The organism is Nocardia sp. NPDC058114 (genome assembly GCF_042884695.1).
Classification (GTDB): Bacteria; Actinomycetota; Actinomycetes; order Mycobacteriales; family Mycobacteriaceae; genus Nocardia.
In genome coordinates, this window is record NZ_JBHVTK010000002.1 from 398252 (window position 1) to 455619 (window position 57368).

Below are 57368 nucleotides of genomic sequence, written 5' to 3' on the forward strand. Positions count from 1 at the left end.
ATCGCCATCGGCACACCGGTCGCCGGCCGCGGCGACGCCGCCCTCGACGACCTGATCGGGATGTTCGTCAACACCCTGGTCTTCCGCACCCGCGTCGACGCGGGTGCGAGCTTCGCCGCACAGCTCACCCGCCAGCGCGACACCGACCTGGCTGCCTTCGCCCACGCCGACATCCCGTTCGAACGGCTGGTGGAAGTCCTCAACCCGGCCCGCTCCACCGCCCGCCACCCCCTGTTCCAGGTCGGTTTGTCGTTCCAGAACCTGGCCGAGGTGCGCATGGACCTGCCCGGCACGAGTGTGTCGTCGGTAGAACTCGATCGGGAGCTGTCCCAGTTCGACCTGCACCTGATCGTGGCCGACCGCTACACCGCCGAGGGTTCTCCGGCGGGCATCACCGGCTACTGCACCTACGCCGCCGACCTGTTCGACGCGGCCACGGTCGCAGGTTTCCTGGCTCGGCTCACCCGCCTGATCACCGCGGTGGTCACCGACCCGGGCGCACCGCTGTACAGCATCGATCTGCTCGCCCCCGCCGAACGAGTCCGGATCCTCGACACCTGGAATCACACAGCGCGACAGGCAGATCCGGCCGCGACCCTCGCCTCGATGTTCGATGCGACCGTCTCGCGCGCCCCGGACGCCCTGGCCCTCGTCGCCGACGACACCCGGCTGACCTACGCCGATCTCGACGACCGGGTCAACCGCCTGGCCCGCTATCTCATCGCCGCGGGCGTCGGCCCGGAAACCCGGGTGGCACTGGCGATGCGGCGATCGATCGACCTGGTCGTGGCGATGTACGCGGTCAGCACCGCGGGCGGGGTGTACGTGCCGGTCGACCCCGACCACCCTCGATCGCGCACCGACTACATCCTGGACACGGCCGCCCCGCTGCTCGTCCTCACCAACGCCGACACCTGGCTCGGCGCGGCCGAGGACCTCGCGACAACCCGTGTTCGATGTGTCGAGCAGGTGGACCTCGCCGCACACAGCCCCGCCCCGATCACCGACCGTGATCGCCGCGCGCCCTTGCGGCCCGCGAACACCGCCTACGTGATCTTCACGTCGGGATCGACGGGCCGCCCGAAGGGTGTCGCCGTCTCTCACGCCGCGATCGTCAACCAGTTGCGCTGGAAGACAGCTGAATTCGGTCTCACCGCACAGGACAGCGTGCTCCTCAAGACCGCGGCCACCTTCGACCTGTCGGTCTGGGAGTTCTGGTCCGCGGCGATCTGCGGTGGTCGACTGGTCCTCGCCGCGCCCGACGGCCACCGGGATCCGGCCTACCTCGCCGACCTGATGCGCCGCGAAGAAGTGACAACTCTGCACGTCGTGCCGTCGATGCTCGACACCTTGGTCACCGAGCAACTCCCCGCCTCGCTGCGCCGCGTCCTGGCCATCGGTGAGACTCTGCCGGTCGCACTGACCCGCCGATTCGCCACCGCGGCGCCGAACACCGCCTTGTTCAACGTCTACGGCCCGACCGAGGCCGCGGTCTCGATCACCTGCCACCGGGTGAGCGCTGCCGACACGACCACCGTCGCGATCGGCACACCGGTCTGGAACAGCCAGGTCTACGTCCTGGACGCACGGCTACGCCCGGTCCCCGTCGGTGTCCCGGGCGAGCTGTACCTCGCGGGTACTCAGCTGGCCACCGGCTACCTGGGCCGTCCCGACCTCACCGCCGAACGCTTCGTCGCCAACCCGTTCCACGCGGGCACCCGCCTGTACCGCACCGGCGACCTGGCCGCCTGGCGCGCCGACGGCGAACTCGAATACCGCGGCCGCACCGACTTCCAGCTCAAGGTCCGCGGCTTCCGCATCGAACTCCAGGAGATCGATGCGGTGCTGGCTTCCCATCCCGACGTCGGCTTCGCCGTCACCGTCGGTCGTGAGAACCAGGCCGGGGAAACAGTTCTGGTGTCCTACGTGGTGGCCTCGCACGGCCACGAGGCCGACGTGGACAGTGTCGCGCGATGGGCGGCTCAGGCACTGCCCACCCACATGATTCCGGCCACGATCACGGTGCTCGACGAAGTCCCCCTGTCCCACACCGGCAAACTCGACCGCGCCGCGCTGCCCGCGCCCGCACTCGCCACCCGCGCCTATCGGGCCCCGGACACGGCCATCGAACACACCGTCGCCGCAATCTTCGCCGATGTCCTGCGCCTGGACCGCGTCGGCATGGACGACCACTTCTTCGAACTCGGCGGCACCTCACTGAGCGCCACCCGCCTGTCGACCCAGCTGGGTGCCGCGACGGCCGCGACCGTCCCCGTCACCTGGATCTTCACCACCCCCACCCCGGCGGGCATCGTCGCGGCACTGCGCGCCGAGGGCACCGACAGCGCGGGCATCGACGCCGCTTTCGACGTCCTGCTGCCTTTGCGCACCGAAGGCACCGGCGAACCGCTGTTCTGCGTCCACCCCATCAGCGGTATCGCCTGGTCCTTCAGCGGCCTCGCAGCCCACCTCGACCGCCCGCTGTACGGCCTCCAGTCACCGGCGCTGAGTTCGAGCGAACCGCTGCCGGATTCGATCGAGGAATGGGCGCTGCGCTACCTCAAGGAGATTCGCGCGGTGCAGGCCGAAGGTCCCTACCACCTGCTCGGCTGGTCTCTGGGCGGTGTCATCGCGCACGCCATGGCGGTGCAACTCCAGGAGGACGGCGAGCAGGTGGCGGTGCTGGCCATGCTGGACAGCACCCTGTCGTCGGCTTCGACGGCTGTCGCGACGACGGTGACCGCCGCCGACCTGCTCGGCGGATTCGCCGGCACCGAGCTGGTGGACCTCGCCGACCCTGTCGACATCCACCAGCTCGCCCGGACGCTGTTCGAGCGCTCCGCACCACAAGCCGCGGTCGACCCGTCCCGTATCGACCGGATCGTCGACGCGGCGACCACCTCGGTCGCCCTCGACGCCGCCTACCACCCCCGCCGTTTCGACGGCACCATCACCTATTTCACCGCGGCCCACAGTGATCCGACCGGAACCACCGGTGCGTCGTCCTGGTCCGAGGCGGTGACCGGCACCGTCGACAATCATGCGGTGGCCGCAACCCACTGGCGCATGACCGAAGACCACGCCCTCACCGTCATCGCCGACACGCTCCGCAAGGAACTGGGTTAGCCGAAACCGAGTGTGGCGCGGCGCTGTCGGCCTGGTAGCGTCGCGGTGTCCGTGACATCGCAGGAGGAGGTGAGACCCATCAACGCAGTAGTCCATGGGTGCTCCCGCCCAGCACGGTCGGCCGCCTGACGCCAAGGTCGCCGGGAGCGCCCCACAAGGCACTCCCGAAGGGCACAATCATGCATTTCACCGCACACACATCGTCGAACGGTGTCGCCGAACGCCATTTCACCCTGGGTGAGATCACCGGCGTCCTCTGGTCTCGCGCAGCCGATTCCGGCACCATCGCCCCGGTGGTGCTGATGGGCCACGGCGGCGGTCAGCACAAGCAGGCGCCGGGCATCGTGGCGCGTGCTCAGCACTTCGTCACCGCCTGCGGCTTCACCGTGGTCGCGATCGACGCTCCCGGCCACGGTGGTAGGCCACGAACTCCCGCGGACGACGACCTCATTGCCGCGCTGCGGCATGCCCGAGCTGCGGGCGAGCCCGTTGCACCGATCATCGTGGAATACAACGCTTCGCTGGCCGCGCGCGCCGTCCCCGAATGGCAGGCAACCCTCGACGCAGTGCAGCAACTTGCGAGTATCGGCGTCGACGCCCCCGTCGCGTACTGCGGCACCGCGCTGGGTACCGCCATCGGTGTCGCGCTGACCGCGGCGGACCCCCGGATCTCCGCCGCCGTCTTCGGCCTGCTCGGTCACCGATCCCTGACCGAGGCGGCCGCCTCGATCACCGTCCCCGTCGAGTTCCTGCTCCAGTGGAACGACGAATACGTCGACCGTGACAGCGCGCTCGCCTTGTTCGACGCGTTCGGCTCGGCGGAGAAGACCTTGCACGCCAACCCCGGTGGGCACGCCCAGGTCCCGGCGTTCCAGCTGAACACCACCACCGAATTCCTGACCCGCCACCTGGCCCGAACAGCCTGACACCGGCGTGTCCGGGTCCGGCACGATCAGACCCGGACACGCCGAGTGACCCAGATCACTCTTGCGGTTGACCTTGGGTCAACGTGGACGCTCATCTCATGACTTCGAACGCGAACACCACAGCGAGCACAACCACTGCCGCACAGCACTATCCAACCCTGCAGCAGACCATCGAGGAGATCGTCGCCACCGGATTCGTCGGCCTGCACGTGCGAGTCGACGACGAGCAGGGCGTGTGGGTCGGCAGCGCCGGACGCAGCGAGCTGGGCCAGAGCGCACCACCGCCGATCAACGGGCGCGTCCGGATCGGCAGCAACACCAAGACTTTCGTCGCGACCGTGGTCCTGCAACTGGTAGCCGAGGGCACGATCGCCCTCGACGCTCCCGCCGTCGACTACCTGCCCCGGTTCGAGTTGGATCCGCGCGTCACCGTCCGCATGCTGTTGCAGCACACCAGCGGGATCTTCAACTTCACCGGCGAGTTCTACGAAGACGGGACGAGCGCGCCGGGAGTCGTCGCATGGAGTGGCAAAGACTGGGTGGACAACCGTTTCCAGACCCACCACACCGACGAGCTGGTACGGCGGGCATTGGCAAAGCCCGCGCGGTTCGAACCGGGCACGGACTGGAGCTACGCCAACACCAATTACGCGCTCGCCAAGCTGTTGATCGAAGCGGTCACCGGTCACTCGCTGGCCGAGGAGATGCAGCGACTGATCCTGGGCCCGCTCGGGCTCTGCGACACCGTCGTGCCGGAGACCTCGACCGAGATCGGCGGACCGCACGCCCACGCCTACTACCGCTATGACGACGCCGGGGTGGAGCAGACGATCGACGTCACCTCCCAGAACCCGTCCTGGATTTCCAGCGGCGGCGACATGATCTCGACCAGCAAGGACCTGCACACCTTCCTCTCCGCACTGCTGCGCGGCACGCTGCTGCCCGCCCCGCTGCTGGCCGAGATGCTCACCCCCGAAGCCAAGGTCGGCTACGGCCTTGGGGTGTTCGTCCAGCAGACCGAGACCGGCACCGTCATCACCCACAACGGCGGCCACGGTGGCCATGCAGCGCTGATGTACAGCACGCTCGACGGCACCAAGACCATGACCGCCGCACTCAACTACATCGACGACGCCGACCTGTCGATGTCGGCGACGTTCCAGGCCGCGACGCAGCGACTGCTCGACGAAGTGTTCGGTGCCGCTACGGCCTGAACGCACCTTCCGGGGTCGCGCCCAGCTGCTCGCGGCCCCGGATGCTTGACCTCGACGCACCATCAAGGTCAACTTTCTGAGTAGGACTACCTCGAACAAGGCGGACTGAGCAGATGATGAACGGCGTCACGATCGGCCAGGCCGCGGTTTTCGCCGGTGTCACGATCAAGACCGTGCGGCACTACGAGAAGAACGGTCTGCTCGACGAACCGGCCCGCGACAGCTCCGGCTACCGGCGCTACGGTTCGGCCGAACTGTTGCGGTTGGTGCAGGTCAGAACCCTCGCCGCCGCCGGAGTTCCGCTGGCCGAGATCGGATCGCTGCTCGACGCCGACGCCGACGCGTTCGCCACCGAGCTCGCCGACGTCGAACGGCGTCTCACCGAGCGGATCGAGGAACTGATCGTGCGCCGAGACACGCTGCACCGGCTGGCCGACGGCGACCGCACGCTGCTGCCCGACCGTGCGGTGGAGCTGCTCGCGCGCCTACCCGGCCTAGGCTTTCCCCCGGCGGAGGTGGCAGCGGCCAGGGAAGGGTGGGTGCTGGCCAGAGCGCTGGTCCCGGAGGGCTTCGACGATTACCTCACCAATGTCGAGAATGCCCTCGAAGACACCGAGTTCCTCGCCCTGAGCAGGCGCGCCTCGGAATCGGCCAGCTGGGATCCGGACGACCCGCGCGTCGAGGAAGTGGCTACCGCGCTGGCCGAGCACTATCTCGCCCACCCCGACCAGCTGAAGATCGTGACGGGCCTGCAAGCCCGCACAGACGCCGCGACACGCTACAAATTGATCCGCCACCACGGTGAAGAGCAGGAATCGGCCCCGGCTCGGCTCTCGGCCCTTGTCGAGGCGAAGCTGCGGGCCGCCGGCGTCTACATCCCCGGGTCTCGCTGACCCGCACGCTCAGATCTGCCGCACCCACGCGACGAAGAACAACCCGCCCGCCGCCACGAGAACCAGGGCGACCGGAATCGCCCACCACGACCGGTCACCGCCGAGGACAGTCCGCGTCACCCGCAGCTGTAACCGGCCGCACAGGGCGATCACCGCGACGAATGCCGGCGCGATCAACGCACCCGACACCGCGTGCACCAGCCACGCGCCCGCCAGCGTCGGCCCGCCCCACGAGGTCTGGTAACTGTCGGCGGCAACCAACGGATAGGCGAACCCACGCACCAGAACCAGCACGCTGAGCATCGCGAGGAACCAGCCGAGCAGCCCGACACCACCGGAGAGCACCGATTGGATCAGGCAGCGTCGCAGGGAAATGTCGTGGGCGCCGACAGGTTCGCGCAAGAGCAGTCGCGGCACCCGCAGCCGGGTCCGCACCCGGGTGAAGGCCAGTGGCAGTGCCAGCAGTTCGTAGAACGCCGACCGTGCCACCGCGCCGATCACCGCAGCGACCCGGCCGCCGCGAGGTCGTCGAACAACAACTGGTCGACCGGGGGAACCAGATCGCGGTCACCGAATCCGAACCAGGCCAGCGCCTCGATCTCGCTGCTTGCCGTGAGCACCCCGCGATAGTCGGCGGTGTAGCACGCCATCCGGACGACGGTGTCGTGCCCGTCGGCGATCGCGGCCTCATAGGTGCCGACGTGGGTGGCGCTCTCGGGCGTGAGCTCGACGGTCAGTTCTTCGGCGACCTCGCGGACCAAGGTCTGCAGGTCGGTCTCGACGCCTTCCCGTTTGCCGCCGGGGATGAAGAACACGTCCTTGCCGCGTGGGCGGGCACACAGGATGCGACCGTTCTCGATCAGCACCCAGGCCACCGTATCGATGAGCTGCTGTCTCGCAGGTTCCATCACGGCCCGCAGCTTAATCGGCGCGGGCGCGACGGTGTCGCCCAGTCCCTGGCGCCCGGCCGCCGGCGAGGCGGTGCTACCTCTGGCGCACCCGGCGCTCAGTGGCCGGGCAGCACGCACACGGTGTCCAGCCCGAGCACCCGGTTGAGGCGGCCGAACGCCAGCCAGGAACCGATGCTCATGCTCAGCTCCACCACCTCGGCCTGGGAGTACTCGGCGAACATCCTGGCCCAGAATTCGTCGTCGAGGCCGTGGTGGTCGGTGGCGTAGCGCTCGGCGTATTCGGCGGCGAGGCGGGTCCGTTCGTCGAACCGGTCGGTGTCACGCCAGTGGGTGACGGCATCGGGGAATTCCGCTTCGACCTTCTGTCCGTCGCGTTCGGTGCGCCAGTCCTGACAGAACAGGCAGCCGTTGATCTGGGCGATCCGCAACCGGGCCGCTTCGAATTCACGCAGGCCGAGGGTGGAGTGCTCGTAGACCGACAGCGAGAATGCCGCCGCGGCGACGCCGATGCCGGGCACCATCTCGCCCCATACGTAGCCGATGGGATCTTTGCCCTCGGGAATGTCGATGATCATCGTGGTGTCCTTCCGAGTTTGCCGACCGCGGCGCGCAGCGGCACATCGAGTGCGTCATAGAGACCGGGCGGCGCCTCGACCAGCCAGTCGATGGCATTGACCAAACGTCCCACCGCCGTGGCGTTTCCGCCCGCCGCGCGATTGCCGCCTTCATCGGTCGCTTCGACGCTGACCTCGATGCGTGGCGAACCCTCGATGATCACCCGGTGGGCACCGTCACCGTCGGGTGGTGTCGGCCAGTCCGGTGCGCAGCTGGGATGGATGCGGGTGACGTGCTCGATCACGATGCGCGCCTGCCCGTCGACGATGCCTTGTACCTCGAACCGCACCGCCCCCTGCGTGCCCGCGTCGAACGCCCCCATCTGGGTGGTCTGCACTGTCGCGTCGAGGGCGCGCCGGTCGACGGTTTCGCGGATCTCGTCGAGTTCGACACCCAATGCTCTGGCCATCAGCCGGATCTGGCCGCCCCACACCATCGTCGGCACGCTCGCCATCAGCATCGGCGGCTGGTAATCCATCGGCTGTCCCATCCCGACGAGGTAGCGCACCGAGTCGGGTTGGTCGTAAGTGGAGTAGTCGAAGATCTCCTGGCAGCGCACCACGTCGATGGTGGCGGCGAGCCCGCTGATCAACAGCGGCAGCACATCGTTGCCCCAGCCGGGATCCACCCCGGAGACGAACAGCGAACCACCGCCCGCGGCAATGGCTTCCAGCACCGGCTCGCGCATTTCGGCCGGTGCGTTGCGCGGATCGTAGAGGGCGTAGAGGGCCGGGGTGACCACGACGGCGCCGGCCCGGATCGCCCGCACGATGTCGGCGAGCGCGTCGTCGGGCCGGATGTCTCCGGACGCCGCGTACACCACCGCCTGGGGTCCGGTGGCGAGTAGCGCGTCGATGTCGTCGACGGCGGCCACCCCCAATTCGGTGTCGAGGCCTGCGAGCGTGCCCGCGTCTCGGCCGACTTTGTCGGGGTTGTGCACGAGCACCCCGGTGAGAACCAGCGCCGGATGGGCAGCCACGGCACGGATGGCCGCGCGGCCGACGTTTCCGGTGCCCCAGACGATCGTGGGGATCATCGAGCCACCGTAGCAAGCGCTTGGTTCGTCGTCTGGCGTATCCGAAATCTCAGCTCGCGCGGACGCCCAGCCCTGGTGTGCCGGTAGCCGCTGCCAGCCGGTTCACCGCTGCGGTCAGGGCGCGCTCGGGGAGCTCGCGCGCGTCGAACGTCGACACGACGACCGTGTCGTCGACCTGTTCCCACGTGCCCATGATGCGACCGTCGACCAGCACCAGCGGCGAGATCCAGCCCGCCGTCCTGCTCACCTTCGACCGGTGCTCGGCGGGCAGCAGCACGGTGTCGGCGGTACCGGGTCCCAGTACGTACTGGTCGAACGGACCGAGCAGATGGACACCGCCGTCGAGAGTCGCCGCGGCGAGATCGTCGGCGAACTCGCTCGGAATCCAGCCGATCCGTCCTTCGACGTCGACCTCGGTCAGCGCGTCACCCATCGCCGCGAACCACCCGCGCAGCACGGTTGTGCGCACGCTGTTGCGACTGAGCCACGCGTCGAAGACCGCCGGGGTCGCGGGACCGTACGCGCCGAGATAAGCGCGGATCAGCGCCGGTGCGGCGATTTCGGGTTCCGGGATGCCCTTCCACCCGGGAGTCAGGTCGCCCGGCGCGGTGAAGGTGACCTTGCTCCCGCGCGCGGGACCGTGGCACAGCGCGCCCTGCCAGGCCAACGGCTTGAGCACCGCACCCCAGCCGGAGCGCAACTGCTCACCGAGGTGGGCGAAGCCGGGTTCGGCGAGGACCGCCTCGACCAGTTCGTCCCGGGTCAGGACCTGACCGGCCAGGACTCCCGACACCACCTCCACCAGACCGGCCACCTGCGCCGGGGTCGCGCCGAACGTCTTCTGCCACGACGGTTTCTCCCACGTCCGCGCCGATCCGATCAGCGACAGCGCAGCCGCGGCCTGCTCGGGCACCATCGCGTGCAGCGTGCCGCGCATCGCCCAAGTCTTGATCAACGTGCCCGCGGCCAACGCCTCACCGACACCGAGGCCGTGGGAATCGGGACTGCGCACCGCCACAGCCATCTCCGCCGCCGACGCCACCTGCGCCTGCACCCCGGCCAACCGGGTCGCGACATCCTCGGCAGAACCCGCGGTCGGTGCCGCGACGAACTGGCGGCCCAGCCGCCAGGCGAACACCTGATCCCATCCGACACTCAGCATGCGTCCCGTCCCCGTGACCGATCCCATCGGTGTCCCATCAGATCAGATCACTCCGACACGATCGGGCTAACTCGCCTCGGTCCGCCGGGTGGCGACACGGCGCAACGCGGCTCGCAATCCCGCGAATTCGTCGTCGCTGATCCGGTCGACGAAATAGTTGAGGACGAGGTCGGATCGCCCGCCCACACCGAGCGCCTCGTGCATGAGCCGGGCGCTGTGTTCCTCGCGGGTCACCGTCGGCCAATACCGGTACGCGCGGCCCTCACGCTCGCGGGCCAGCCAGCCTTTGCGGTGCAGATTGTCCATCGTCGACATCACGGTGGTGTAGGCGATGTCGCGCTCGGTCGCCAACTCGTCGAACAGTTCGCGCACCGTGGTCGTGTCCACATCGCGGTCCCACAGCCGATCCATCAGCACTGCCTCGAGATCCCCGAAACCACGCACCGCCGACCGACTCCTTCACCTTGCCCGAACCGCTTCACAGTACCGGCACCGCCTCGGTGAGAGTCGCGAGCATGGCAAAGGCAAGGAGGGAAAACCACTCCTTGCCACCTCTAACATATAGCGCACCCCGGGGCTTGCGGCAAGACCCCGGTGATGCCGCACAATCTCTCGGCGAGCCCGCAACCTGCGGGAATCTTGTCGAAGGGGAGTAGTCGATGATCGACGTGATCGTGGTCGGCGGTGGACCGACCGGCATGATGCTGGCCGCCGAATTGAGGCTGCACGCGGTGCGGGTGGTCGTGCTGGAGAAGGACGCGGAGCCGACGAACATCGTCCGCTCGCTCGGCCTGCATGCGCGCAGTATCGAGATCATGGATCAGCGCGGCCTGCTCGACCGGTTCCTCGCGCTCGGACGCCGGCATCCGCTCGGCGGGTTCTTCGCCGGCATCCCCACACCGGCGCCCGAGCGACTCGACACCGCCCACCCCTATGTCCTGGCCATCCCGCAACCCCGCACCGATCAGCTGCTGAGCGAGCACGCCATCGAACTCGGTGCCGAGATCCGGCGCGGCACCGAAGTGGTCGGCGTGAGCCAGCGCGACGACGCGGTCACCGTCGAACTGGCCGACGGCACCCGGTTGCGTGCGCGCTATCTCGTCGGCTGCGACGGTGGCCGCAGCACCGTGCGCAGGCTGCTCGGTGTCGCGTTCCCCGGTGAGCCGAGCCGGGTCGAGACCCTGCTCGGCGAAATGGCATTGACCGCGTCACCGGAAACGATCACCGAGGTGATGACCGAAGTCCGCAAGACCCAGCTGCGATTCGGCGCGATGCCCCTGGCAGACGGGGTCTACCGCGTCCTCGCCCCCGCGGCCGGAGTCGCCGAGGACCGGGCTGTCGCGCCCACCCTCGAAGAAATGAAACAACAGCTCATCGCCACCGCGGGCACCGACTTCGGCGCGCACTCGCCGCGGTGGCTGTCGCGTTTCGGCGACGGCACCCGCCAAGCCGTGCACTACCGCGTCGGCCGCGTGTTGCTGGCAGGCGACGCCGCCCATATCCACCCGCCCACCGGCGGACAGGGCCTGAACCTGGGCGTGCAGGACGCGTTCAACCTCGGCTGGAAACTGGCCGCCGAGATCAACGGCTGGGCGCCGCCGGGCTTGCTCGACACCTACCAGACCGAACGCCACCCCGTGGCCGCCGACGTGCTCGACAACACCCGCGCCCAGATGGAGCTGATGTCGCTGGACGCGGGACCACAGGCAGTACGCAGGCTGGTATCTCAGCTGATGGAATTCGACGAGGTGAGCCGCTGTCTCACCGAGAAGATCATCGCCATCGCGATCCGTTACGACTTCGGCGAGGGCGACCCACTGCTCGGTCGGCGATTGCGCGATATCGCCTTGAAACGCGGTCGCCTCTACGCGCACATGCACGCGGGCCGTGGACTGCTGCTCGACCAGACCGGCCACCTCTGCGTGCGGGGATGGGCGGACCGGGTCGACCACATCGTCGATGTCAGCGACGAACTCGACGCCCCCGCGGTACTGCTTCGCCCTGACGGGCATGTGGCATGGGTCGGTCGAGAGCAGCAGGATCTCCTCGACCACCTGCCTGTCTGGTTCGGTCAGCGCGACAGCACCGCAGCATTGTGAGGTGTCGTCCACAGCATCGACGGGGATCGTCTGCGCGACAGCGTGGTTGCGCTGACTCGCTGTCGCCCGGAATCATCGGTGTATGAGGCGCGCAGGGGTGGCCCGATGACCGAGTCCGACACATTCGCCACATTCCGGCCACTGCTGTTCACGATCGCCTACGAAATCCTGGGCTGTGCCGCCGATGCCGAGGACGTGTTGCAGGACAGCTACCTTCGCTGGCGCGACGCGACGGAGGTGACGCATCCGCGCGCGTATCTGGTGCAGATCGTCACCCGTCAGGCGATCAATCATCTCCGCACGGTCCGGCGGCGCCGCGAGGATTACGTCGGCACCTGGCTGCCCGAACCGATCCGTACCGCGCCCGACGCGGGGCAGGATGTGTTGCTGGCCGAATCGGTGTCGATGGCGATGCTGCTCGTGCTGGAAACTCTCGGTCCCACCGAGCGCGCGGTGTTCGTGCTGTCGGAGGTGTTCGGACACAGCCATCGCGAGATCGCGCGGATGATCGACAAATCCGACACCGCCGTGCGGCAGATCGCCCACCGGGCCCGCGCGCATGTCGCGTCGCGGCGACGGCGCTTCCAACCGGACTCCGACACCAGCCGCGCGGTGATCGGCCGCTTCCTGCTGGCCGCCAACACCGGCGACGTCAGCGCCCTCATGGCGGTACTCGCGCCCGACGTCCTCCAGATCTCCGACGGCGGTGGCCGTGTGAGTGCCGCGCGCCGCCCGATCATCGGCGCCGAGCCCGTGGCGCGGTTCCTGATCGGGCTGACCCAGAACTCGATGGCGGGCGCGACAGTCGAATTCGGCAGTTTCAACGCGCAGCCCACGGTGATCGCCCGATCGAAGAACGGCGATCTGGATACCGTGCTGGTGGTCGAGCTGACCGACGACCTCGTCACCGGGCTCTACGCGGTCCGCAACCCCGACAAACTGCAGTCCATCGATGTCGTGCGCATTCTCGACATCGCCGCCGAACGCACGCTGTGACGGAGGGCATAGCACTTGGGTGTCACGCTGGGAACCTGAGCGGTGTCTCCGAGGGTGTCCAGCAACGCAGCGGAACGAAAGGACCATCCCCATGAAGGTCATCCTCGTGTGCAAGTCGGTGTCGCACGGCAACACCCAGCGCGTCGCCGAAACCATCGGCCAGGTGCTCGGCGGACGGGTCGTCGCCCCCGCCGACATCGATCCGGCCGGGCTCGCCGACTACGACCTCGTCGGCTTCGGCTCGGGCATCTACAACATGGCTTTCCATCCGGAACTGCGCCGGTTCATCGCCTCCCTGCCGGCCGGACACCAGGGCAAAGCGTTCGTGTTCCGCACCAGTGGATTCCCGGAACCGCCGTTTCGCCGCTACGTGACCACCTTGACCCGCGACATCGAGAAGAAGGGCTTCGACGTGGTCGACGCCTTCGACTGCCGGGGCTTCGACACCTGGCTGCCGCTGCGCCTGGTGGGCGGTATCCGCAAAGGCCACCCCGACGCCACCGACCTCACCGCCGCGCGCGAGTTCGCCGAAAACCTGCAGGCCAGGACTATCTCCACACCCTGAAAGGCCGAACTCGTCGGACCCCGATGCGAACATATGTTCGTGTCCGATTCCGCCGCCCCGCGTCGCCCGCGTATCCAGTCCCGCGCCGAGGCCTCGATCCTGCACGCCGACCTCGACTCGTTCTACGCCTCGGTCGAGCAGCGTGACCAGCCGTGGCTGCGTGGCAAACCGGTCATCGTGGGTGGCGGGGTGGTGTTGGCGGCCAGCTACGAGGCCAAGGCGTTCGGGATCCGCACGCCGATGAACGCGGGCCAGGCGCTGCGCCTGTGTCCGCACGCGATCGTGGTGCCGCCACGGATGTCGGCCTATGCCGAGGCAAGCAAAGCGGTGTTCGCGGTATTCCACGACACCACCCCGGTGGTGGAGGGGATCTCGATCGATGAGGCGTTCCTCGACGTCAGCGGGTTACGCCGGATCAGCGGCGAACCGATCGACATCGGGCACCGGCTGCGCGCGCAGGTGGCCGGCCGGGTGGGCCTGCCCATCTCCGTGGGCATCGCATGCAACAAATTCCTCGCCAAGGTCGCCTCCGCCGTCGCCAAACCCGACGGGTTACGCCTTGTCGAACCCGGCAAGGAGCTCGACTTCCTGCATCCACTGCCGGTGGAGCGATTATGGGGCGTCGGCAAAGTCACCTCGGCGACATTGCACGCCAACGGCATCACCCGCATCGGCCAGCTCGCCGAACTCGGCGAACCCCACCTGCGCGCCATCCTCGGCCCCGCCGCGGCCCGTCACCTGTTCGCCCTGTCCTTGGCTCGCGATCCACGCCGCGTGGAAACCGGCAAACGACGGCGCTCGATCGGCGCCCAACGCGCCCTCGGCCGCCGCCCACGTAACCCCGACGAGATCGCCGCCTACCTCGACGGCCTCACCGACCGCCTCGGCCGCCGCCTGCGCGCCGCCGACCGCGCCTGTCGAACGGTGGTGCTGCGCTTACGTTTCGACGATTTCACCCGCGCCACCCGATCGCACACTCTCGTCGAAGCCACCGATGCCTCCACCGCGATCCGCCACGCCGCCCGCCTGCTGCTGCACGCCGCTCAACCGCTGATCATCGAACGCGGCATCACCCTGATCGGCCTCTCGCTGACCAACCTCGACGACGCCGACACCATGCAACTCACCCTGCCGCTGGACGCGCGCGCCGAGAACACCCTCGACGCCACTCTCGACGACCTGCGGCGCCGCTTCGGTTCCACCGCCGTCACCCGCGCCGCACTCCTGCGCAGCGGCGAAGGCCTCTCGGTCCCGCTCCTGCCCGACTGACGTCGGTGGTCACCGACCACTACGGATCCACCGTGCGAGTGGGCGTGGAATAATCGCCGAATGCCTTACGCCGTCATCGGCTTTCTGACTCTCGCCCTGTGGGTGTATTGCCTGGTCGACATCATCACCAGCCCCGACGCGGGCATCCGGCACCTACCGAAGATGGGGTGGATCATCGTCGTCGTGCTGATCCCGACGATCGGTGCGCTGCTGTGGCTGTTCGCGGGCAGGCCGGTCGGCGAGTCAGGACCTGTCTCGAATACCCGGTTCGGTGAATACGATCGCCCCGGTCGCCGGGTCGCGTCGAATCCCGACGACGACGAGGCCTTCCTGCGCGGCTTGCGCGAGCGTGCCGAACAGCAACGTCGCGAGGCCCGCAGGCAACAGCAAGAACGCGACCAGGACCCGGCCTGATCGCCCGCGAAGCACTGTGCCGATCGCGCATCTACGTGCGCTGATCGTGTTTGGCGGGCCGGAACAAGGACCGCGTTCCGAACAGTGAACTGTCGAACCGCTTGCCCGCGTCCGGTTCCCGGTGATACCGCTCGATGCGCAGCACCTCGTTGCGGGAACCGAAGATGAACGGCACCCGCTGATGCACCTGGGCCGGGGGAACCTCCATCATGCGCTCGTGCCCGGTGGTGGCCGCTCCGCCCGCCTGCTCGACGATGAACGCGATCGGGTTCGCCCCGTACAGCAGCGAGACTCGGCCCGGCTGTGCGGGATTGCGCGTATCGCGCGGGTACAGATACAGCCCGCCCCTGGTCAGGATGTGGAAGGTATCGGCCACCAGTGACGCCACCCACCGCATATTGAAATCGCGCCCGCGTGGCCCTTCGACTCCCTCCAGGCACTCGAGCACATACCGGCGCACGGGCCGCTCCCAGAACCGCTCGTTCGCGGCATTGATCGCGAAACCCGACGTGTCCTCCGGGATTCGCATCTGCGGATGAGTCAGCACGAACGCACCGATCTCCCGATCGAGGGTGAACCCGTCGACGCCACTGCCCGTGGTGAGGACCAACATCGTGGCGGGCCCGTACAGGGTGAACCCCGCACAGACCTGCTCCACTCCTGGCTGCAGGAAGTCGGTGTCGGCAGGTTCGGCGTCGCCGGCGACCACCGCTTCCGGCGCCCGCAGAATGCTGAAAATCGAACCGACAGGCAGATTCACGTCGATATTGCTCGACCCGTCCAACGCGTCGTACGCCAGCAGGTACTTCCCCCGGCGCTGCGTCGCGGGCAGCACCGTCGCATGCTGCTCGGACAACAACCCGGACAGATGCCCCGACCACTGCGTCTGCCCCACCATGATCTCATCGGTCAACACATCGAGCCGCCCACTCACCGACGTCTCGTCCTCGACCCCCGACCCGATGATCGCCCCGCGAGTCACCTGATTGGCAATGATCTTCGCCGCCGTTGCCACCACATTCACCAGCGCGGAGAATTCCCCCGACGAACCGGGATGCCGATGCTCTTCCTCGATCGTGTACCGCGTCAGCGTTTTCGGTCCATTCGGCATTCGGTCACGACCCCCTGCGAAATCCGGTGCGTCCCTTGCCCTTTTCAGAATGGCTCACCGACCGCCGATAGGCAATGTGAACTCTCACTTGACCTTGCCCCTGGGGGCAGCGTTTACATTCGCTGCATGAGGATCGGAGAGCTCGCGCGGCTGGCTCAGCTCAGCCCCAAGGCCATCAGGCGGTACGAGGCACTCGGGCTGGTCGCACCCGAACGGCACCCCAACGGCTTCCGCGAATACGACGACCACACCGTCCGCCTGGTGCGCGAAATCCGATCCCTGAACCGTCTGGGCATCCCGGTAGAGGAGACTCGCCCATTTCTGGACTGCCTGGCAACCGGCAGCGAACACGTCGACGACTGTCCCGCCTCCCTGGCCGAATACCAGCGGACCATCGACGCACTGACCGCGGAAATCGACGCCCTCACCGCCCGCAGAGACGCCCTCACCGATCGCCTCCGCGAGGCCGCACACCGCCACAGCACCACCCGACGGCTTCCGTGGCCGACGGCCGTCTCCGTTCTGCAGCCCTCCGATGCGGCGACCCAGCAGGCCGAGCGAACACACGACATCCCCACCGAACAAGAGGAATCCCGATGACCCTGAGTTCTGCGATCGCCGGCACCGTCGCGGTGACCGATGAGACATTCGACCACGACGTGCTCGCCCACCCCGGCCTCGTTCTCGTGGACGTCTGGGCCACGTGGTGCCCTTCGTGCAAAATGATCGCCCCCGTGCTGGCCGACGTTGCCCGCGAACGTGCGGCCACACTCGCCGTTCGCACGCTCAATGCCGATGAGAACCCACTCACGGCCCGCACCTACCAGGTCATGGCCGCTCCGACGCTGCTGCTCTTCCGCGATGGCCAACTCCTGCGCACCCTCGTCGGCGCCCGCTCCAAGGCCCGGCTCCTCGCCGAGTTGGACGACGCAGTGCGTCACTGATCCCGAAACCTCCGCCCCCACACGAACACCCATCGATCGCTGTCGGTGGGCTGTGCCACGATCTCACGCGTGACCGAACCCTCCCACCTCCTCGCCGAGCATCGACTGGAACTGACGCTCGATTACGGCCAGTTCATCCTGCACGGAGGGGAGGGTGAGGAGGACGTAGAGCTCGCGCTGCTCGACGCCGCGCATGCAGACAGGCCCTCGGCAGGCGACGGACACACCGTGGTGGTGCTCAGCCCGCACCAGAACAACTTCGACATGCCGATGCACATACAGGTGTGGGATCGGCGACCGGCCGACGAGGGCGAGTGGCAGCAGGTCAGCGAAGCCCGGCTACACATCGGCGAGCACGGGCTGACCATCAGTTCACCCGTCGACGGCTGGGCCGACGCACCCGTGCCGCCCGGCGACTACCTTGCCGAGATCGCCGGAACGGGTTTCGCGAACTACGGCTGGCCTGGCGACACCACCCCCGGCGACCACTGGCGAATCCGGCTCTGGCCCGACGACGGCACCGCTCCTCGAACGGCCCGACAGTGGGACATGCCCGGCTACGGCATTCCCGCCAACAGCGCCGCACCACCGACCGAGCCTGCCCCGAATCTGCCCGAGCCCGAATCGGACCGGCAGCGAGAGCTCCGCACACAGGCCCAGGCCAGAGACCGCGAGGAATGGGGCGGCGACCCGATACCAGCCTTCGCCGGCAGCTATCACGGACGCGAACTCGCGGGCTACGACCGTGCGTTGGCCGAGTCGATAGCAGCCATGAGCGCCACGCGATTGCGTCGACTGGCCGAGTACTGCGCACAGCGCGCCTACGACCTCGCCGGTCTCAGCGATCGCGTCTGGGTGCGCCCCGTGTTGGACGCGCTCGCATCCGGCGCACCGCTGCCCGAACCCTTCCACGACATCGACGCCGCGTTCGCGCGACTGGACAAAGACCAGTACGGACCCGACGAGGCGAGCTTCCAGAGCAGCGTCGTGCGGGAAGTGGCGCAAGCCCCCAGGCCGACGCCGAACCCGTACGACCGCGGCAACATCAGTCGCCCCCACTTCGCCCTCAACACGGTTTTCCATGCGCGGCATACCGATCCGTTGCAGGGCGCGCTCTCCGCGATCACCGAAGCCGCGATCACCTTCGGCCCAGACGTCGAGAGCCTGTTCACCGGCATCCGCGGCGAGTTCGATCTACCTCCGCGGTCGTGAGCGCCGGGCCCGCTGTCATCGATACCACTGCGCGACTGGTCGATCCGGCGAACCTGCCACGGTGGCGCCACCCTCGGACGTACGATCCGAGCGTGGCCGAATCCCATGGTTCCACCCCTCTGCGTGTGCTGGTCTACAGCAACGATGCCGATACCCGCCAACAGGTGATCCTCGCGCTGGGCCGTAAGCCGCGCGCCGACCTACCGGAGCTCGAATTCTTCGAGGTCGCTACCGCGCCGGTGGTCATCGAGCAGATGGATGCCGGTGGGATCGATCTGGCGATCCTCGACGGTGAATCCGCCCCGACGGGTGGACTCGGTATCGCCAAACAGCTCAAAGACGAGATCGATCAGTGCCCGCCGGTGGTCGTGCTCACCGGCCGACCCGATGACGCCTGGTTGGCCAACTGGTCGCGCGCCGAGGCCGCCGTCTCCCACCCGATCGACGCCATGCAGCTCACCAACGCGGTCGCGGGCATCCTGCTCGCCCGCTGAACAGGACCATCCGGGCATCGTCCCGAACTGTCGGATAGTCCGCTTCGCACCTTTCTATCTATCACCACTGGTAACGCCAGTGGTTCGCTGCCGCATGCCCGGAGCCGATTACCCCCGTATCGCTCATGAATCGCGGTACCGATATCGATCAAACCCCACCCCGGAAACGTGCGGCGGACCCCCGAAACGGCGGTAGTCTGTGCTCTAGCTCACACGAGCACGGGCTCTTGTATAACGCTCCGCCATCGCTGCACAGCCTTGCGCGAGCCCCGGTTCGGCGGACAACGTTGTCGGCCCCGTCTCGCCGAAAGCTGCCGTCCGCGGCCGGGCCACACGGCTCGGCCTGCTCCAGCGAGGAGGGGAAGTGCAGTCGTGAACATCGAGGTGCCCGCACTCGTACTCGGCGCCATCGCCGCGGCGTTCGCGGTGTTCTCCGTCATCATGGCGTCGCTGATCGGCCCGAAACGCTACAACCGGGCCAAACTCGAACCCTATGAATGCGGCATCGAGCCGACCCCGCACGCCATCGCCGGCGGTCCGGGAAACGCAGCGGGACAGCGCTTTCCGGTGAAGTACTACCTCACGGCGATGCTGTTCATCATCTTCGACATCGAGATCGTGTTCCTGTACCCGTGGGCCGTGCATTTCGACACGCTCGGGCTGTTCGGTCTCGCCGCGATGGCGCTGTTCATCGTCAACGTGTCTGTCGCCTACGCCTACGAGTGGCGTCGCGGCGGCCTCAGCTGGGAATGAGTGGGAAATAATGGGTCTCGAAGAGAAACTGCCCAGCGGGTTCCTGCTGAGCACGGTCGAGGATTTCGCCGGCTACCTGCGTAAGGGCTCCGTCTGGCCCGCCACGTTCGGGTTGGCGTGCTGCGCGATCGAGATGATGGCCACCGGCGCCGGACGATTCGACATCGCCCGCTTCGGCATGGAAGCGTTCCGCGCCTCCCCACGCCAGGCCGACCTGATGATCGTGGCGGGCCGGGTGAGCCAGAAGATGGCGCCGGTGCTGCGCCAGGTCTACGACCAGATGACCGAACCGAAATGGGTGCTGGCCATGGGGGTCTGCGCGTCCTCGGGGGGCATGTTCAACAACTACGCCATCGTGCAGGGCGTCGACCACATCGTCCCGGTGGACATCTACCTGCCCGGCTGCCCGCCCCGCCCGGAGATGCTGCTCAACGCGATTCTGGCGCTGCACGCGAAAATCGCCGAGATGCCGATGGGCGTCAATCGCGAGGAAGCGATCCGCGCCGCCGAGCAGGCCGCACTGGCCAGCACGCCGACCATCCGGATGGAGGGCCTGCTGCGATGACATTCGACTCGCTCGACAACACCGACAACCCTGCGGGACAACCGGTTCCGGAGGAATCGCCCGCGCAGGCGCAACCCAAACCGCCACAGGACGAGGTGATCGGCACCCGGCGCGGCATGTTCGGCGTCAGCGGCACCGGTGACACCTCCGGCTACGGCGGCCTGGTCACCCCCGTCGCCCTGCCCGCGGGCACACCTCCCCCGTACGGCAGCTGGTTCGACGCCTTCGTCGGCACCTTGCGCGCCGCACTCGTGGGCCGGGTCATCGCCTTCGATACCGTGATCGAGAGGATCGTGGTCTTCCGCGACGAACTCACCCTGCACGTGAAGCGCGAACACCTCGTCGCGGTCGCGAGCGCGTTGCGCGATGACAGCACACTGCGATTCGAACTGTGCCTGGGTGTCAACGGCGTGCACTACCCCGACGACGACGGCCGCGAACTGCACGCGGTCTATCACCTGAAATCGATCACACACGGACGCCGTGTGCGGCTGGAAGTGTCCGCGCCCGATGCCGATCCGCACATTCCGTCGCTGTTCTCGGTCTATCCGACGACCGACTGGCACGAACGCGAAACCTACGACTTCTTCGGCATCCTCTTCGACGGTCACCCCTCCCTGACCCGCATCACCATGCCCGACGACTGGCGCGGGCATCCGCAGCGCAAGGACTACCCGCTCGGCGGGATCCCGGTGGAGTACAAGGGCGCGCGCATACCACCGCCCGACGAGCGGAGGACCTACAGCTGATGACCGACACCGACTTCCGCCGCGACGAACCACCGGTAGTGACCGTCGCAGGCCAGGACTGGGACCAGGTCAGCGAAGTGATCGACGGCGGCGCCGAAGAACGCATCGTGGTGAACATGGGCCCGCAGCATCCGTCCACGCACGGGGTGCTGCGCCTGATCCTCGAAATCGAAGGCGAAACCGTCACCGAGGCCCGCTGCGGCATCGGCTACCTGCACACCGGCATCGAGAAGAACCTGGAATTCCGCAACTGGACCCAGGGCGTCACCTTCGTCACCCGCATGGACTACCTGTCCCCGTTCTTCAACGAAACCGCCTACTGCCTCGGCGTGGAGAAACTCCTCGACATCACCGACCAGATCCCCGAACGCGCCACCGTGGTGCGCGTGCTGCTGATGGAGCTCAACCGCATCTCCTCGCATCTGGTCGCCCTCGCGACCGGCGGCATGGAACTGGGCGCGCTCACCCCGATGCTGTTCGGTTTCCGTGAACGCGAACTCATCCTCGACGTCTTCGAGAACATCACCGGCTTGCGGATGAACCATGCCTACATCCGTCCCGGCGGCTTGGCGCAGGATCTGCCCGCCGACGGCGTCACCAAGGTCAGGGAACTGCTCGACCTGCTGCCCGGACGCCTGCGCGACATGGAGCACCTGCTCAGCGCGAACCCGATCTGGAAGAAGCGCACCCAGGACATCGGCTACCTCGATCTCACCGGCTGCATGGCCCTCGGCATCAGCGGGCCGGTCCTTCGCGCCACGGGCCTGCCGCACGATCTGCGCAAATCAGATCCGTACTGCGGGTACGAGAACTACGAATTCGACATCCCGACGACCACCGGCTGTGACTGCTACGGCCGCTACATCATCCGGATCGCCGAGATGACCGAGTCGATCAAGATCGTCGAACAGTGCCTGGACAAACTGCGCCCGGGACCGGTGATGATCGACGACAAGAAGATCGCCTGGCCCGCCGACCTGGAACTGGGCCCCGACGGTCTGGGCAACTCACCCAAGCACATCGGCAAGATCATGGGCACCTCCATGGAATCGCTGATCCACCACTTCAAGCTCGTCACCGAGGGCATCAGAGTGCCTGCGGGACAGGTGTATTCGGCAGTGGAATCCCCCCGCGGGGAACTGGGTGTGCACATGGTCAGCGACGGCAGCACCCAGCCCTACCGGGTGCACTACCGCGACCCCTCGTTCACCAACCTGCAAGCGGTGGCCGCGATGTGCGAGGGCGGCATGGTCGCCGACGTGATCGCCTCGGTCGCCAGCATCGACCCGGTCATGGGCGGAGTGGACAGATGACAATCGACAACCCCACCAGCACACCGATTCTCCTGAGCCTGAGCACTCGTCCCGAACCGTATCCGCCGCATGTGCGCGAACGTCTCGAACTGGACGCCAAAGAGATCATCACCCGCTACCCGCACCCCCGCTCGGCCCTGCTCCCCCTGCTGCACCTGGTGCAGGCAGAAGAGGGGTACGTGACGGGCACCGGCATCGACTTCTGCGCCGATCACCTGAACCTCACCGGCGCCGAGGTGACCGCGGTCGCCACGTTCTACTCGATGTACCGGCGCACCCCCACCGGCGACTACCACGTCGGGGTCTGCACCAACACCCTCTGCGCGATCCTCGGCGGCGACGCCATCTACGAAGCACTGCAACAACATCTGGCCGTCGAGCACGGCGAAACCACACCCGACGGGGCCATCACCCTCGAACACATCGAATGCAACGCCGCCTGCGACTACGCCCCGGTCATGATGGTGAACTGGGAATTCTTCGACAACCAGACTCCCGAATCGGCAGTCGCGATCACCGACGCCCTCCGAGCGGGCCACCAGGTCCGCCCCACCCGTGGCGCACCACTGTGCACGTTCCGCGAGACCGCCCGCATCCTCGCCGGATTCCCCGACGAGCGTCCCGGCGCGCTCGAAGGAACACCGGGCGCCCCTACCTTGGCAGGGCTCGACATCGCTGCCGCAGAAGAGGACTCGGCAGGGGGTTCGCGATGATGACCCTCACCCCGGTACTCAGCGAACACTGGGCCACCCCGCGGTCCTGGACCCTGGAAAGCTATCGCGCGACCGGTGGCTACGACGGCCTCCGCGCCGCATTGCGCAAGACGCCCGACGAGGTGATCCACACCGTCAAGGACGCGGGTCTGCGCGGTCGTGGTGGCGCGGGCTTTCCCACCGGGATGAAGTGGTCGTTCATCCCGCAGGGTCCCGGCCCCGACGGCACCACGAAACCGCACTACCTCGTCGTCAACGCCGACGAGTCCGAACCCGGCACCTGCAAAGACATCCCGTTGATGCTGGCCACCCCGCACACCCTCATCGAAGGCATCGTGATCGCCGCCTACGCGATCCGGGCCGCGACCGCGTTCATCTACGTGCGCGGCGAAGTGGTGCCGGTACTGCGCCGACTGCAAGCCGCCGTCGCCGAGGCCTACGCGGCCGGCCTGCTCGGCCACGACATCCTGGGCTCGGGATTCGACCTGGACCTGATCGTGCACGCCGGCGCGGGCGCCTACATCTGCGGCGAGGAAACCGCACTGCTCGATTCCCTCGAAGGCAGGCGCGGACAGCCCCGTCTGCGCCCACCGTTCCCCGCCGTCGCGGGCCTGTACGCGTGCCCGACGGTCGTGAACAATGTGGAATCCATTGCCAGCGTGCCCGCGATCCTGCGCAACGGCACCGAGTGGTTCCGCTCGATGGGCACCGAGAAGTCACCCGGCTTCACCCTGTACTCCCTGTCGGGGCATGTGGCCCGACCCGGCCAGTACGAGGCCCCACTGGGCATCACCTTGCGCGAGCTGCTCGACTACGCGGGCGGTGTGCGAACCGGGCACACCCTCAAGTTCTGGACCCCCGGCGGTTCCTCGACCCCGATGTTCACCGACGAACACCTCGACGTCGCCCTCGACTACGAAGGTGTCGCCGCCGCCGGATCCATGCTGGGCACCAAGGCCTTACAGATCTTCGACGACACCACCTGCGTGGTGCGCGCGGTCCTGCGCTGGACCGAGTTCTACGCCCACGAATCCTGCGGCAAATGCACACCGTGCCGCGAAGGCACCTACTGGCTGGTGCAGTTGCTGCGCCGACTCGAAGCCGGCGACGGAACCGAAGCCGACCTGGACAAGCTCGCCGACATCGCCGACAACATCAACGGCAAATCGTTCTGCGCGCTCGGTGACGGCGCGGCCAGCCCGATCTTCTCCTCGCTGAAGTACTTCCGCGACGAATACCTCGCGCATCAGCGACTCGGCGGCTGCCCGTTCGACCCGGCCGCCTCGACCGTGTGGGCACCAGCGAAAGAGGACCGATGACAGCCATCGCGCCAGGCAACAGCAGCGATGTGGTGCCCGCCGACATGGTGAGCGTCACCATCGACGACACCACGATCGAAGTTCCCGTGGGCACCTTGCTGATCCGTGCCGCCGAACTGATCGGCGTGCAGATCCCTCGCTTCTGCGATCACCCCCTGCTCGACCCGGTCGGCGCGTGCCGTCAGTGCCTCGTCGAGGTCGAAGGGCAGCGAAAGCCGGTGGCCTCCTGCACGATCCCGGTCACCGACGGCATGATCGTGCGCACCCAGGTCAGCTCCCCGGTCGCCGAAAAAGCCCAGCGCGGGGTGATGGAGCTGCTGCTCATCAACCATCCGCTGGACTGCCCGGTGTGCGACAAGGGCGGCGAGTGCCCGCTACAGAACCAGGCGATGTCCACCGGCAGCGCCGAGTCCCGATTCGACGGCGAGAAGCGGACGTATCCGAAGCCGATCCCGCTGTCCACGGCGGTGCTGCTCGATCGGGAGCGGTGCGTGCTGTGCGCACGCTGTACCCGGTTCTCCCAGCAGGTCGCCGGCGACCCGTTCATCGAACTGATGGATCGTGGTGCGCTGCAACAGGTCGGCATCGCTCGAGCCGAACCCCTCGACTCCTACTTCTCCGGCAACACCGTCCAGATCTGTCCCGTAGGCGCTCTCACCGGTACCTCCTACCGTTTCCGGGCCCGCCCGTTCGACCTGGTCTCCACCCCGAGCGTGTGCGAGCACTGCGCCTCCGGATGCGCACAACGCACCGATCACCGCCGCGGAAAAGTGTTGCGCCGCTTGGCCGGTGACGACCCGCAGGTCAACGAAGAATGGAACTGCGACAAGGGACGCTGGGCCTTCGCCTACGCCACCGAGCGCGACCGCCTCACCACGCCGATGGTGCGCGGCTGGGACGGCGTCCTCGCCGCGGCCTCCTGGCCCGAAGCTCTCGCCGCCGCCGGAGCGGGCCTGAGCGCGGCGATCGGCAATGCCGGAGTGCTCGTCGGCGGCCGCGTCACCGAGGAAGAAGCGTACGCGTACAGCAAGTTCGCGCGCATGGTCCTCGCGACCAACGACATCGATTTCCGCAGCCGGGTGCATTCGGAGGAGGAAGAACGATTCCTTGCCGCCCGCATCGCCGGACGTGGTGTGCGGGTCGACTTCGCCGCGCTCGACCGAGCCCCCATCGTGCTGCTGGTCGGCTTCGAACCGGAAGAGGAATCGCCCATCGTCTACCTGCGGCTGCGCAAGGCCGCACGGACCCGCGGGCAACGGGTGGTGTCGCTGGCACCGTTCGCCTCCCGCGGCCTCGAACGTATGTCGGGCGCGCTCATCCAAACCCCGCCATGCGGGGAAGCCGACGTGATCACCTCGATCATGGCCGAAACGTCCACCGACGCCGCCGAACTCATGACGATGCTGAACACGCCCGGCGCGGTCATCATGGCGGGCGAGCGGCTCGCGGGCAGCCCCGGCGCGCTGTCGGCGGTGACCCGCCTGGCCGATGCCACCGGCGCGGCACTGGCGTGGGTGCCCCGTCGTGCGGGCGAACGCGGCGCGCTGGAAGCCGGTGCCCTGCCCAGCCTGTTGCCCGGCGGCAGGCCCGTCGTGGATCCTTCGGCGCGTCAACAGGTCCGGCATCGGTGGCAGGCCGGTGAACTCCCCGTCACCGTCGGCCGCGACGCCAACGCGATCCTGGCCGGCGCCGCCCAGCTGGGTGCGCTGGTCATCGGCGGCGTCGACCCGGCCGACCTGCCCGACCCGGCCGCCGCCCTGGCCGCGATCGACGCGGCCCGGTTCGTCGTCAGCCTCGAAATGCGGCACAGCGCCGTCACCGAACGCGCCGACGTCGTGTTCCCGGTGGCGACCGCGATGGAGAAGTCCGGCACCTTCCGCACCTGGGAAGGCCGCCCGCGCCCCTTCGCCGCGGCCTCGCTCGACACCACCCGCCGCGTCGCCGCTCCCCTGTCGGACCTGCGGGTGCTCAACTCGCTGGCCGCGCAGATGGGCGTCCCGATCAACCTGCCCGACCCCGCCGCCGCCCGCACTGAACTCGACGGGCTCGGCGCCTGGAACGGTGAGCCCATCCCCGCTCCGGAGCTGACCAGCCAGACCCGACCCGTGCCCGGGCCAGGAACGGCGGTGCTCGCCGGATGGCGGATGCTGCTCGACGCCGGCCGCATGCAAGACGGTGAACCCAATCTCGCCGGTGTCGCCCGCCCGCCGGTCGCACGGCTCTCGGCCGCGACCGCCGCCGAGATCGAAGCCGACGATGCCGATCACGTCATCGTCTCCACCGACCGCGGCGAGATCTCGGTGCCGTTGATGATCACGGACCTGCCCGACCGGGTGGTGTGGCTGCCGCTGCACTCACCCGGTTCGACGGTCGCCGCCGAACTCGGTGTGACACCCGGCGCCGTGGTGCGCCTGCGTCGCGCCGACGACAGGATGAAGGAACACCGTCATGAGTGATCGAGTCCTACTCCTCGCGGCCGACGCCGGACCTGTCTTCGGCACCGATCCGCTGTGGCTGGTGGTCGTCAAGGCACTCGGCGTGTTCATCTACCTGATGCTGGTGCCGTTGATCGCGGTCTACGCCGAACGCAAAGTCGTCGCGTGGATGCAGATGCGGATCGGGCCCAACCGGATCGGCCCCGGCGGCATGCTCCAGTCGATCGCCGACGGCGTGAAGATGGCGCTCAAGGAAGACATCATCCCGGCGATCGTGGACAAGCCGATCTTCGTGCTCGCCCCGATCATCTCGGTGATCCCGGCGTTCATGGCCTTCGCGGTGATCCCGATGGGCCCGGAGGTCTCGATCTTCGGCACCCACACCGCGTTGCAGCTCACCGACATGCCCGTCGCGGTGCTCTACATCCTCGCCATCACCTCCATCGGCGTGTACGGCATCGTGCTCGCCGGCTGGTCCTCGGGTTCGACCTATCCGCTGCTCGGCGGCCTGCGCTCGACCGCGCAGGTCATCTCCTACGAGATCGCGATGGCGCTGACCTTCGCCACGGTGTTCCTGCTGTCGGGCACCATGGCGACCTCCGAGATCGTGAGCGCACAGGAGGGCACCTGGTATGTGTTCCTGCTGCTGCCCTCGTTCCTCATCTACTGCGTGTCGATGGTCGGCGAGACCAACCGGGCGCCCTTCGACCTGCCCGAAGCCGAAGGTGAACTGGTCGGCGGTTTCCACACCGAGTACTCGTCGCTGAAGTTCGCGATGTTCATGCTCGCCGAATACGTGAACATGGCCACGGTGTCCGCCCTGGCGACGACGCTGTTCCTCGGCGGCTGGCGGGCGCCGTTCCCGATCAGCCTGTGGGCGGGCGCGAACTCCGGATGGTGGCCGCTGCTGTGGTTCACCCTCAAGGTGTGGACGTTCCTGTTCGTGTTCGTCTGGCTGCGCGGCACGCTGCCCCGCCTGCGCTACGACCAGTTCATGAACCTCGGCTGGAAACTGCTCATCCCGACCTCGCTGGTGTGGTTGATGGTCGTGGCCGCCGCACGGGTGCTCGATCTCGAGGGCATCCCCGGACAGAACTTCATCCTGGTCGGCGTGGGGCTGGTGATCACCGCGGCCATGATCGCGATGTTCCTGCGCGCAGGCCGCAGTAAGGGGCTACCGCCATTGCCGCCGCAGGAGCCCTCGACCTCGGCGGTGTTCCTGGGTTTCCCGGTGCCGCCGATGCCGACACGCTCCGCGAACGACCAGCCCGAGTTCGGGTTGTTCGACCCGCTCGCCGGGTTCGCGGTCACCGCGGCCACGATGTTCAAGAAGCCCAATACCGAGTCCTACCCCGAGCAGAAGGTGCCGACCGCGCCGCGCTATCACGGCCGCCACCAGCTCAACCGCTACGACGACGGACTCGAGAAGTGCATCGGCTGCGAACTGTGCGCGTGGGCGTGCCCAGCCGACGCCATCTTCGTCGAAGGCGCCGACAACACCGAGGAGCAACGTTTCTCCCCGGGTGAGCGGTACGGCCGCGTCTACCAGATCAACTACCTGCGCTGCATCGGCTGCGGCCTGTGCATCGAGGCCTGCCCGACGCGCGCGCTGACGATGACCAACGAATACGAACTCACCGACGACAACCGCGCCGACCTCATCTACGAGAAGGACCAGCTGCTGGCCCCCATGCAACCGGGCATGACCCCCGCGCCGCACCCGATGGCACCGGGCACCGACGCGGCCGACTACTACCTCGGCCGGGTCGGTCCCGCACCGTCTGAGCAGGAGGTACTGCGATGAGCACCGCACACGTGCTGGCCGCCGAAGTCGCCCGCACCTCCACCGGTGAGGGTGTGCTGTTCTGGGTGCTCGCCCCGATCGCGGTGCTCGGCGCCCTCGGCATGGTGACCGCGGCCAAGGCCGTGCATTCGGCGATGTGCCTGGCCGCCACCATGATCGCGCTCGCCGTGTTCTACATCGCGCAGGGTGCGCTGTTCCTCGGCGTCGTGCAGATCGTGGTGTACACGGGCGCGGTGATGATGCTGTTCCTGTTCGTGTTGATGCTCGTCGGCGTCGACTCCGCGGAATCGCTGCGGGAGACGTTGCGCGGTCAGCGCATCGCCGCCGCGGTCGTCGGACTCGGATTCGGGTTGCTGTTCATCGGCGGCATCGGCGCGGCCCTGCGCGACAGCGGAACCAGCTTCCCCGGCCGTGGTTTCGGCGACCGCGACGTGATCGCCGAACTCGCCGAGTTGATCTTCCTGCGCTATGTGTGGGCGTTCGAACTCACCGGCGCACTGCTGATCACCGCCACGATCGGTGCGATGGTGCTGGCCCACCGCGAACAGTTCACCCCGAAACGCGGACAGCGGGAAATGTCGCGCGATCGCTTCCGCACTGCCGGCGAACGGGCCACCCCGCTGCCGACACCGGGTGTCTACGCACGGCACAACGCCGTCGACAGCCCCGCCCAGCTTCCCGACGGCTCCTTCGCCGAACTCTCGGTGAGCACGATCCTGCGTCACCGCCGCAACCGCGCCCACACCGAAGCCGCTGTGCTCTCGGTCGGCACGGTCCGCGACGACAATCCGACGGCCGACGAGGAAGGCAAGCGGTGAACCCCCAGAACTACCTGTTCCTGTCTGCGCTGCTGTTCACCATCGGCGCCGCGGGAGTGTTGTTGCGCCGCAACGCGATCGTGGTGTTCATGTGCGTGGAGCTGATGCTCAACGCGGTGAATCTGGCGTTCGTGACCTTCGCCCGGATGCACGGCAACCTCGACGGTCAGGTGATCGCGTTCTTCACCATGGTGGTCGCCGCCGCCGAGGTCGTCGTCGGCCTGGCCATCATCATGACGATCTTCCGCGCCCGCCGGTCGACCTCGGTCGACGACGCCAACCTGCTGAAGTTCTGACATGGGTACCGCAACGCTGTGGCTGCTGCCCGCCCTCCCGCTCGCAGGGGCGATCGTTCTGCTCCTGTTCGGTCACCTCACCGACCGCTGGGGCCCCTACCTCGCCACGACGGCCGCGCTGTCCTCGTTCGTCGTCGCCGCTGTCGCGTTCTTCGGCATGCTCGGGCGCGCCGACGCCGACCGGGCCGTGCACAAGGAACTGTTCAACTGGGTGCCCGTCGGTGATCTACAGGTCGGGTTCAGCCTGCAACTGGACCAGTTGTCGATCTGCTTCGCACTGCTCATCACCGGGGTCGGGTCGCTGATCCACCTCTACTCGATCGGCTACATGAGCCACGATCCGGGCAAGCGCCGGTTCTTCGGCTATCTCAACCTGTTCCTGGCCGCGATGCTCGTCCTGGTCCTGGCCGACAACTTTCTCGTGCTCTACCTGGGCTGGGAAGGCGTGGGCCTGGCGTCCTACCTGCTGATCGGCTTCTGGTACGAGAAGCCCTCGGCCGCAACGGCAGCCAAGAAGGCGTTCGTGGTCAACCGGGTCGGCGACATGGGCCTTGCCATCGCCATGATGGTCATGTTCGCGGCATTCGGTTCCTTCGACTTCCGCACTGTGTTCGCGGCGACCCCGGGCGCGAGCGAAGGCACCCTCACCGCGATTGGTCTGCTGTTGTTGCTGGCCGCCTGCGGAAAATCCGCGCAGGTGCCCCTGCAGTCGTGGCTCGGCGACGCGATGGAAGGCCCCACTCCGGTCTCGGCGCTCATCCACGCCGCCACCATGGTCACCGCCGGTGTGTACCTGATCGCCCGCGCCAACCCGATCTACGACCTCGCGCCGAACGCGCGCACGGCGGTGCTCGCCGTCGGCGCGGTGACGTTGCTGTTCGGCGCCGTCATCGGCTGCGCCAAGGACGACATCAAGAAGGCCCTCGCCGCCTCGACGATGAGCCAGATCGGGTACATGATCCTGGCCGTCGGCCTCGGCCCGGCCGGGTACGCGTTCGCGATCATGCACCTGCTCACCCACGGCTTCTTCAAGGCAGGGCTGTTCCTCGGCGCCGGCTCGGTGATGCACGCGATGAACGACGAAACAGATATGCGCCGCTACGGCGGCCTGCGCACGCTGATGCCGATCACGTTCATCACCTTCGGCCTGGGCTATCTCGCCATCATCGGAGTGCCACCGTTGTCCGGGTTCTTCTCCAAGGACAAGATCATCGAGGCAGCCTTCGACCACGGCGGATCCACCGGAATCCTGCTCGGCGCGGTCACTCTCGTCGGCGCCGCGCTCACCGCGTTCTACATGACCCGCGTCATGCTGATGACCTTCTTCGGTGAGCGCCGCTGGAAGCCCGACACCCACCCGCACGAGTCACCGGCGGTGATGACCGGGCCGATGATCCTGCTCGCGTTCGGATCGGTCTTCGCCGGTGGTCTGTTCGTCTGGGGCTCGTCGCTGGTGAACTGGCTCGAACCCGTCGTCGGTTCTCATCACGCGGAGCCGGTGATCCCCGCGGCGGTGGTCACCGGTCTGGCATTGACCGCGGTCGCCATCGGTGTCGCCGTGGCCTACCGCAAGTACGCCGAGAGCCCGATCCCCGAGGTCGCGCCCGAGCCGGTCAGCGTGCTGACCGGGGCCGCCCGTGCCGATCTCTACGGCGACAAGATCAACGAAGCCGTGTTCGAACGCCCCGGCCGCCACCTCACGAGGGCGCTGGTGTTCCTCGACGCGAAGGGCGTCGACGGGATCGTCAACGGAACCGCTGCCTCGATCGGCGGACTGTCGGCGCGAATCCGCAAGGTGCAGACGGGTTTCGTGCGCTCCTACGCCCTGTCCATGTTCACCGGCGCGGCCCTGGTGGCCGCCGCCCTGCTGGCGGTGAGGTTCTGGTGAACTCGTTTCCCTGGCTGACGACGCTCTGGCTCGCCCCCGCGATCGGGGCGGGTGTGGTGCTCGTCCTGCCCGCCGCCCGCCGCACGGTGGCGCGTGGCGTGGCGTTCGCGGTGTCGATCGGTGTGCTCGCACTGGCCGTTGTCCTCGCGGTGCGGTTCAAGCCCGGCGGTGCCCAGTACCAATTCGTCGAATCCCACGAATGGATCCCGACATTCGGTGTGGGCTACACACTCGGCCTCGACGGTATTGCCACCGCCCTGGTCCTGCTGACAGCGGTGCTGGTGCCGCTGCTGATCCTGGCAGGCTGGAACGACGACACCCCCACCGGCGACGGACCCAAGACCATCCACCTCTACATGGCGTTGATGCTGCTGGTCGAGTCGATGGTGCTGATCTCCTTCCTCGCCCTCGACATCCTGCTGTTCTACGTGTTCTTCGAAGCGATGCTGATCCCGATGTACTTCCTCATCGGCGGCTTCGGCACCCGCACCACCGACGCCGCGGTCCGCGCCCAACGTTCGCGCGCGGCGGTGAAGTTCTTGCTCTACAACCTCTTCGGTGGGCTGATCATGCTCGCCGCGGTCATCGGGTTGTACGTGCTGACCGCCCAGGCGGGCCTCGGCGAGGGATCGGCGGGGACCTTCGACCTGCGCGTCGTGGTCGCCGCGGCCAACAACGGTGAACTCGGGGGCAGCACAGCGGTTCTCAACGCCCTGTTCCTCGGGTTCATGTTCGCCTTCGCCGTGAAGGCGCCGCTGTGGCCGCTGCACACGTGGCTGCCCGACGCGGCGGTCTCGGCCACCCCGTCCAGCGCGGTGCTGATGATGGCGGTGGTCGACAAGGTCGGCACCTTCGGCATGCTGCGCTACTGCCTGCTGTTGTTCCCACTGGCATCGGACACCTTCGCGCCCTTGGTGATCACCCTGGCCGTCATCGGCATCCTCTACGGCGCGCTGCTCGCCATCGGCCAAACCGATGTGATGCGCCTGATCGCCTACACCTCGATCTCGCACTTCGGGTTCATCATCCTCGGCATCTTCGCCATGACCAGCCAGTCCCAATCCGGGGCGACGCTGTACATGGTCAACCACGGACTGTCCACGGCCGCACTGTTTCTCATCGCCGGGTTCCTCGTCTCCCGGCGTGGCACCAGGATGATCGCCGAGTACGGCGGCGTGCAGAAGGTCGCGCCGGTGCTGGCGGGCACGTTCTTCATCGCGGGCCTGGCCACGCTCTCGCTGCCAGGGCTCGCGCCGTTCGTCAGCGAATTCCTGGTCCTGATCGGCACTTTCCCGAAGTACCAGGTGGCAGCGGTGATCGCGACCGGTGCACTGGTCCTGGCCGCGATCTATGTGCTGTGGCTGTATCAGCGGTTGATGACCGGCCCGCTGAAGAAGGGCAACGAACACCTGCGTGATCTGGTGCCGCGCGAGCTGGCCGTGGTGGTGCCGCTGCTGATCGCGCTGCTGGTGCTCGGGTTCTATCCGAAACCGATCCTGGATCTGGTGGATCCCGCGGTGGGACACACTCTCTCGACGATCGGTAAGCACGATCCCGCTCCGACGGTCCCCGCTCCCGAAGCAGGTGCGGCCACCCCGCCCGCAGGCGGCCACAAATGAGGACGGACTCCGTGACCATCACCGAGCTCGCGGCCATCGCGCCCGCACCGAGCATCGAATACCACCTGCTCGCCCCGATGCTGATCGTGTTCGGGGTCGGCGTGGTGGGTGTACTCGTCGAAGCGTTCGTGCCGCGGCCCTACCGATATCCGACACAGTTGGTGCTCGGGTCAGCCGGTGTGGTCGGCGCTCTGGTGGCCGTGGTGCTGCTCGCGGGATCCGAGGGCACCGCGGTGATGGGCGCGGTCGCGATCGACGGGGTCACGCTGTTCCTGCAGGGCACGATCCTGCTGGTCTCACTGCTGGGCCTGCTGCTGATCGCCGAGCGTGGGGCGGTCCCGCGGGCGCGCAGCGGGCCGGGCACGTGGAGTCGGGCGGCGGCCGCGTTGGATCGAGGGGTCGACGCGTTCACACCGCAGGCCTCCGCGGTGCCCGGCAGCGCGCACGAGCTCGCGGCGGTGCGCTCGGGGGTTTCGACCACCGAGGTGTTCCCGCTGACGATGATCGCGGTCGGTGGTCTGCTGCTGTTTCCCGCGTCGAACGATCTGCTGACGATGTTCGTCGCGCTCGAAGTGCTGTCGCTGCCGCTGTATCTGCTGTGTGGGCTGGCTCGCCGCAGGCGGTTGCTCTCGCAAGAAGCGGCGATGAAGTACTTCCTGCTCGGTGCGTTTTCCTCGGCGTTCTTCCTCTACGGTGTCGCGCTGCTCTACGGGCAGACCGGCACGGTGTCGCTGCCGGGAATCGGTGCGGCACTGGACAAGCAGCCCGAGAACGCGACTCTAGCCCTGCTCGGTCTCGGCATGCTCGCCGTCGGGCTGCTGTTCAAGATCGGTGCAGTGCCGTTCCAGGCCTGGGTGCCCGATGTCTATCAGGGCGCTCCGACCCCGATCACCGCGTTCATGGCCGCCGCCACCAAGATCGCGGCCGTCGGGGCGACCATGCGGGTGCTGATGGTGGGAGTCGGTGCGCTGGGCTCGGATTGGCGCCCGGTGCTCGCCGCGGTCGCGGTGGCGACGATGGTCGTCGGTGCGATCATGGCGATCACCCAGACCGATGTGAAGCGCATGCTGGCCTACTCCTCGATCGCGCACGCCGGTTTTCTGCTCGTCGGTGTCGTCGCCGCCGACAGCGCCGGCGTGGCCGCCGTGCTGTTCTACCTGCTGGCCTACGGCCTCGGCACCGTCGGTGCGTTCGCGGTGGTCAGTCTGGTGCGTGACGCCTCCGGTGACGAAGCGACCGCGCTGTCGCAGTGGGCGGGCCTCGGTCGCCGATCCCCGTGGCTCGCTTCGGCATTCGCCCTGTTGCTGCTGTCTTTCGCCGGTCTCCCGCTCACCAGCGGATTCGTCAGCAAGTTCGCGGTCTTCGCCGCTGCCTCCGGTGCGGGCTATACCGCCTTGGTGATCGTCGGTGTCCTCTGCAGCGCCATCGCGGCCTTCTTCTACGTCCGGGTCATCGTGCTGATGTTCTTCACCGACCCTCCGGCCGACGCGCCCATCGTGACCGCCCCGTTCGCCACCACCTTGGTCGTGGCGTTCAGCGCGGGCGCCACCGTGTTGCTCGGTCTGTTCCCCCAGCCGGTTCTCGACCTCGCCGACCGCTCCAACCTGTTCATCCGCTGATGCCGCCGAGTTCCCCGCCCGACCCCCGCCCACCGACCAGCCACGAACGCCAGGCCGGTCAGCCGTGGAACGCGTCCTATCTCGACGGCCCCGCACCGTGGGACATCGGTACCCCGCAGCCCGCTGTCGTGCGGCTGGCCGAATCAGGCGGGTTCTGCGGACCGGTCCTCGATGTCGGGTGTGGCACCGGCGACAACGCCCTGTTCATCGCCGCCCGCGGGTTGCCCGTGCTGGGTGTCGACGTGGCCGAAACGGCGTTGGCCACCGCCAGGCAGGCAGCCGACGATCGCGGGATCGAGGTGGCCTTCGCCATGGCAGACGCCCTACATCTCCAGCGCCTGTATCGCCGCTTCGAAACAGTCCTCGACTGCGGCCTGTTCCACACCTTCGACGAGTCCGAACGCACCGAGTACGCGGCAAGCCTGGCCTCGGTCACCGACTCCGGTGGCACCCTGTACGTATTGTGCTTCAGCGATACCGGTCCCGACACCGGTCCGCACCCCGTCACCAGGCAAGCCCTCACCGCACCCTTCGATGACAACCCCGCCTGGCACATCGCCGCCATCGCCCCCGAGCATCTCCGAACACGCTTCGCCGACTCGGCCTCCGCCTGGCTCGCCACGATCGAACGCCGATAACAGCTCGGCCGATTTCGGGCTTGACCTGAAGGGTGTTTGAGCTCTTCACCGTTGGCGCACGAGCACGGTGCTTACTGATTCCACGGCCAGATCATGACCATCGCTGCGGCCATTCGCCCAGCAGGCCGATCCTTCGCTCACCCCTCCCGCCAGTGGCCTACGTGCGCGACTCCCCGACCGTGATCCGATACCGCCGTGCCGGACCGAGTTCGGTGTCCTGGATGCTCTCGAGGACGCCACCACAGCGCTCGATCGTCTTCATCGACCCGATATTCTCGGCCGCGCAAACAACCAGTACTCGGTCCATCCCAGCCACTCGCGCCTCAGCGATGATCTCTCCCAATGCCCACGTGGCCAGCCCTCGACGGCGCGCGGACGGCCGGATCCCGTACCCGATATGCCCGACCGTCCGCACAAGTTCGCCGTCCCCGTGCCGCAATGCGATCCCGCCGAGCACACGATCACCCTCGACTATCCAGCGATACGAGCAACGCCCGTCCCCTGACGCGGTGATGAGCCGCGCGACCCAGAGCTCGAATCCGCTCGCCGAGTCGACATCGTCACTCGGCAACAAACCGAAACCGTCCTCGTGGACACCGGGCCCCCACTCGACATGCGCGTCGCGCCATTCTCCGTACATATCGACACTGGGTGAGATCAATCTGTGCCCGGACCCGACCGGAATTCCACTGGAGGTGAACACTCTTTCAATCTAATGGGCGAACCGGATCGAACCGCCGGGAATTCGCGCCCGCTTGCTGATCTCGCCGATGTGACCATTGCACGGAGCTTTGTGAACATCCTTAGCGACCAACTCGCTACGACGCGTGACTTCTACGTCGACCTATTGGGTTTCCAAGTCGCCTACGACAGCGATTGGTTCGTACAACTCGTCGACGTATCGAGCTCTACCGTGTCACCGCCCACCGACATAGCTTCTCCGAAAGATGCGGCCGGTGCATGCCGGACGAGACCGGCTGGGTGATTCAGCTCGGGAGGTCCAGGGTGTCGAACTGGTGGGCTGCCCAGATGCGGCGGGAGCGTTCTTCGGGGTAGGGCTGGGTGATGGGTTCGGCGTGGTAGACGCGCGTGGTTCGCGCCTGTGGATCGTAGGGCGCCCAGCCGGGGGTTCCCGAGGTAGCGAAATTCACCCAGTCGGTACGCATTCGGTGGGCGACATCGGTGATTTCGTTCGCGGCGTTCGGATGGGCGAAGCGGTGGGCGCGGACCTCGTCGGGACCGAGGGTGCCGAGGACGAGCAGGAAGTCCAGGCAGTGCGCGGCGCCCTGTTGCGAGTTGAAGCTCCACGCCAGTTCGCACAGCCACACGCGCCCGCCGCCCGCGTGCGCAGCATCGGCCAGATGCAGGCTCGGCATCCGGAACAGCCAGTCGGAGTTGAGGATTTCGAACAGCTGGCCAAATGTCGCCTCCGGATAGGCCGCTCGGTAGCGCCTGTCACCATCCGTGCCTGGTGCGAGGTGGCGAAAAGCTGCGGTCATGGTCTCCGGTGCCGGTTCGCTCCCCGGGCGAGATGTGTAGAGCCGGAACTCGTCACGGGTGTGGCTGACGAGCAGGTCGACGTCGCGTGCGGCACCGCCCGCGATCGCACGCCACGGCGCGCACGGCAATATCTCACCGTCGACAACAGGGGAGAACGGGGTGGGCGTGAGCGCCATCGGGCCCCAGGCATCGACGAACTCGGGCATCGCGGCGATCACCGCGGTGGTGGCGTCGGTGAGCGCGCGTGGCGGCAGCAGGGCGAGGTCTTCGACGGTGGCCTGGACGCCGAGCTGTGCGGCGATCGTGGTCGAGATCGCGGCGGCGAGGCTCGGAGTGAAATAGGTGCCGGGCATGCTCTGGCTGATCGCTCGGCGAAACAGTCCGGCCGCCATCGGCATCACCAGCAGCGCGCCGATGGACGCACCGCCCGCGGACTGCCCGAAAACGGTGACGTTGGCGGGGTCGCCACCGAATACGGCGATGTTGTCCTGGACCCAGCGCAGAGCAGCGATCTGGTCGAGGATGCCGCGATTGTCCGGAGCTCCGGTAATGCGGGCGAAACCGTCGACGCCGACCCGATAGTTCATGCTGACCACCACCACGCCGGCCGCTGCGAGCAGCGCACCGTCGCAATGCGGGTTGGCGGTGTCGTTCTCGAGGTAGGTGCCGCCCTGGATCCACACCATCACCGGCAGTTTCGCGGTCCCGAGGTCGGGTGACCAGACATTCAGGGTCAAACAGTCCTCGGATCCGTCATCGGTCGAGCCGGACGCCGACGACATCACCGAACCGCCATTGCGGGCCTGGGGAACCGGAGGGCCGAACATCAGCGCGTCGCGAACGCCCTGCCACCGCTGTGCAGGCCCAGGCGCCGCGAACCGTCGTGCGCCGGCCGGCGGCGCTGCATAGCTGATCCCCCGAAAGACCGCGACAGCGCCTTCCCACCGGCCGCGCACAACACCGGCGCCCGTGCGGATTTCAGGTTCGTTGCCCACTCGATACTCACTTCCTGGTGTCAGAGGCCGCGCATCGTCGACCACATCGACGACCACGGCTGAATCGGACCCACGCATTCCCAGATCGTGGCATCGGTGGTGATGCCGGGAATTCCGAGCGGATAGTCGGTTCGGCCCGCTGGGACGACGGAGCTGAACCAGCGACGCAGATCCGCCTCGGTACCGCCGACGTAGACGACTGTGTCCGCGGTATCCGGCGGGACACCGAAGTAGCCGAAGCCGCGGTTCGGACTGAAGACCGGCGGTAGACCCGCAGTGGAACGAGCGTGATCGAGCGCTGACGCTTGCACATACCATTGCGTCACGACCACGGCCGTGCGCTGCCGGTGCGGCGGTAATGCGCGGTAGGCGTTCGCGGTAGCCGCCACCAGCTCGGGCCATCCGAGTTCGCTGTATGCCGAAGGTCCCAGTGCGGCAGCGAGATCGGGGGCAGGGGCGTAGTCCGAGGCGGCACGCCACGGCGTCACGTACACGACGGCCGCAACCACCGACAGCGCTGCCGCCTGCACCGCGACAATGGTGAGCCAGCGTCTGGGTATCGCGGCCGATCCCACGGCCCCGGCCGCGATCACCACCGGGTAGATGCCCGCACCGTAGCCGCTGCGACCGCCGCTGATCGCGATGATCGCCACCGCCAGTAGAAACGCCACACCGAGGAACCGGTAGCGGCGCAGGAGCGGCGATCGGCACAACTGCCACACACCGCACACCACGAGCACCGCGGCGAGCGGACCCCACCATGGCAAGGTGCGCGGGACGAACCACAGCGAGCCGGCGAAACCGCCGGTCTGGCCGCGAACCACCGCCCCCATACCCAGATGCGGCCAACCGTTCATGGCCTGCCAGATCAGCCCCGGCGCCGCCGCCAGCACCACAATGCTCGCGCTCCACCACAGCGCCGGTCGCCGCAACAACGCTCGGGGCCCCAGCCAGGCCACGGCGACGACCACCGCGATCCAGAAGATCGGGATCAGCCATTTGACCTGCACGGCAACGGCTGTCGCGAGCCCAGCCGCCCACAGCAAAGCATCGTCGCGGGTCCGTACCCAGCGCACCAGCAGCCAGGTGAGCACCGCCCACAGCAAGGTATCGATGGCGTTCGTCGACAAAGTCTGCGCTTGGCCGAGTACGAACGCCGATGTCGCGCAGGCGATCGCTGTCACTGACTGGGCTCCGCGAGCACCGCCCAGTTCGCGGGCGATGGCCGCGCTCAACACCAATACGGCGAGCGACGCCGCCACTGCCGGAATGCGCAATGCGATGAACGATCCGGGAAACAGCCAGTCCATCGAGCGCGCGAGCAGCGGCACCAGTGGACCTTGGTCGGCATAGCCGAACGCGGGGTGCTTGCCCGCGGCAATGAAATACAGCTCGTCGTAGTAGTAGCCGTACCGCGTCGCCGATAGCGCCGCGACGATGCCGAAGACCACTCCCACCACCGCAACAGCGAACCCCGCGAAGGGCGGGCGTGGATCATCGGTCGTAGAAGGAGATCGAGCTGAGTCGACAACCACCCCTGGCACGGTGTCCGACACTACCGGCTCGGCGGGAACGACAAGCATGCAAACGATCCAGTCCTGGCCTACGCCAAGGGTTTCGGGCCTCGGAGGCGCTGTCGCGTCGACAAGCGTCCGACGCCGCCCCCTGTCGGCGGGACAACGGCATCAGCTTCGGTCTGCTGCGGTGCCGCTATCGCACACCGATGCTGCCGACGATCAGATCGGTCAGCGCCGAGATCGCTTCGTCGGGCGTGGTCGTACCCAGGTTCAGTTCCGCGGCCAGTGTTTCGGCCGCGCCGAGCACGCCGACGCAGCGCAGTCGCAGTGCTGTGGCGGTGAGTGGCGAGAACGGTTGCAGGGTGGCTGCCATCCAGTCGCGGTAGCTGTCGAGCATGTCGTGCTGGATCGCCTGGACGTCCGGATTGCCTTTCAGGGCGGCGGAAATCGCGTCGAATTCGGGCATGTCGGTGGCGCAGGCGAAGTAGGCGGTGCCCATGACGCGGGCGATCTCGTCGACGGTGGGAGTGGCGTCGCGGGCGGCTTGTTCCGAGGCCAGGCGGTGGCGTTCGTCGAGTTGACGGTAGAGCGCGAGGAGCAGTTCGGGGCGGGTACCGAAGTGGTCGTAGACGATCGGCCTACTCACGCCCGCAGCTTCGGCGAGAGTGGCCAAGGTCAGGCCGTCGGTTCCTTGCTCTCGCACCAGCGTCAAGGCGGTGTCGAGCAGCTGCTCGCGCCTGGCCGGCTTCGCCAATCTGCCCGATCGTGCGGTCATCGTCCTCCCTTGCGCCATGTCCACAGCTTAGCTACAAAGAGTAAGTTACATTTTGTAGCTTAGTGGAGAGGGATTTCAGCATGGAGCAATCGGTACTGATCTTGGGCGGGTCGGGACAGGCGGGGTCGGACACCGCCGCCCTGTTGCGTCAATGGCATCCGACCCTGCCGTTGACCATCGCGGGCCGTGATCTCGGTCGTGCGCAACGGGTCGCCGACGCCGTCGGCACTGCCACGGCGGTGACGATCGATCTGTCACACCGCGACCTCGGTCTCGCCGACGCCGACTACTCCGCGGTCGTCGCGACCCTGTGGGACCATCGGCTCAACGGCCTGCACTACGCACAGGACCGTGGCCTGCCCTACCTCAGCATCTCCAGCGGCCTGCTCGACATCGGCCCGGAGATCGTCGCGGGCGCACAAAGGTCCAGTGCGGCGCCGGTTCTGGTCGCCAGCCACTTGATGGCGGGCATCATCGTTCTCGCCGCACTGGATTCCACGCGCGAGTTCGACCGGGTCGACACGGTCCGAGTCGGCGTCGTGCTCGATGACACCGACACCGGCGGACCCGCGGGAATCGCCGACCTGGAACGCTGGTCGGCCGTCACCACGGCGGGTCTCGTGCGCCGCGACGGCGTCTTCACCTGGCTCGCCGAGACCGACGCGCAAGCCGACGTCCGCACCGTCGACGGCACCGCCCTGCCCGGCCAGAGCATCCCGGTTCTCGACGTGCCCAGCCTGGCCCTCGCTACCGGCGCACCGAACGTCCGGGTCGACTTCGCGGTCGGTGCCACCCCGAGCAGGCGGCGCGGTCAACCTGCCTCCGTCGAGGTTCGGATCGATCTCGCCGGAACCGGCCGGAACGGCGCACCGCTCAACAGAACACAGCACCTCGTCCATCAGGACGGTCAGCGACCGCTGACCGCAGTGGGGATCGCACTCGGCGTCGAACGGCTGCTCGGCCTGCGCGGCGACCGTCCCGCACCGGGCATCCACACCCCGGAGGCATTGATCGACCCCACCTACGCCGTCGAGCGGCTGAGCGAGATCGGTGCCGCGTGGCATCGAGACGGCGGCGGCCCCCGGCCATAACCCGGGGGCCGCCGACTCCTACCGCACCGACCGGAAGAACTCGCGCACATCCTCGATCAGCAGCTCGGGCGCTTCCATCGCGGCGAAGTGGCCCCCGCGGTCGTATTCGGTCCATCGGACGAGGTTGTTCTGCTTCTCGGCGATGCCACGAATCGTGGCGTCACCGGGGAAGACCGCGACCGCTGTGGGGACACCGGAGCTGGGCAGGTCCGCGCCCCACTGCTGGGATTCCTTGTACAGCCGCATCGAGGAGCCCGCGGTCCCGGTGAACCACAAGATCGCTGTTTCGGCGAGCATGGCGTCGCGGTCGAGGGAATCCTCGGGCAGCGCGGCGGCGGGGTCCTTGTAGGTGTTGACGACATCGACGACCCACGCGAGCAGACCTGCTGGTGAATCGGTCAGGGCATGGGCCAGGGTGTGCGGGCGGGTGCTGTGCACACCCGCGTAGGCAGAAGTTTCGTTGCTGCTCCAATCCTGAAGCGCGGCGAGCTTTTCCTGATCCTGCTCGGTGTAGCCCGCACCGTCGTCGTTCCAGGCGGGGATGGTGATCGCGGCGTTGAGGTGCACACCGGCGACCCGCTCGGTGTCGACCCGACCCACCTGCGGGGCGATGAACGAGCCCGCGTCGCTACCCTGCACGCCGTAGCGCTGGTAGCCCACTTCGCCCATCAGCCGGGCGATCAGGTCCGCGGATCGCTCGGTGGCCGCCTGGCCGGGCTGGTGGGTGGGTCCGGAGAAGCCGAATCCGGGCAGGGTCGGGATGATGAGGTCGAAGGCGTCGCGCGGGTCGCCGCCGTGCGCGCGGGGGTCGGTCAGCGGTCCGATCGTCGCACCGAAGTCGGTGAACGGCCAGCCGTGCACCAAGACCAGCGGCAATGCGCCGGATTCGGGTGAGCGCACGTGGGTGAAGTGCAGGCGCTGCCCATCGATCTCGGTGACGAACTGCGGGTGGGCGTTGCGTGCGGTTTCCGCGGCGCGCCAGTCGAACCCGGTCCGCCAGTAGTCGGCGAGCTCGCGCAGATAGGCGGTGGGCAGGCCGTAGGTCCAGCCGGTGCCGGGCAGGTCGTCGACCCAGCGGGTGCGGGCGAGCCGCTCACGCAGGTCGTCGAGGTCGGATTGCGGAATGTCGATCCGGAAGCTGTCGATGTCGCTCATACCGACAACGCTAGGCAGCACTTAGGTCAGTACTGTTCCTAAGTTCGCGGCATGATGGAGAGATGTCCGAAACGTCCGCTCGGCTGCTCCGGCTGCTGTCGCTGTTGCAGACCCGCCGCGCGTGGTCGGGTGCCGAACTCGCGACCAAGCTCGATGTCACCGCGCGCACCGTGCGCCGCGACGTGGAACGGTTGCGCGGATTGGGCTATCCGGTGCAGGCATGGCAGGGCAGCGCGGGGTATCGGCTGGGAGCGGGTGCGTCGATGCCGCCGCTGCTGCTCGACGACGAGGAGGCCGTGGCCGTCGCGGTCGGCTTGCGCACCACCTCGGGCGGCACGGTCACCGGTATCGAGGACGCCTCGCTGCGCGCGCTCGCGAAGCTGGAACAGGTGCTCCCCTCGCGACTGCGGCACCGGCTCACCACCTTGCAGCAATCGATGGTGCGGGTCGCCGCCGAAGCACCGCGGGTGGCACCGGAGACGCTGCTGACGATCGCGCAGGCGTGTCGATGCCACGAGCGTCTGCGCTTCGACTACACCGATCACGCCGGTCGGACGTCTCGCCGCGATGTCGAACCCGATTCGCTGGTCAATGTGAGTAGGCATTGGTATCTGGTCGGGTGGGATGTCGATCGAGCCGATTGGCGGTCGTTCCGCGTCGACCGGCTCGAGCCGCGAGTGCCGACGGGCCCACGGTTCACCCCGCGACCGCTGCCCGACGGTGACGCGGCGACCTATCTGTCCCGCAGGCTCTCGGTCGCGTCGTGGCCGTGGCGCACCGTCGTCACCCTGCACGGGTCGGCCACCGAGGTGGCCGATCGGGTCTGGCCGGGCATGGGCGTCCTCGAAGCGATCGACGATGTCAGCTGTCTGTTGCATCTGGGCGCCGATTCCCCGGCCGCACTGGCCTGGATGATCACCGCCCTGGACATCGGATTCACGGTCACCGACCCGCCTGAGCTCGTCGCGGCGCTGCGGACGGTGAGTGAGCGATGCCGTGACGCGATTGTTGATGCACCTGGTGCAGACTTGCAGCGTGTGCCATTTCCGCGTTGACGGCGTCGCGGAGTCACCTCGACCTTGCTGCGCGGCGGCCGGCGCCCCGACCAGCGAAGGATTCAGTCGCACAGCGCGTGGGTGAGCATCCCGCCGAGATCGACAGACGACGATGTGCCGGTATAGGCGATGGTGACCGCGAGGCCGGACCCCGTGGCACCGGCGACAGTGGAGAAGCCGGGGATGCCGCCGATGTGGCCGACATACTGCGCACCGCACGGCAGCTGGGTGTACCCGAGGCCGAGACCGTAGGACATGCCGTCACCGTTGCCCATGTCGATGCCGTCGAGCATCTGCGCGAGTTGGGGTTGGGGCACGACCCGACCGGCCAGCAGCGCGAGGAAGAACCGATTCACATCGGCGCCGGTGCTCACCAGCGCGCCCGAGGACCACGGCACCGACGGCTCCATCAGGGTCGTGTCGGTGAGTGTCCCGTCGACGGTGGTGTAGCCGGTCGGATGCGGTTGACGGAGACCGGTTTCGCCGGTGGCGGGCAGGTAGGTATTCGACAGGCCGAGCGGTGTCAGGATGCGGTCGCGCAGTTCGTCGGTGTAGCGATGCCCGGTCACGGCTTCGATCAGCATGCCCGCGACGATGTAGTTGATGTTGGCGTACTCGAACCGGCCGCCGGGCGCGAACTTCGCCGGATGTTCCAGGGCCAGGGCGACCTCCTGAGCCGGGGTGAAGGTGCGGCCGTTCTTCGCCGCTTCGTGTTCGTCGAGCTCCGGGGAGCGGGCCGGCTCGGGCAGGCCGCTTCGGTGGCCCAGGATCTGGCGGACGGTGATCGCGCGCCCGTCCACGCCCGCACCGGTGAGCAATCCGGGCAGATACGTGTCGACGGACCTTTCCAGGTCGACGCGGTGTTCGGCCACCAGCTGCAACACGATCGCGGCGGTGAACGACTTGGTGACACTGCCGACCCGGACATGTTGGGGAACATCGGTTCCGATCGGGGTCGCCGCGCCCGCGTCGGCCAGTCCGGAACCGATAACGGTGTCGGCTTCGTGCGCGGTCAGCGTGGCGATGGCTCCGACGGCACCGGAGCCGACTATTGCGTGGAGGTCGCCGCGCACGCTGTCCACACGAGCCGAGGCGAGGGGATCGGCCGTGCTGGTCGTGCAGGCGGACAAGCCCAGCGCGACGGCGAATATCGGCGCAGTGAGGGTTCGAAAACGCATGATCGAACGGTAGGAAGCCGAGGCCCGCACACGCATCGGACTGCGGTACTACCCCCGTCTCGGTCTTCAGTAGCGGGGCAGGGCGGTCCGGTTACCCTGCCCCGCTACCTCATCCGATCAGTTCCGGCGCAACGCCAGCACCGGAATGGTGCGGATGCCCTTCGTCTTCTCCTCGTATCCGGCGAAACCGGGATACCGTCGTGCCTGCTCGGCGTAGAGGCGGTCGCGTTCCTCGCCGGTCACTTCGGTAACGGTGACCGGAAAGGTCTCGGTGCCGACCTCGGCGTCGGCCGCGCCCGCCGAGATGAGGTTGTAGTACCAGTCGGGATTGGTGGGGGCACCGGCTTTGGACGCGAAGACGTACATGAGCTTCGGGTCGTTCTCGTCGGCCAAGTACATCATCGGCGACACCAGTTGCCGGTCGGTGCGCCGCCCTCGGTGATGCACCAGCATCATCGGCGCACCCTCGAAGGGCCCACCGACGCGCCCTTCGTTGGCTCGGAACTCGGCGATGATCTTGCTGTTCCAGTCCTGTGATTCGCTCATGCCTGGCATCTTCTCCCCCGGCCCGCTCGTGCGCGAGCAACCACGCTCACGGCTCGTCGAGTACTTCCTGCAGGCGGGCGGCGAAGGTGACGGCATCGTTGACGAATCCGATGTGGTCGCCGGGGAACAGGACCGGGTCGACGCCCAGCGCCGATGCCAGTTCCCGCGAGGTGCGATCGCAGAACTGACCGGTGGACTCGGCACCGATCCCGACGATCACCCGGGTCGGGATCGAACGCAGCAACGGCGGGTCCGGTACCCAGGAGGTGGTCGGGCGCAGTTCATGGGCGAACCAGAAACGTTCGCTGGCGACCTGTCGGGGATCGCGGTCGCCGCCGAAGATCTCTACGAGCATCGGTTCCGGGATGGCAATAGCGGCTTGGGCGAAGAACTTTCGCCAGGCGCCGATCACATCGCCGGAGGCGTAGGTGGCGACGATGTCCTCGGTGAGTGAGCGCTGGGCTTCGGCGTCGGGGAGCAGTTCGCGCAGCGGCGCTTCATGGGCCACGACAGTGGTGACCAGGTCGGGGTTGGTCTGGGCCAGGGCCAACGCGGTGACCGCGCCACCGCTGGATCCGAACACCACGGCCGGGCCCGCGCCGAGATGGGTGATGAGCTGGGCGAGGTCCCCGGCGCGGGCGAGCACCGTCGAATCCTGATTCGGGTCGTCGAGGGGGCTGCCGAAATGCCCGCGCGGATCGGCGGTGAGGACGGTATTGGTGGTGGCGAGTTGTTCGGCGGCCGCGGCGAACGAGGCGGCGTTCATCGGGGCACCGACGAGGACGAGCAGCGGTCCCGCACCACGGACCTCGTAGTACAGGCAGGCGTCCGGCACCACGAGGGTGCCGGTGGTGACGGCGGAACTGGCGGTCATGAGGCTCTCCCGGATCTCGGCTACAGGTAGCACTCATACAGACGGTGCGCGCCGGAAGAACTCATCGCTCGCCACGAACATTCTTTTCCGACAGTCTCTTCCGTAGGTCAGGCGAATTCTTGCGGTTGCCCTGGGGTACCGACGTGCAGGCCGTCGCCGATCGCGGACAATGCCACGGTGACGATCGTCGCGTCGAACTCGACGACGAACGGGTCAGCGAGCACACGGTCAGCACGTAGAGTGTACAGACGTGCACTGAATGCTCTTGAGCCCTCCTCGTCGAAGGACGGCAAGTGCGCGAACGCGACGGAGAGAGCCAGCCTTGGCGCGCCCGACGACGTGATGCGTCAGGGACGCTCGGTGGGCAACTCGCCGTACAGCTGCCGCGCCCGAGCAGTCAGCAGCGGCAGCACAACGGTGCGCCAGGTCGGCAGGTCCACAGCTTCGGATCGCCCTTCGACCAGCACGGACGCCTCGGACAACGCGTCGGCATCGTCGACATCGACTCCGGTCACCTGGACGATCTCACGCCGCAGCAGCGTCACGAACTCCGTCGCGGTCTCCGGCGGGACCTGCGCACAGACCTTGTCCCGCACCGCATTCCAAGCCACCGGGTCCGCGGGCGACCCCCAGTTGCGCGGTCGCCGATCGAAGAGCCGGGCTATCTCGGAAGAATCTGGCACCCGCCGAATCCTACCGAGACCCGCTCGCCGCCGCCGCGGCGACTTCCCGCGAACGCCGCAGCGGCATGGAGGAATCCGCGCGGGGGCGCACTCAACGGCGGCGGCGGAGCTCGTCAGCGCTGGCCCGCAGCGTTCCGGCGACCAGTTCACGTCCCTCGTGCGCCAGATCGACCACCTCGCGCGCGCTCTTGCGGCCCGCGTCGCCCAAGATGGCGGCGAGCGCGGTCCCGGTGCGGCGTGCCGCGATGGACAGCTCGTGGATCAGTTCTCGGCCGGGTTCGAATTTGTCCATCTCGGTGGAACTCCATTCGCAGTGCGGGCCAGCTCGGATGCCTGGCAACACATTAGTGTACAGTCGTGCGCCGAACTCGTGTCAACCCCCGAATCCGGCACTACAGTCCACCCGCCACCTGAACACGAATCGGTGCGACGCCGCATGTCCTGAACGCATCCTCCTGGCCACCGGAACACCGGTGCCGCGCAGCCGGGGAGCTGCGCGGCACCGGGGAGGCGAGTTCAGTTGTAGGAGTTGGCAACCCCGTCGAGCAGGTGCTCGAGGGTCTCGTAGGCCGGCACGTCGACGACGTCGATCAGATCGGCGGCCACCGGCACCGAACGTTCGGCGGCAACCGAGGTGAACTGGGCGGTGTCGGCGGTACGGAAGCCGTGTTCGGCGGCCAGGCGACGCAATTCGGCGTTGTCGGTGAGCAGTTTGCCGATCTTGTCGCCGGTGGCGTCGAGCGGGACGAGGGTGTGGCTCGACAGGACCGTCGGGGTCGGATACGTCAGCACCATGTCCGGCTTGATCCGGCCCTTGCCCGCGGCTTCGACGAACTGCGCCTCGTAGATGCAGACCAGCGGGGTCGGGCCCATGCCGTTGGTGAGGTACTGGTTGAACGGTCCGTCGCTGCTGTTGTCGGTGTAACCCTGGGCGAGGAACAGTTTCGACAGTGCCGGCAACACGTGCTGTTCGGCGGTGGCGCCGCGCACGATGGTGTGGTCGTTGGCGACATAGCTGGCGATCGAGAGGTACATGGCCGCGGAGTTCGAGCTGCGCGGGTCGGTCGTCGAGACCAGGATGTTCTTGGCGACCGGGTAGGTGGTGTTGTCGGGCAGGTCGTCCCACTGCACGCCGGTCCCGGCCAGCTCCAGATACTTGCCCATGTCGAACGTCGCGACCGGGCCGGGCTTGATCACCCCGGCCGCTGTGAGCAGGTCCGCGATCGGCCGGTAGGTGGCGATGGCGATCGGTGACGAGAACGGCGTGTACTTGGTGGTGATGTTGCGCTGGCGCTGGATTCGCTCGGCGGCCGGAATGCTCGACGGGAACGCGAAATCGAACGCACCGAGGTCGACGGTGGTCGCGATCTGGCGCGAACCGGCCGGTTCGACCTCGACCCGCAGGCCGTTGTCGGCGAGCACCTTCGCCACGCGCTCGTCGGCGAAGAACGACATCTTCTCCGACCCCACCACCCCGCGCACCACCGTCACGGCGGCGACAGGAGCGGCGGCCGGCGCATCGGCACCGTCGGGCAAGAGCACGACTCCGGCGACGACACCGGCCACGACCACGGCCGCGCCGATCGACAACGGCACCACCGCACGCCTGCTCACCGCCCGCTTCGGCGGTTCCTCGGTGGTGTTCGACTCGCGCGCGATCAGTTCCGCGGCGCGCACGCCGGCCGCGGGGGCAGGAACCCGTACCGTCGGGTCGGGATCGGCGAGTTCGCGGCGCACGATCCGCTCGACCAGGATCGGCACGAACTCCCGGATCGGTTTACCGGTGAATCGGTGGTGCGCGGCGCCGACCGCCGACGTCACCTGGTCGACGGGGACGTTCTCGGACAGGTCTTCGACCAAACTCTCGGTCATGCGCCGCATAGCCAGCTCTTCACGCTGGACGGCATCGGCAGCTACGCCGGGGACTACGCGCGACACCACATTCTCCTGGGCTCACATTCGGGCTGCGGACGCGGCGCGCCGAACAGGGCCCTCCCCGTGCGCACGCCGCGGGCCACGCTACCGTCGCGCAGCACAGATACCCCAGCCGTGAGCGAGGGTGCACGCAGAGTTCAGCGCTCGCTCGACTGCCCGCAATGTCACGTTGTCCGTGAGTTCGCGTAAACCTCGAATCTTGAAGTCGCAGTGTGTGATTCGCTACTGCAGCTCGGTAGCGGCCCGAACCGGCGGCGGCCGTTCCTCGGTCGCGGACCCGCGCGCCGCCTGCATCGCCGCCCGCCCGAGCCCACCGGCGAGCAGTTCCATCACGGCGATAACGACCAGCCCGGCACCGGCCATCGTGGCCAGCCCGGTGACCGTCTGGAAGGTGATCGCGATGATGGCGATGCCGATCGCGGTGGTGGCGAGCCCGCAGAGTTCGTGCGCCCAGCCGTCCTCGACGCTGTCGTCCCACGCGGCGACCAGCGCGTGCACCACACCGCGCACCGACCAGCCGATGCCGATCCACAGGGCCAGCAGTTCGATATTGCCGCCCTGGAAGGCCAGGCCCGCCAAGATCCCCGTCAGTGCGGCGCTGACCAGGACCAGCACCCGCAGCGGGAACGCGATCCGCGCCATGAACGCCAGATACACCTGCACCACGGTGCTCAGGATCAGCGAGACCCCGAACAGCGTCGCCAGCGTGGATTCGTCGCGCCCGGGCCACAGCAGCAGCGCCACACCGAGCAGGAACGAACATCCGCCGGCGACGAGCATCGCGGTGCGGGTCCGATCCGCGCTGCCGGTCATGTCAGCCGCTCCAGCAGGTAGGGCGCAGTCCGACTGACCGCACTGTCCGCCACCTGTTTCGGTGTCCCCTGCGCCACGATCCGGCCTCCCTGCCCGCCGCCGCCCGGTCCCATGTCGATCACGTGGTCGGCCCCGGCGACAACGGTCATGTCGTGTTCGACCACCACCACACTGGCGCCACTGTCGACGAGCGAATTCAGTTGTGTCATCAGGATATCGGTGTCGGCCGGATGCAGCCCGGTAGTCGGTTCGTCGAGCAGGTAGACCGTGCCCGCGCGCCGGGCCCGCTGCAATTCGGTGGCCAGTTTCACCCGTTGGGCCTCACCGCCGGACAGTTCGGTGGCGGGTTGGCCCAGCCGCAGGTAGCCGAGGCCGACATCGCGCAGCGTGCGCAGGGCGCGCGCGACGACGTCGACGTCGTCGAGGAAGTCGGCGGCCTGGTCGACGGTCAGGTCGAGCACCTCGGCAATGGTTTTGTCGCGGTAGGTGATGTCGAGGGTTTCGGGGTTGTAGCGCGCACCGTGGCAGGCCGGGCACGGACTGTAAGTGCTGGGCAGGAACAGCAGCTCCACGGTGATGTATCCCTCGCCCTGGCAGGTCGGGCAACGGCCTTCGGCGACATTGAACGAGAACCGGCCGACGCCGTATCCGCGGGCTTTGGCGGCGTCGGTCGCGGCGAAGAGTTTGCGGACCGTGTCGAACAGGCCGGTGTAGGTGGCCAGGTTCGACCGTGGGGTGCGCCCGATCGGCGCCTGATCGACTTCGACGACTCGCACGATGTCCGGGTCGGCGGCGGCGGTCGTCGACACAGCGTGCAGCAGAGTGGATTTGCCCGAACCGGAGACGCCGGTGATCGCGGTGAACACGCCGAGGGGGATGTCGGCGTCGAGTTCGTGCAGGTTGTGGCTGGTGACGGCGCGTAATCGGAGCTCGCCGGTCGGGGTGCGGGCCGCGCGCGGTGGGCGGACGATCTCGTCGAACAGGTAGGGCCGGGTGACCGAGTCGGCCACCTGCCGCAACCCCTCGACCTCACCGGCGTAGAGCACCTCACCGCCGTTCACACCGGCGCCGGGACCGATGTCGATGAGCCAGTCGGCGTGGCGGACGACGTCGAGATCGTGTTCGACCAGGAACACGCTGTTGCCCGAGCGCTTGAGCCGGTCCAGCACTGTCGTCAGTGCCGCGGTGTCGGCCGGGTGCAGTCCCGCCGAGGGTTCGTCGAGAATGTAGACGACACCGAACAGGCCCGACCGCAACTGCCCGGCCAACCGTAATCGTTGCAGCTCACCGCCGGACAGCGTCGGGCTCTCCCGGTCGACGCTCAGATAGCCGAGCCCGAGCTCGATGAGCACATCGATGCGGGAGGTGAGGTCCTGGGTGAGTACCGCCACGGCTTCCGTGCCGGGGGTATAGGGGCGCAGCACCTCGACGAGTTCGCTGAGCGGCAGGTCGGCGAGCTCGGTGATGTTGTACCCGGCGAAGGTCACCGCGAGTGCTTCGGGTTTGAGTCGTCGACCCGCACACAGTCCGCAGACGGCGGTGTGCAGGTATTCGGCCGCGCGGGCCCTGGTCGCCGCGCTCTTGGATTCGGCGTGCGAGCGCAACAGCAACTGCTTGGCGCCGGTGTAGGTGCCCTGATAGGGGCGGTGGATGCGGTGCGGTTCGCGCACCGGTTCCACTGTGACCACCGGCTTCTCCTCGGTGAACAGGATCCATTCGCGGGCGGCGGGTGAGAGTTCACGCCACGGGCGGTCGATGTCGTAGCCCAGCGCGCCGAGTACGTCGCGCAGATTCTTGCCCTGCCAGGCACCGGGCCACGAGGCGATCGCGCCCTCGCGGATGCTCAGCGACGGGTCCGGGACCATCGACGCCTCGGTGGCCTCGTGGACGACGCCCTGTCCGTGGCAGCGCGGGCAGGCGCCTTCGACGGTGTTCGGGGAGAACGCATCGGAGTAGAGACGGTTGGTGCCCTCCGGGTAGTGCCCGGGGCCCGTCCTGGCCGGGGTGTCGGGATAATCGCCTTCGCGGGACATGAGCATGCGCAGCGTGTTCGAGATCGCGGTGACGGTGCCGACCGTCGAGCGTGACGACGGCGAGGATCGGCGCTGGGCCAGGGCCACCGTCGGCGGCAGGCCGGTGACGGTGTCGACATCGGGCGCTTCCACCTGGTTCAGCAACCGGCGGGCATACGGTGCCACCGACTCCAGGTAGCGGCGTTGCGATTCCGCGTAGAGCGTGCCGAACGCCAACGAAGACTTGCCGGAACCCGACACTCCCGTGAAGGCGACCAGGGCATTTCGTGGCATGTCCGCGTCGACATCACGCAGGTTGTGGACCCGGGCGCCACGCACCCGAACCGAAGAATCGACCTCGTGCGAATCCACAGCTACCCACCGTACTCCCGGGGGAGCAACCTTCGGGGCGAACGCGCCCGTTGCCGAGATATTAGAAGAACCACCCCAATTGCGGGGCACGGTCGGTGGTGAAGGCTTCGTCGAACGCACGCAATGCCTTCGGATCCCCGACGGCGATCCGGTGCGCGGCGGCGAACGTGTTCGCGCGATGGGCACCGAAGTAGAGGGCGCCGAGAATATTGATATCGAAGCCGAGAGTCGCTGTCCGGGTGGTCGGCTCGCACTCGGCGACGCCGTCGCGGATCCGCAGGGCGAAGTTCCCGCCGGCGTCGCGGAACGGATCGCGCACCGCCACGACGGTATCGAGGTCGGCGCGGTAGGCGCGGGCGGTCAAAGCGGCGGGGACATCCATGACCCGCGCCCACAGTGCGTCACCGCGGTGGGTCATCTGCACGGTGCGCGGGTCGGTGAGCATGTAGGCGAGCGGATCGTCGTCGGCGATCTCGGCTTCCACGGTGTCGACGAGGTCCATACCGAGCAGCACCCGCCACAGCGCGGCGTGCGCGTCCGGGGTGACCGCACGCAATTCCCACACCGAGGCGATGTCACGGTTCTCGCGCCGCGAGCGCCGATACAGGGCATAGCCGTCGGCGTGCAGCAGGACGAACAGCGTCGTCGCACCGTGGCGGTGGCGTTCTATGTCGGCGAAGAACAGGTCCCACTTGGCATCCGGCCGAACCTGTGCCCCCGCCGTCACCTGCTGCCAGCGCTCGTAGATCTCGCGGATCCGCGGGGCGGCCTCGTGCAACGTCTCCAAAGTGACGCCACCGGGATCCGGTGTGGTGGAACGGAATTCGGCACGCCGCGGATCGATGGAGATCGCGGTGTCGAGGACGGCCACCTCGTAGCCGAACCGCCCGTAGATCGTGCCCTCGCTGGCGGTGAAGATCGTCAACGGCAACCCGTCGGCCTCGGTCCGAGCATGCTGGGCCCGATACAGCTCGCGCAGGATCCCCCGCCGCCGGTGCGTCGGCGCCACCGCGACCCCCGACACCCCACACGCGCGCACCGTCCGCTCCCCCGGCACCGTGATCGTCATCGTCCGATCCACCGTGTGCCCGACGATCCGGTCACCCTCCACCGCGACCAGTGACCGTTCGACCGGAAAGACCGCTCCCCGGTATTCGTTCTCATCACTCCCGTACCGCATCCCGAACCCGGCCTCCTGCAACCCCGCGATCGCCGCGGAGTCCGCGGGAGTCGCCGTCCGAACGCACACGCTCTTCGCCGATGCCATGCTCGTACCCTGCCACGCCACCCCGCCCCGGCACATCCGGTTTTCTCCCCGGCAGAGCACGTGTCGGTCCGTCACGCACGGCAGCGCTATGCCCAGTCGGTCACCACGCTGATCAACTCGACAACCGGGCCCAGTGCCGAGGGTGCGGCGACCGAACCGGCTCCGCCGACCCACAACGACACCGGCACCCGATGGAATCGCACGGCAGCGGACCCCCAGGGCACATCGGTGTGCGCGACGCCGTCCACAGCCAGGCCGAGGTTGCCGTCGGCCGACACGGCCGGTGTCACAACGACCGTCGGGTCGGTCGTGTCGCTCAGACTCTGAGCCTGAGCGGTCGCGCGGCCGGTCAGCAGATCGATGACGGCGGCGATCGCGACCGGATCGCGGGTCGCGTCGTAGATCCAGCGCCTGCCGAGCACCCCGTGCTCGGCAGTGCCGATCAGCGCCGAGTCGCCGCCGTGCAGCGGTGCCCCGCGATAGGTCATCGGCACCTGATACAGCACCTGGTCGGCACCGGAACCGTCGACGAACAGCACGAATTCGATCCCGACCTCACCGGCCGGGTCGTCGAGACGGAAGCCACCGACTCTGTCCAGGCACGGGGTCGTGCCCAGGTACCACTGCCGACTGGGCAACCACGCCGCGACGAGATCGCGCTTGGACGGGGTGACGGTGGTCTGATGGATCACTGCCATCGGGGGCCTCAGCCTTTCGCGGTCATGGCGCGCACGTCGGGCAGGGTGCCGATGCGCTGGGTGGTCGGACGGCCGGGGGCGGCGGTTTGGGGCGAGCCGGTGGTGCGGAGCAGGGTCCGGATCTGGTCGGGGGTCGCGCGGCCGGGGCCGGTGGTGCGAATGCCCTGGTAGGCGGCGATGGCGCCGACGACGATCGGAGACGCGCTGGAGGTGCCGCTGAATTCGTCGGTGTACCAGAGGTCTTCGTCGGGACCGCCTTGCAGGTCGCCGTAGCCGGTGGTGGTGACTTCGCGGCCCCAGCCCTGGGTGTCGAGGCGGGCGCCGTGGTTGGAGAAGTCCAGGCGCGAGCGGGCGGGCCCGTGGTCGCGGCCGTGCAGGCCCGGCGGTGGGGCGCCCGCACCGACCAGGATGGCACCGGAATCGGCGGAGCCCGCGCGAAACGGGTTGTGCCAGGTGGTGGGGAAGTCGCCGGGGCGGGTGTCGTAGACGGCGTCATCGAGGTTCTCACCGCCGTTGCCCGCCGCTTCCACGACGACGATGCCCCGGCTCACCGCGTAGCGGATGGCGGCGAGGTCGTCGGGCCACCATTCCACCGCGATGTAGCCGCGCTGATCGGGGGTGGCCTGGTAGTCGAATCGTGGTCCGGGGCGGTGCAGTTCGATGAGCACGATGTCGCCGGGATGCAGGGCGTCGGCCGCGGAGCGGATCGCGGCGGCCGAGCCGATGCCGAAAATCGAGATGGCCCTGATGTGGGCGTCGGGTGCGATTCCGGTGACGCCGAATTCGTTGAGGTCGCCACTGATCTCGCCGGCGACGGCGGTGCCGTGGTTGCGCCATCCCAGATCGGCGGAGGCGGTACCGCCGATGACTCCGCCCTGGTTCTGTCGCAGATCTTCGTGGGTGAACCGCCACGCACCCTCGACGTCGATCACCCGCACGCCGGTGCCGAGCCCGCCGGGCCTGCCATGGGCCCACACCGCGTCGATGCCGTGCGGTGCGGCGTCGAGATATGCCTGTCTGACCCGGAAATCGGGTGTCACAGCGGGCGCTCGCGGTGCGACGATGTTCTCCGCGAGGGGTGCCAGCGGCGGTTCGGCCGCCGGCTTGACGTAGGCGGCGGCGACGGTGTCGTCCTCGCGCAGCCGGTGCGCGAGCTCTCCGAGGTCGCCCAGTTCACCGTGCACCGAGTAGTAGCTGAGGTACTCCCCCGCGACCGGCGCCTGCGGGGTGTCGGCAAGGCGGGCCGCGAGCCGGTTGTCCGGGCCGAAGATCGGTACCAAACGCGCGGTGGCCGGCAGGAGCTCGTCGACCCTGGTGCGCACGGACCGGTTCTCACGCAGCGCGATCGGCGTGATCTCCGGGCCGGTCGGCGTGGTGACGACGATCAGTTCGCCCGGCGGGACCGAGGGTGCGGGCACCCCGGGTCGGCGCTGCCTGCTGGATCGGGTGGAGGCCATGGCTACCAGTCAACCGTGCCCCACGCCCGCCCGCTACCGTTCTGCCACACCGGCTTTGGCGACACGCCGCTACCACACCGCGGCGACGGCCCCGATCACGGCGATCGCCCCGACATACCCCAGCACCAGCCGGGTATCGCGCAACCAGCATCGACTGCGTTTCAACCCCGCCCGCCACGCCCGCCAGTATCCGGCGAACGCGAGCGCACCGAACCCGACCACCGCCCACGGCCCCACCAACCACGTCAGCAACGCCACCGTCGCGACCACACACAAGGTCAACGGGTCATGCGGTTGCTGCCCGCGCATCGCCTCCTCGTAGTAGACCCCGCGTTCGCTCACCGCACCTCCACCGGCAACAACGCCCGCCCCGCCGGTGCCGCCGCCGACAACCGCTGCCGCGACAGTGCTGGCCAGGCCTGCACCGCGCAGAACGGCGCGCACTGATCGGCATCGGCACGGGTCCCCACGTGCACGCAGCACTGGGTGAGCCGTTCCTCGATCATCGTCGACATATCCATGAACGGTTTCACCGTGATCCGCACAACGCGTTCCCCGAGCAGTGTGCGCAACCGTTGACGCCGCCCCGGCAACGCCGACGACGCCAGCGTGAGCAGCGTGGACATTCCCAGATCGCAGTTCTCGCAGATGTTTCGCCACACCCGCCCGATCTCCGGATGCGACAGCGACGACTGCTCCGAGAGCAATCCCAGCAACGATTCCTGGACCGCTACCCGCAGTTCGGCGGGCAGCGCCGAGTCCGCGATCCGGTTGGACACCAGTCCCAGCTGCTGCTTCAGTCTCTCGTGTCCGATCAGCGAGACCAGCGACCGCCATTCACCCGCGTCGTCACGCAGCAGGTAGCCCACCGAGCAGCAGTGTGGATGCGAGCACGGCAGTGCGGTGAGGTCACGCCAGGTCACCAATCCGTCGGTCTGGGGGCCGAGTCGGGCCAGCACACCGGTGTGGGTGAGCCGGTTCATCGGGTCGATCGTTCCCGAACGCCCGGACCCGAATTGCGGTTGGATCGAGACCCCGCCGACGAACGGTGTGTCCATCGCGGTGCGCAGGACCGCGCCGATCTCGTCGTCGTTCACACCCAGGGCCACGGTCATCACCAAGGTGGTGAAGACGGCGTTCGACGACAGCCGTCGCAGTGCCTGCTGTTTACGGACACGCAGGTCACCGCCACGGTGATGGCGGGAGGCCTGCGCGGTTTCCCCGTCGTATTGCAGATACACCTCGACCCGGTCGCGATGGGCACGCAGCAGCGCCAGCAGTTCGTCGTCGACGGCGATGCGCAGACCGTTGGTGTTGAGCAGGATCCGGGTGATCGGCCGTGCGGTCAATTCGGTCAGCAGCCGCGCCAACTGTGGGTGCAGAGTCGGTTCGCCACCGCTGAGCATCAGCACGTCCAAGCGCCCGTTCTCGCGGGCAAGGCGCTGATCGACATTGGCCAGCACGTCCTCGACCGACACCACCCCGCGCAGTTCGGGCGAGGAGTCGGCGAAACAGGTGGGGCAGCGCAGGTTACAGCTGTCGATGATGTCTTCGAGGAGAATGCAGGTGTGCTGGGTCTGCATCTCGGGCAGGCCCAGCAGATACGCCGAGGGCACCGGGTCGAAATTGCCCACGGTGTCGGGCAGGTGCGCTTTGGTCGGAGCGGTCCATTCTTCGAGGTAGGCCAGGATTTCGGGGTCCTCGTCGTAGAGGGTGCGCACCATGCCGTGGGTTCGACACCCTCGTTCGAGAAAGACCTTCCCGTCGCGTTCGGCGAGCCACCCCGACAGTCTCGCGACATCGGGCAGCGCGGTGTCGGGGTGTTCGTCGTGGCAGCGGGGACAGAACGCGGTCACGTAGCGCAGGATCCGATCGCCCCGCAACGGCATCCCGGTCATCGCGCCATCCCGAACATGCCCGTGTACAGCT

At 67.8% G+C, this 57368-nt stretch carries 55 protein-coding genes (2 of these 55 running past the window's edge); 29 read left to right on the plus strand and 26 right to left on the minus strand.

All coding sequences use genetic code 11. The annotated features are described in order from the left end of the window. The 4 genes from ACFVVI_RS10365 to ACFVVI_RS10380 form a co-directional block, all read left to right on the plus strand. Positions 1-3126, plus strand: partial view of an amino acid adenylation domain-containing protein gene (locus ACFVVI_RS10365; RefSeq protein WP_387445007.1) — the 3' end only. It extends 13329 nt beyond the left edge of the window; only the last 3126 of its 16455 coding nucleotides appear in the window; the start codon falls outside the window, past its left edge; it ends in the stop codon at positions 3124-3126. A gap of 179 nt (positions 3127-3305) precedes the next feature. Then, positions 3306-4052, plus strand: coding sequence for an alpha/beta hydrolase family protein (locus ACFVVI_RS10370; RefSeq protein ID WP_387445008.1), 747 nt, complete (start codon positions 3306-3308; stop codon positions 4050-4052). A gap of 98 nt (positions 4053-4150) precedes the next feature. After that, a complete protein-coding gene (locus ACFVVI_RS10375; protein ID WP_387445009.1) occupies positions 4151-5266 on the plus strand; it encodes a serine hydrolase domain-containing protein in 1116 nt (371 codons plus the stop codon). Positions 5267-5382: 116 nt separating this feature from the next. Beyond that, the gene (locus ACFVVI_RS10380) at positions 5383-6159 is read left to right on the plus strand and encodes a MerR family transcriptional regulator (protein ID WP_387445010.1); all 777 of its coding nucleotides are present in this window, start codon (positions 5383-5385) and stop codon (positions 6157-6159) included. Positions 6160-6168: 9 nt separating this feature from the next. Here ACFVVI_RS10380 and ACFVVI_RS10385 read toward each other — a convergent pair whose 3' ends face one another. The 6 genes from ACFVVI_RS10385 to ACFVVI_RS10410 all read right to left on the minus strand — a co-directional run bounded on the left by ACFVVI_RS10385 (position 6169) and on the right by ACFVVI_RS10410 (position 10327). Further along, entirely contained in the window at positions 6169-6648 is a 480-nt protein-coding gene (locus ACFVVI_RS10385) for a hypothetical protein (protein ID WP_378991756.1), read from the minus strand. 8 nt (positions 6649-6656) lie between these two features. Beyond that, positions 6657-7067, minus strand: a complete 411-nt coding sequence (locus ACFVVI_RS10390; RefSeq protein WP_378630003.1) for an NUDIX domain-containing protein — start codon at positions 7065-7067, stop codon at positions 6657-6659. Positions 7068-7165: 98 nt separating this feature from the next. After that, entirely contained in the window at positions 7166-7645 is a 480-nt protein-coding gene (locus ACFVVI_RS10395) for a carboxymuconolactone decarboxylase family protein (RefSeq protein WP_378991755.1), read from the minus strand. Next, positions 7642-8721: a dihydrodipicolinate reductase gene (locus ACFVVI_RS10400; RefSeq protein ID WP_378991753.1), complete on the minus strand. Its 1080-nt coding sequence runs from the start codon at positions 8719-8721 to the stop codon at positions 7642-7644. The genes ACFVVI_RS10395 and ACFVVI_RS10400 overlap by 4 nt, the downstream gene beginning before the upstream one ends. A gap of 49 nt (positions 8722-8770) precedes the next feature. Continuing rightward, positions 8771-9883, minus strand: a complete 1113-nt coding sequence (locus tag ACFVVI_RS10405) for a winged helix DNA-binding domain-containing protein (RefSeq protein WP_387445011.1) — start codon at positions 9881-9883, stop codon at positions 8771-8773. A 66-nt stretch (positions 9884-9949) separates the two neighbouring features. Then, positions 9950-10327, minus strand: coding sequence for a BlaI/MecI/CopY family transcriptional regulator (locus tag ACFVVI_RS10410; protein ID WP_378991750.1), 378 nt, complete (start codon positions 10325-10327; stop codon positions 9950-9952). A 215-nt stretch (positions 10328-10542) separates the two neighbouring features. Here ACFVVI_RS10410 and rox point away from each other — a divergent pair, with 215 nt between their 5' ends. From rox to ACFVVI_RS10435, 5 genes are all read left to right on the plus strand, one after another. Then, positions 10543-11982 (plus strand): rifampin monooxygenase, encoded by a 1440-nt coding sequence (gene rox / locus ACFVVI_RS10415; RefSeq protein WP_387445012.1) that lies wholly within the window; start codon positions 10543-10545, stop codon positions 11980-11982. A gap of 105 nt (positions 11983-12087) precedes the next feature. Beyond that, a complete protein-coding gene (locus ACFVVI_RS10420; protein ID WP_387445013.1) occupies positions 12088-12978 on the plus strand; it encodes an RNA polymerase sigma-70 factor in 891 nt (296 codons plus the stop codon). 91 nt (positions 12979-13069) lie between these two features. After that, entirely contained in the window at positions 13070-13543 is a 474-nt protein-coding gene (locus tag ACFVVI_RS10425; protein WP_387445015.1) for a flavodoxin family protein, read from the plus strand. Between the two features lie 33 nt (positions 13544-13576). Continuing rightward, positions 13577-14812: a DNA polymerase IV gene (gene dinB / locus ACFVVI_RS10430; protein WP_387445016.1), complete on the plus strand. Its 1236-nt coding sequence runs from the start codon at positions 13577-13579 to the stop codon at positions 14810-14812. A 60-nt stretch (positions 14813-14872) separates the two neighbouring features. Beyond that, the gene (locus ACFVVI_RS10435; protein WP_378652648.1) at positions 14873-15226 is read left to right on the plus strand and encodes a PLD nuclease N-terminal domain-containing protein; all 354 of its coding nucleotides are present in this window, start codon (positions 14873-14875) and stop codon (positions 15224-15226) included. Between the two features lie 31 nt (positions 15227-15257). Here the strand turns inward: ACFVVI_RS10435 and ACFVVI_RS10440 are convergent, their stop codons facing one another. Further along, the gene (locus ACFVVI_RS10440) at positions 15258-16337 is read right to left on the minus strand and encodes a class 1 fructose-bisphosphatase (protein WP_378991739.1); all 1080 of its coding nucleotides are present in this window, start codon (positions 16335-16337) and stop codon (positions 15258-15260) included. Between the two features lie 126 nt (positions 16338-16463). Between ACFVVI_RS10440 and ACFVVI_RS10445 the strand changes: the two genes are divergently transcribed. From ACFVVI_RS10445 to ACFVVI_RS10530, 18 genes are all read left to right on the plus strand, one after another. After that, positions 16464-16937 (plus strand): MerR family transcriptional regulator, encoded by a 474-nt coding sequence (locus tag ACFVVI_RS10445; protein ID WP_378991738.1) that lies wholly within the window; start codon positions 16464-16466, stop codon positions 16935-16937. Then, a complete protein-coding gene (locus ACFVVI_RS10450; RefSeq protein ID WP_379315365.1) occupies positions 16934-17281 on the plus strand; it encodes a thioredoxin family protein in 348 nt (115 codons plus the stop codon). Before ACFVVI_RS10445 ends, ACFVVI_RS10450 begins: the two co-directional genes overlap by 4 nt. A 69-nt stretch (positions 17282-17350) precedes the next feature. Further along, on the plus strand, positions 17351-18493 hold the full coding sequence (locus ACFVVI_RS10455; protein ID WP_387445017.1) for a hypothetical protein: 1143 nt from the start codon (positions 17351-17353) through the stop codon (positions 18491-18493). Positions 18494-18585: 92 nt separating this feature from the next. Then, on the plus strand, positions 18586-18987 hold the full coding sequence (locus tag ACFVVI_RS10460; RefSeq protein WP_378991733.1) for a hypothetical protein: 402 nt from the start codon (positions 18586-18588) through the stop codon (positions 18985-18987). Between the two features lie 372 nt (positions 18988-19359). Further along, positions 19360-19740 carry an NADH-quinone oxidoreductase subunit A gene (locus ACFVVI_RS10465; protein ID WP_056819816.1) on the plus strand — a complete coding sequence of 127 codons (381 nt, stop codon included), beginning with the start codon at positions 19360-19362 and terminating at the stop codon, positions 19738-19740. 10 nt (positions 19741-19750) lie between these two features. Further along, complete coding sequence (locus ACFVVI_RS10470; protein ID WP_019047013.1) at positions 19751-20305, plus strand: NADH-quinone oxidoreductase subunit B family protein; 555 nt, start codon at positions 19751-19753, stop codon at positions 20303-20305. Continuing rightward, a complete protein-coding gene (locus tag ACFVVI_RS10475) occupies positions 20302-21054 on the plus strand; it encodes an NADH-quinone oxidoreductase subunit C (protein ID WP_387445019.1) in 753 nt (250 codons plus the stop codon). The genes ACFVVI_RS10470 and ACFVVI_RS10475 overlap by 4 nt, the downstream gene beginning before the upstream one ends. Then, complete coding sequence (gene nuoD, locus ACFVVI_RS10480; protein ID WP_387445021.1) at positions 21054-22367, plus strand: NADH dehydrogenase (quinone) subunit D; 1314 nt, start codon at positions 21054-21056, stop codon at positions 22365-22367. The genes ACFVVI_RS10475 and nuoD overlap by 1 nt, the downstream gene beginning before the upstream one ends. Beyond that, positions 22364-23080 carry an NADH-quinone oxidoreductase subunit NuoE gene (gene nuoE / locus ACFVVI_RS10485; protein WP_387445023.1) on the plus strand — a complete coding sequence of 239 codons (717 nt, stop codon included), beginning with the start codon at positions 22364-22366 and terminating at the stop codon, positions 23078-23080. The genes nuoD and nuoE overlap by 4 nt, the downstream gene beginning before the upstream one ends. After that, positions 23080-24399 carry an NADH-quinone oxidoreductase subunit NuoF gene (gene nuoF, locus ACFVVI_RS10490; RefSeq protein ID WP_387445375.1) on the plus strand — a complete coding sequence of 440 codons (1320 nt, stop codon included), beginning with the start codon at positions 23080-23082 and terminating at the stop codon, positions 24397-24399. Before nuoE ends, nuoF begins: the two co-directional genes overlap by 1 nt. Beyond that, a complete protein-coding gene (locus tag ACFVVI_RS10495; RefSeq protein ID WP_387445024.1) occupies positions 24396-26855 on the plus strand; it encodes an NADH-quinone oxidoreductase subunit G in 2460 nt (819 codons plus the stop codon). The genes nuoF and ACFVVI_RS10495 overlap by 4 nt, the downstream gene beginning before the upstream one ends. After that, positions 26848-28638 carry an NADH-quinone oxidoreductase subunit NuoH gene (gene nuoH, locus ACFVVI_RS10500; protein ID WP_387445025.1) on the plus strand — a complete coding sequence of 597 codons (1791 nt, stop codon included), beginning with the start codon at positions 26848-26850 and terminating at the stop codon, positions 28636-28638. The genes ACFVVI_RS10495 and nuoH overlap by 8 nt, the downstream gene beginning before the upstream one ends. Continuing rightward, positions 28635-29456, plus strand: a complete 822-nt coding sequence (locus ACFVVI_RS10505) for an NADH-quinone oxidoreductase subunit J (protein ID WP_387445026.1) — start codon at positions 28635-28637, stop codon at positions 29454-29456. The genes nuoH and ACFVVI_RS10505 overlap by 4 nt, the downstream gene beginning before the upstream one ends. Further along, positions 29453-29752, plus strand: a complete 300-nt coding sequence (gene nuoK, locus ACFVVI_RS10510) for an NADH-quinone oxidoreductase subunit NuoK (protein WP_378991725.1) — start codon at positions 29453-29455, stop codon at positions 29750-29752. Before ACFVVI_RS10505 ends, nuoK begins: the two co-directional genes overlap by 4 nt. Position 29753: 1 nt before the next feature. Continuing rightward, on the plus strand, positions 29754-31640 hold the full coding sequence (gene nuoL, locus ACFVVI_RS10515) for an NADH-quinone oxidoreductase subunit L (protein WP_378991723.1): 1887 nt from the start codon (positions 29754-29756) through the stop codon (positions 31638-31640). Beyond that, positions 31637-33259 carry an NADH-quinone oxidoreductase subunit M gene (locus tag ACFVVI_RS10520; protein ID WP_387445027.1) on the plus strand — a complete coding sequence of 541 codons (1623 nt, stop codon included), beginning with the start codon at positions 31637-31639 and terminating at the stop codon, positions 33257-33259. The genes nuoL and ACFVVI_RS10520 overlap by 4 nt, the downstream gene beginning before the upstream one ends. Beyond that, positions 33256-34878, plus strand: coding sequence for an NADH-quinone oxidoreductase subunit NuoN (gene nuoN, locus ACFVVI_RS10525; protein WP_387445028.1), 1623 nt, complete (start codon positions 33256-33258; stop codon positions 34876-34878). Before ACFVVI_RS10520 ends, nuoN begins: the two co-directional genes overlap by 4 nt. Next, the gene (locus ACFVVI_RS10530) at positions 34878-35516 is read left to right on the plus strand and encodes a class I SAM-dependent methyltransferase (protein WP_387445029.1); all 639 of its coding nucleotides are present in this window, start codon (positions 34878-34880) and stop codon (positions 35514-35516) included. The genes nuoN and ACFVVI_RS10530 overlap by 1 nt, the downstream gene beginning before the upstream one ends. Positions 35517-35673: 157 nt before the next feature. On the opposite strand, the gene ACFVVI_RS10535 is transcribed toward ACFVVI_RS10530, so the two are convergent. The 4 genes from ACFVVI_RS10535 to ACFVVI_RS10550 form a co-directional block, all read right to left on the minus strand. Further along, complete coding sequence (locus ACFVVI_RS10535) at positions 35674-36219, minus strand: GNAT family N-acetyltransferase (protein ID WP_387445031.1); 546 nt, start codon at positions 36217-36219, stop codon at positions 35674-35676. Between the two features lie 283 nt (positions 36220-36502). After that, a complete protein-coding gene (locus ACFVVI_RS10540) occupies positions 36503-38056 on the minus strand; it encodes a carboxylesterase/lipase family protein (protein WP_387445378.1) in 1554 nt (517 codons plus the stop codon). Next, positions 38032-39471, minus strand: coding sequence for an ArnT family glycosyltransferase (locus ACFVVI_RS10545; protein WP_387445033.1), 1440 nt, complete (start codon positions 39469-39471; stop codon positions 38032-38034). Before ACFVVI_RS10545 ends, ACFVVI_RS10540 begins: the two co-directional genes overlap by 25 nt. A gap of 250 nt (positions 39472-39721) precedes the next feature. After that, positions 39722-40303, minus strand: coding sequence for a TetR/AcrR family transcriptional regulator (locus ACFVVI_RS10550; protein ID WP_387445034.1), 582 nt, complete (start codon positions 40301-40303; stop codon positions 39722-39724). A gap of 80 nt (positions 40304-40383) precedes the next feature. Here ACFVVI_RS10550 and ACFVVI_RS10555 point away from each other — a divergent pair, with 80 nt between their 5' ends. Then, entirely contained in the window at positions 40384-41394 is a 1011-nt protein-coding gene (locus ACFVVI_RS10555) for a saccharopine dehydrogenase (RefSeq protein WP_387445035.1), read from the plus strand. An 18-nt stretch (positions 41395-41412) separates the two neighbouring features. On the opposite strand, the gene ACFVVI_RS10560 is transcribed toward ACFVVI_RS10555, so the two are convergent. Beyond that, on the minus strand, positions 41413-42549 hold the full coding sequence (locus tag ACFVVI_RS10560) for an epoxide hydrolase family protein (RefSeq protein WP_387445037.1): 1137 nt from the start codon (positions 42547-42549) through the stop codon (positions 41413-41415). A gap of 62 nt (positions 42550-42611) precedes the next feature. Between ACFVVI_RS10560 and ACFVVI_RS10565 the strand changes: the two genes are divergently transcribed. Continuing rightward, positions 42612-43604 (plus strand): helix-turn-helix transcriptional regulator, encoded by a 993-nt coding sequence (locus tag ACFVVI_RS10565; protein ID WP_387445038.1) that lies wholly within the window; start codon positions 42612-42614, stop codon positions 43602-43604. Positions 43605-43666: 62 nt separating this feature from the next. On the opposite strand, the gene ACFVVI_RS10570 is transcribed toward ACFVVI_RS10565, so the two are convergent. The 14 genes from ACFVVI_RS10570 to ACFVVI_RS10635 form a co-directional block, all read right to left on the minus strand. Next, a complete protein-coding gene (locus ACFVVI_RS10570; RefSeq protein ID WP_387445039.1) occupies positions 43667-44782 on the minus strand; it encodes a serine hydrolase domain-containing protein in 1116 nt (371 codons plus the stop codon). A gap of 117 nt (positions 44783-44899) precedes the next feature. Further along, positions 44900-45328, minus strand: coding sequence for a nitroreductase/quinone reductase family protein (locus tag ACFVVI_RS10575; protein WP_387445040.1), 429 nt, complete (start codon positions 45326-45328; stop codon positions 44900-44902). A 46-nt stretch (positions 45329-45374) separates the two neighbouring features. Beyond that, complete coding sequence (locus tag ACFVVI_RS10580) at positions 45375-46202, minus strand: alpha/beta fold hydrolase (RefSeq protein ID WP_387445041.1); 828 nt, start codon at positions 46200-46202, stop codon at positions 45375-45377. Positions 46203-46549: 347 nt separating this feature from the next. Then, on the minus strand, positions 46550-46885 hold the full coding sequence (locus ACFVVI_RS10585) for a hypothetical protein (protein WP_387445042.1): 336 nt from the start codon (positions 46883-46885) through the stop codon (positions 46550-46552). A gap of 91 nt (positions 46886-46976) precedes the next feature. Further along, positions 46977-47177 carry a hypothetical protein gene (locus tag ACFVVI_RS10590; RefSeq protein WP_378629218.1) on the minus strand — a complete coding sequence of 67 codons (201 nt, stop codon included), beginning with the start codon at positions 47175-47177 and terminating at the stop codon, positions 46977-46979. 224 nt (positions 47178-47401) lie between these two features. Next, positions 47402-48823, minus strand: a complete 1422-nt coding sequence (locus ACFVVI_RS10595; protein WP_387445044.1) for a three-helix bundle dimerization domain-containing protein — start codon at positions 48821-48823, stop codon at positions 47402-47404. A 219-nt stretch (positions 48824-49042) separates the two neighbouring features. Next, a complete protein-coding gene (locus ACFVVI_RS10600) occupies positions 49043-49633 on the minus strand; it encodes a DUF308 domain-containing protein (RefSeq protein WP_387445045.1) in 591 nt (196 codons plus the stop codon). After that, positions 49630-51939, minus strand: a complete 2310-nt coding sequence (locus tag ACFVVI_RS10605; protein WP_387445380.1) for an ATP-binding cassette domain-containing protein — start codon at positions 51937-51939, stop codon at positions 49630-49632. The genes ACFVVI_RS10600 and ACFVVI_RS10605 overlap by 4 nt, the downstream gene beginning before the upstream one ends. 139 nt (positions 51940-52078) lie before the next feature. Continuing rightward, complete coding sequence (locus ACFVVI_RS10610) at positions 52079-53284, minus strand: GNAT family N-acetyltransferase (RefSeq protein ID WP_387445046.1); 1206 nt, start codon at positions 53282-53284, stop codon at positions 52079-52081. A gap of 86 nt (positions 53285-53370) precedes the next feature. Further along, complete coding sequence (locus ACFVVI_RS10615; protein WP_387445047.1) at positions 53371-53982, minus strand: 1,4-alpha-glucan branching protein; 612 nt, start codon at positions 53980-53982, stop codon at positions 53371-53373. An 8-nt stretch (positions 53983-53990) separates the two neighbouring features. Beyond that, the gene (locus ACFVVI_RS10620; protein ID WP_387445048.1) at positions 53991-55439 is read right to left on the minus strand and encodes a S8 family serine peptidase; all 1449 of its coding nucleotides are present in this window, start codon (positions 55437-55439) and stop codon (positions 53991-53993) included. Positions 55440-55508: 69 nt separating this feature from the next. Then, the gene (locus tag ACFVVI_RS10625; protein ID WP_378991692.1) at positions 55509-55781 is read right to left on the minus strand and encodes a hypothetical protein; all 273 of its coding nucleotides are present in this window, start codon (positions 55779-55781) and stop codon (positions 55509-55511) included. After that, positions 55778-57328 (minus strand): radical SAM protein, encoded by a 1551-nt coding sequence (locus tag ACFVVI_RS10630; protein WP_387445381.1) that lies wholly within the window; start codon positions 57326-57328, stop codon positions 55778-55780. Before ACFVVI_RS10630 ends, ACFVVI_RS10625 begins: the two co-directional genes overlap by 4 nt. A gap of 5 nt (positions 57329-57333) precedes the next feature. After that, a protein-coding gene (locus ACFVVI_RS10635) for a hypothetical protein (RefSeq protein WP_378991691.1) crosses the window boundary here: on the minus strand, positions 57334-57368 show its end. The gene runs 364 nt beyond the window's last position; only the last 35 of its 399 coding nucleotides appear in the window; its start codon lies beyond the right edge, outside the window; it ends in the stop codon at positions 57334-57336.

Bases quoted from the DNA above. Each gene is read 5' to 3' on its own strand.
- ACFVVI_RS10370 (WP_387445008.1), top strand. From the start codon at position 3,306: ATGCATTTCACCGCACACACATCGTCGAACGGTGTCGCCGAACGCCAT.
- ACFVVI_RS10375 (WP_387445009.1), top strand. From the start codon at position 4,151: ATGACTTCGAACGCGAACACCACAGCGAGCACAACCACTGCCGCACAG.
- ACFVVI_RS10380 (WP_387445010.1), top strand. From the start codon at position 5,383: ATGAACGGCGTCACGATCGGCCAGGCCGCGGTTTTCGCCGGTGTCACG.
- ACFVVI_RS10390 (WP_378630003.1), bottom strand. From the start codon at position 7,067: ATGGAACCTGCGAGACAGCAGCTCATCGATACGGTGGCCTGGGTGCTG.
- ACFVVI_RS10395 (WP_378991755.1), bottom strand. From the start codon at position 7,645: ATGATCATCGACATTCCCGAGGGCAAAGATCCCATCGGCTACGTATGG.
- ACFVVI_RS10400 (WP_378991753.1), bottom strand. From the start codon at position 8,721: ATGATCCCCACGATCGTCTGGGGCACCGGAAACGTCGGCCGCGCGGCC.
- ACFVVI_RS10405 (WP_387445011.1), bottom strand. From the start codon at position 9,883: ATGCTGAGTGTCGGATGGGATCAGGTGTTCGCCTGGCGGCTGGGCCGC.
- rox (WP_387445012.1), top strand. From the start codon at position 10,543: ATGATCGACGTGATCGTGGTCGGCGGTGGACCGACCGGCATGATGCTG.
- ACFVVI_RS10420 (WP_387445013.1), top strand. From the start codon at position 12,088: ATGACCGAGTCCGACACATTCGCCACATTCCGGCCACTGCTGTTCACG.
- ACFVVI_RS10425 (WP_387445015.1), top strand. From the start codon at position 13,070: ATGAAGGTCATCCTCGTGTGCAAGTCGGTGTCGCACGGCAACACCCAG.
- dinB (WP_387445016.1), top strand. From the start codon at position 13,577: ATGTTCGTGTCCGATTCCGCCGCCCCGCGTCGCCCGCGTATCCAGTCC.
- ACFVVI_RS10435 (WP_378652648.1), top strand. From the start codon at position 14,873: ATGCCTTACGCCGTCATCGGCTTTCTGACTCTCGCCCTGTGGGTGTAT.
- ACFVVI_RS10440 (WP_378991739.1), bottom strand. From the start codon at position 16,337: ATGCCGAATGGACCGAAAACGCTGACGCGGTACACGATCGAGGAAGAG.
- ACFVVI_RS10445 (WP_378991738.1), top strand. From the start codon at position 16,464: ATGAGGATCGGAGAGCTCGCGCGGCTGGCTCAGCTCAGCCCCAAGGCC.
- ACFVVI_RS10450 (WP_379315365.1), top strand. From the start codon at position 16,934: ATGACCCTGAGTTCTGCGATCGCCGGCACCGTCGCGGTGACCGATGAG.
- ACFVVI_RS10470 (WP_019047013.1), top strand. From the start codon at position 19,751: ATGGGTCTCGAAGAGAAACTGCCCAGCGGGTTCCTGCTGAGCACGGTC.
- ACFVVI_RS10475 (WP_387445019.1), top strand. From the start codon at position 20,302: ATGACATTCGACTCGCTCGACAACACCGACAACCCTGCGGGACAACCG.
- nuoD (WP_387445021.1), top strand. From the start codon at position 21,054: ATGACCGACACCGACTTCCGCCGCGACGAACCACCGGTAGTGACCGTC.
- nuoE (WP_387445023.1), top strand. From the start codon at position 22,364: ATGACAATCGACAACCCCACCAGCACACCGATTCTCCTGAGCCTGAGC.
- nuoF (WP_387445375.1), top strand. From the start codon at position 23,080: ATGACCCTCACCCCGGTACTCAGCGAACACTGGGCCACCCCGCGGTCC.
- ACFVVI_RS10495 (WP_387445024.1), top strand. From the start codon at position 24,396: ATGACAGCCATCGCGCCAGGCAACAGCAGCGATGTGGTGCCCGCCGAC.
- nuoH (WP_387445025.1), top strand. From the start codon at position 26,848: ATGAGTGATCGAGTCCTACTCCTCGCGGCCGACGCCGGACCTGTCTTC.
- ACFVVI_RS10505 (WP_387445026.1), top strand. From the start codon at position 28,635: ATGAGCACCGCACACGTGCTGGCCGCCGAAGTCGCCCGCACCTCCACC.
- nuoL (WP_378991723.1), top strand. From the start codon at position 29,754: ATGGGTACCGCAACGCTGTGGCTGCTGCCCGCCCTCCCGCTCGCAGGG.
- nuoN (WP_387445028.1), top strand. From the start codon at position 33,256: ATGAGGACGGACTCCGTGACCATCACCGAGCTCGCGGCCATCGCGCCC.
- ACFVVI_RS10530 (WP_387445029.1), top strand. From the start codon at position 34,878: ATGCCGCCGAGTTCCCCGCCCGACCCCCGCCCACCGACCAGCCACGAA.
- ACFVVI_RS10550 (WP_387445034.1), bottom strand. From the start codon at position 40,303: ATGACCGCACGATCGGGCAGATTGGCGAAGCCGGCCAGGCGCGAGCAG.
- ACFVVI_RS10555 (WP_387445035.1), top strand. From the start codon at position 40,384: ATGGAGCAATCGGTACTGATCTTGGGCGGGTCGGGACAGGCGGGGTCG.
- ACFVVI_RS10560 (WP_387445037.1), bottom strand. From the start codon at position 42,549: ATGAGCGACATCGACAGCTTCCGGATCGACATTCCGCAATCCGACCTC.
- ACFVVI_RS10565 (WP_387445038.1), top strand. From the start codon at position 42,612: ATGTCCGAAACGTCCGCTCGGCTGCTCCGGCTGCTGTCGCTGTTGCAG.
- ACFVVI_RS10570 (WP_387445039.1), bottom strand. From the start codon at position 44,782: ATGCGTTTTCGAACCCTCACTGCGCCGATATTCGCCGTCGCGCTGGGC.
- ACFVVI_RS10575 (WP_387445040.1), bottom strand. From the start codon at position 45,328: ATGAGCGAATCACAGGACTGGAACAGCAAGATCATCGCCGAGTTCCGA.
- ACFVVI_RS10580 (WP_387445041.1), bottom strand. From the start codon at position 46,202: ATGACCGCCAGTTCCGCCGTCACCACCGGCACCCTCGTGGTGCCGGAC.
- ACFVVI_RS10590 (WP_378629218.1), bottom strand. From the start codon at position 47,177: ATGGACAAATTCGAACCCGGCCGAGAACTGATCCACGAGCTGTCCATC.
- ACFVVI_RS10600 (WP_387445045.1), bottom strand. From the start codon at position 49,633: ATGACCGGCAGCGCGGATCGGACCCGCACCGCGATGCTCGTCGCCGGC.
- ACFVVI_RS10605 (WP_387445380.1), bottom strand. From the start codon at position 51,939: ATGCCACGAAATGCCCTGGTCGCCTTCACGGGAGTGTCGGGTTCCGGC.
- ACFVVI_RS10610 (WP_387445046.1), bottom strand. From the start codon at position 53,284: ATGGCATCGGCGAAGAGCGTGTGCGTTCGGACGGCGACTCCCGCGGAC.
- ACFVVI_RS10615 (WP_387445047.1), bottom strand. From the start codon at position 53,982: ATGGCAGTGATCCATCAGACCACCGTCACCCCGTCCAAGCGCGATCTC.
- ACFVVI_RS10620 (WP_387445048.1), bottom strand. From the start codon at position 55,439: ATGGCCTCCACCCGATCCAGCAGGCAGCGCCGACCCGGGGTGCCCGCA.
- ACFVVI_RS10630 (WP_387445381.1), bottom strand. From the start codon at position 57,328: ATGCCGTTGCGGGGCGATCGGATCCTGCGCTACGTGACCGCGTTCTGT.